This window comes from Pseudomonas koreensis (genome assembly GCF_025447595.1).
Lineage (GTDB): Bacteria > Pseudomonadota > Gammaproteobacteria > Pseudomonadales > Pseudomonadaceae > Aquipseudomonas > Aquipseudomonas koreensis_H.
Genome location: NZ_JAOEJU010000032.1, coordinates 1 through 57,671, shown reverse-complemented (window position 1 = coordinate 57,671; position 57,671 = coordinate 1). Strand labels below are relative to the sequence as shown.

The following is a 57,671-nucleotide window of genomic DNA, read 5'->3' as shown; positions in this document are numbered from 1 at the left end:
TTCGGGAGCAAGGGCGTGGTGGTGGCAGCGGTAGCCTGCGAAGAGGAACGAGCGATGGCGCTGCTCGCCGAACGCATGAAGCAACCGCTGCCGATGGAGGAAGCCTGGCGACTGATTCGCGCCCTCAGGTGATCCGGTTCAGCGGCTCGCGGTTGTCGTCGTCCTCGGCGTGCAGAAAAATCACCCGAGGATGTTCCAGTGGCGACAGCGGCGGCGGCAGTTCTTCGGGGTGGACCGGCCACAAATGCGGCACCACATGGCTGACGTCGCCGTCCTGATCATTGTGGATGGTCATCACGCCCGGCCCGCGCAGCTTCTGAAAGCGCTCGTCGCACAGTTTGAAGCTGCGGCTCAGCCCTTCATCGTCGACCACCGGGGATGGCAGGCGGCGCTGGGCGAAGCTTCGGCTCTTGCGTTGCTGATAGCGCGCCCAGCCGATCAGGATCACCGCGTTGACCAGCGCCACCCACAGATAAATCTGCAAGGTGCCGAGGGCTTCGAACGCCGAGTTGTCGATGCGCGGCCCGCCTTCGTGGGTCTCGATCAACGGCCACAGGCCGCGAACCAGCAGGTACAGCAGGCCGACCCAGGCCAGCACCGTGAAGAACGCATCGACCACCACCAGAAACGGCCGTTGGCGGGTCCGGATGATTTTCATTTGATAACCTCCTCTTCATCGTCCCCGATCGGTTTGATACCCCGGTCGGGACTGATCCAGCGCGCACGCTTCTGGTGTTGGCCGAACAATACTTTGGGGAAGCTGACCAGCGTGGTCAGCAGGCTGACGAACCAGAACGCGATCGGGTACCACACCACCCAGAACATGGTCTTGCCCAGGCCCGGCTCGTAACGCCGGTCAATGATGATGCTGACCGCGAACTGCACCAGGCAGACAAACGCCAGCAGCAACCCGGTGAACGCCGGCGGCATGAGGTGATCGACGGCAATGGCTTCAGGCATGACCACGAACTTGCCGACGGCCCAGAAGATCACCGACAACAGGAACGTGAACGCCCAACCGGTCGACAGGCAGTATTCGAACAGCAGCGGCCACAGGTAACGATGGCGGTACTGCCAGATCCCGCGAATGTTCTTGAACAACACTTCGGCGCCGCCCTGGGCCCAGCGCAGACGCTGCTTCCACAGACCGCGCAGGGTTTCCGGCATCAGGATCCAGCACAGGGCACGGGGCTCGTAAAAGATGCTCCAGTGGTCCAGTTGCAGTTTCCAGCTGATGTCGATGTCTTCGGTGATCATGTCCGGGCTCCAGTAGCCGACCCGGTTCAGCGCCGTGCGGCGGAACGCGACGATTACACCCGACACGGTGAAAATCCGCCCGAACACCCGCTGGGTGCGTTTGATCAGCCCGATGATCGACGAGAACTCACCGACCTGAACCCGCCCGACCAATGTCGAACGCGTGCGGATTCGTGGGTTGCCGGTCACCGCACCCAGTCGTGCGTTGTCGAGCATCGGCGCCACAAGGTAAGCGGCGGTGTTCGGCGCCAGCAGCGCGTCACCGTCGATGCACACCAGATATTCACTGCGCGCAGCGATGGCACCCATGCGCAAGGCCACAGCCTTGCCCTGGTTTTCCGCCAGGTGCAGGACGCGCAGCCGTGGATCTTCCTTGGCCAGCGCATCCAGCACTTGTGCGGTGTTGTCCTTGGAACCGTCGTTGATCGCGATGACTTCGATGTTCGGGTAATGCTGCGCCAGCGCCGCGTGGATGGTGTCGGCGGCGTTGTCGCCCTCGTTGTAGCAAGGGATCAGGATCGAAATCAGCGGTTCGCCTTCCAGCGGTGGCGGAAGGGTGTCGTCCTTCCACGGCCAGTGCCGCTCCCAGTGCAGCCAGAAATACAGGCCACCGGAAATCCACAATCCGGACATGAACAGCGGGTAGAAGAACACGAAGTCCATCAGGAATTGCCCGGTGACCAGGAAGATCAGCCCCAGCGGGACGCCGAGGACGATCGCCAGAACAAGCAGGGCCAGCAGTCTATCCAGCATGTCATGGGTTCCATTTGTTGGAGAGCGCAGGCCGCACGGTTTTCAGGTCCGGCAGGTTCTCGAGGAAGTTGTCCGGGTAGTAACCGAAACTGGTGGCGCCCTGGCGCTTGAGGCGGCTCATCCAGTCGGCCAGTTGAGTACCGTCGATATCGGCCTGTTCCTTTTTCGTCCAGTCCCGGGCCTGCAGTTCGAACACCGTGCGATCCAGCGCACCGGGGCGCTGTTTGATCTTCGCCACCAGCGCTTCGAGCCACGGACCGGATTGCGCATGGGTCTGTTTTTCCATGAGCGGCATGGCCATCGGCGCCGTCCAGTCGTAGGTCACGAGGAAGTCGTCGAGGTTCTGCGCGAACCACGCTTCGCTGTGCGGATTGAGCACCGGCTCGGCGAAGATGTTGCGTGCGGTAAGCACTTGCGGGCCACGAATCGCGCGCACCTTGGCGGTCAGTTCGTTGGTGAAGTCGATCAGGTAACGGCTCTTGAAGCGCGTCCAGCGCTGCATCGCCGCCGGATCGTCACGCAGGGCGGCGATCGAGCCCGGCAGGCCGTTGGCGGCATAGGTCTTCAGTGCCTGAGGGCCGGCGTCTTCAAAGTCCGAAAGCACTGCGTCGTCGTGGTAGAGAATGCCATCGACCGAAGTCAGGCGTGCCACGTCTTCGTAGATCTCGCCGATGATCCGCCGCACCTCGGGATCGAACGGCGACAGGCGTTTGTATTGATCCGGGTCGACAGCGGTCGTGCCGGTCTTCGGATCCCAGCGCGTCACCCGTGGCAGCTTCGAATCCAGTTCGAAACTCAGCACCGGCATCCACGCAAAGACCTTCACATGAGCCCGGGTGCGCAATTGCCAGGCGACGCGGTCGAAGAGGTCGGCGCGCATCGGCAGATGACGGTTGGGGAAGTACAGCGAATGCACCAGACCATCACCCTTCGGATCGGCGAAGGCTTGCAGGAACACCGTGTTGGCGCCCATGTCGGCCATGCGCTGGATCAGTTTGCCGAGGTTGATTTCCTGCTGCGCCGGGTCCGGGTCGTAGACGTTGTCCAGATCCACGTGCACGACGCGCATGGTGAAATCCGATTGCACGCCGACCACGCTGTTGGCGAAGTGCTCGCCGTCAGGGTCGGAGGCGACCAGGAAGCGTGGGCCACTCATCAGGTTGTCTAGAGCATCGAGACCGTCATCGAGGGTCAGGGCCATTTCATAGCCTTCCTCGCTGACCACGGTCAGCGACGTGCCGTCCGCCGTCCCGTAAGGCCAGACCCAGATGCGCGGTTTTTTACCGGTGTTCTTGCGGATTTTTTCCGAAATGGCCTGCACGTCAGTGCGGATCCGCGCCTGGAAATCAGCTTCGGATTCGTAGCGTTTGCTCACCGGATCGTAGCGTCGGGTCGCCGCCGCCGGCTGCATGTTGCCTTGCGGGTTGGCGAGGATGCCCTTGTGGCTGGCGTCGGTGTGGGCGGCGATTTCCACCAGGCCCGATTGCGAGATTTCCCGCACCTGAGCCCAGGTCAGGAAGTCCGAGCGCGGACGCGGCGTGCCGGCGAAGTCCACCGGTTGGTTCAGCGGCGTATCGATCCAGGTGCCGACCGGCGCCAACAGCGCATGCCAGTTATAGGCGCGCAACACCGGCAACACGCGGGTGTAGAAGCTTGCGTAACCGTCGTCGAAGCTGAGCAGGATCGCCTTGGGCGGCAGTTCCGGCCCGCCCTTGCGCGCGGCCATGATCTGATCGACCGTCACCGGTTTGTAGTTGTTCTCCCGCAGCCAGGCGAGCTGTTCGAGCAGGCGCTCGGTGCGCACCGCCACCACCGCCTGATCGGGGTCACGGTCTTCGACGTCGTGGTAGGCAATGCCCAGCACGTGGTTTTTCGGCCAGGGCTTTTCATTGGCTGCCACCGGTCGCTCGGACGGCGGCACGAAGGCCGGGGCTTGCTGGGCGCAGGCGCTGACCAGCAGCACTCCCAGCAGAAGGATGAAACGCGAAATCAAAGGCATCTTCAAACTCTTCTAGAAGCGGAAAGTGAGGTCGACGAGCAGACGCAGATCGGTTTCCCGGTCACCGTCATAGGGCCGGTTGATCACGCTGAACAAACCGCCCACCTCGAACACGTCGTTCCAGGCGTAGCGCTGGCCGTAACCGAGCAATGCCATGCCGCCGGTGCCGTGATCACGCTGGCTGTAAGTACCCGCACCGGCCTGGAACTGCTGGCTCCAGACCGTTTCGTAGCGGTGGTACAGGACGTGATTGACGTTCAGCAGCGGCATGACACTGAAGTCCGACTTCGGGTTGAAGTACGGCACGTCATCGGACTTGGAGTTGTGGCTGGTGCCCACTTCCAGGCCCGCATCGACTTGCAGGTTCGGCGCGCTGTAGACGCCCTCTTTTCCGGTCAGCAAGGCTTCGACGCGGTTGTTGCCGTCGCTGAAGTGCGACGGGCTGACCGACAGCCGCCACTCGCGGCTCTCGTTGGCGCGCCAGCGGATGAAACCGCTGCCGCCGTTGGCCTTGATGTCGCTGTTGAGTGCCCGCAACGGGGTCTCGGCCGACAGGTATTCGAGGCTGCCGCCGTATTGCCAGTGATCGTCGATGTCGCGGGCAATCGCCAGGCGCGCACCCTGCTTGTCGCCGAAACCATAGGAATGATTCGACACCTCGGCTTCGAGGGTCACGTCGCGGGTGCGACGCTCCAGACCGACACGCTGGAAGCGATGGTGGCCGGTGCCTTCGGCGAAATCGCCAGTGGCGTATCCGGCCCCGGCGAACACTCGCCAGTCTTCATCGATCGGCGGGCTGTAAAGGGTGGTCTGGATGCCAAAATCCCGGCTGCCGGTGACCGCGCCGGCATCGCCACCGTTGCCGCCGTTGGCCTTGCCGCCGTAGGCTTCGACGCGCAGCTCGGACATGTCGTGCACTTCGCGCTCACGGGCCAGACGCTGGACCTGACGGTTGTCCGGGAAACGCGCTACCACGTCATCGGTCAGCGCATCCATCTGCCGCCATTCCTGCAGGTCCATGGCGGTGCGGGCCTGCGCGATTTCCAGGCCCATGTCGCGCGGCACCATACTCTCGGTTTCCTTGAGCTGGTTTTCCGCGCGGCGCGGCCAGTTGCGGGCCAGGTACAGATCGGCCTGGGCCAGGCGCAGACCGATGTTGCCCGGTGCCTGATCCACCAGAGTCTGCAAGCGCTCTTCGCCGTGAGGCAGGTCGGAACCGTAGGTGCCGGCCTGCGCCGCCAGTTGCTGGGCGTCCATCCATTCGTCGTTGGGGTTGCCGATCGGCAGACCCTTGAGTTCGATGCGCGGTTTCTGTGTCTTCGCCTGATCTTCGGCGACCTTGCGCGCCTCTTCGGCGCGGTCGCTTTCCAGCAGCGAGTAATACAGTGCCGTGGTGTCTTCGAGTCGGTCGCCGACATCGGCGTCCGGCGCCGCCAGCACCTGACGGTAAATATCGGTGGCGATTTCCGGCTGCCGCTGATCCAGATAGGACGCCGCTACCCAGCGCAGGGCGTAAGTCGGGATCTTCACGCCTTCGGCTTGCAGCTTCTGGTATTCGCTGATGACCTCGGCAGTACGCGCCCGGGCCTTGAGCGCGCCCATGCGGTCGATGCGCCAGCGGGTCACGTCGTCGTGGGCGCTGGCGTCCGGGGTCCAGGTGGCGAGCAATTGGTCGTAGTCGGCCAAAGCACGGTCGGCGATCACGTAGCGTTCTTTCTCGCTGCGGGTGGCCAGTTCGGCGAGGCGCACGCGTTCGGCGGCCAGATCGCCTTCCAGACGACGCAAGGTGACGGGATCGATCAGCCCCGGACGCTGCCTGGCCAGGCGCAGCGCCGGTTCCGGCAGACGCGCCTTTTGCAGGGCGACCACGTATTCGCGGGCGACCTCCGGTTTGTTGCCGGCGCGAACGAAAGCCTGGTCGTATTCGAACAACGCGTCGTACGGCTTGCCGGCGCGATTCAGGGCGTAGCCCAGCGCCAGTCGACGGGAAGGGTCATCGGGTTTGGCGGCGACCAGCGAACGGGCACGGATCACCCCTTCATCAGGCTTGCTGGAGTCGGCTTGAGTCAACGCCAGACCCAGTTGCAGGTCGGCGTTGTCCGGCTCCAGCGTCAGGGCCTTGTTGTAGACCTGGATCGCCTGATCCCAACGCTTGAGGTTGCGATAGGCCCTGGCGGTGGCGGTCAGCGCCTGAACCGGCAATGCCCGGCCACGACCCTGGGTCTCGTAGACCTGCACCACTTCGGCGTCGAGCCCGGCCCAGCCGGCGATTTGCAGGTGATCGCTGACCTGGCCGGTAGTGGCCTGGGCCGGCGGCACCTGACGCAGCGCGGTCAACGCAGGCGTGTAATGCCCTGCCCGGGCGTCGAGCACCATTTGATCGTAGGCCGTATCGGCGAACGCGAGCGCCGGCCAGAGCAACTGGCTGCACAGCGCGACTCGAAACAAAGGGCGTAAACCACGATGTAATACGGGAACATCAATACGCGGCATTCGTCAGCATCCTTACATGGCCAGCCGGGTAGCAACGCCCCCCCTTGCCCATTTCGTAACGGAGGCCGAGCAAAAAAACGCTCAGCCAAGCTTATCCAAGCAGTCTTGCACGCAAGCGTAGACCAATATTCAGAACACAATAATTGTTCAGATTCGTGACGATGGATTTCCCGACCGGCCGCAAATCCGGACGCCAGACAGCAAAACGCCCGGCGTCTGGGGGTGCAGAGGCCGGGCGTTTCGTTGTCGCGCGAGGCGTTTACTGAGGCTGTTCGATACTGCCGAATTTGCTCATCAGGAAGCCGACGAACTGCTCGACGGTCATCTTCTGGCCGTTGAATTCCACCTGATTGGCGGCGTAATGCAGTTTGGTGACAACGTTGGTGCCGTCCAGCGTCGCCAACTGCGAACCGACGGCCATGCCGGCGAACATGTCTGCGCCAGCGCTGGCCTGGTCAACGATGGCCTTGGCATCGGTCTGACCGTCGATTTGCGCCTGCACGCTGAGCAGATCGACCAGCATCGGTTTGGACACCAGCACATTCACGTCAAGCAGCGCGATCAGCTGTTTGCCCAGTTGATCCGGCGGCAAATCCATCGACTGTGGCTTGGCCAGGTCGAGCACCAGACTCGCGCGGCTCTCGCCGTTGGCGGTTTTCAGCGACAGGTCTTCCAGCGCCAGTTGCGGCCCGGCTGCCAGCAGTTTCTGCAGGTCGGCTTTGACCTGGGTGGACTCGGCCTCGGTGAGGTTCAGCTCCGGAGCCGGCAGGCCGGCGGCGGTGGCTTCGGCAGCGGCCTTCTCGTACGGCTGCAGCTTGGTCTGGTAGATTTGCATCAGCGACATGGCCGACGGAATGTCGAGGTTTTTCAGGCTCATGGCCAGGTTGGCCGAACCGATCTTCTTGTCGTTGAGGGTCACTTCGCCGACCTTGTAGTCGGCACGGCCGGAGGCGTTGCTGCCGTTCTCTTCGGTGCGGTTCTTCATTTCGAAGTTCTTCACGCCCAGCACCGACTGTTTGGCGCCGAAAGTGGTTTTGCTGCTGGTCAGTTCCAGGGTGTTCTCGCCGGTGTAGTAGCCGTAAGTGCTCTTGGCGAGATTGCTGGCCAGGGTCAGGCCATTGAGTTCGATCTGCACCGGCGCCTGCTCTTCATCGACCGTGGTCAGGTGCAGGCTGTCCATGTAGCCGTTGGCCTTGACCTTCTGCGCTTGGGCACTGGCGGAAATGTCCATGTTCAGGCCGGAAAATTTCAGGCTCGACTTGTCGTCCAGCGCGGCTTCCAGCGGCAGCAACTCGAGGTTGCCGGTGGTGGACTGGTCGTAACCGATGTTGACCACGCCTTTGAGCGGCGCGGCACCTTTTGTGGCGGCAAACCATTTTTCGGTGATCGGGGTCTTTTCCAGTTCGTAGTGACTGGTGGCCATCACCGGCAGCCACTTCAGCGACACCAGACGCGAGAACGGCAGCGGGCCATGTTCGATGTGATCGACGAACAATAGCTCGACCGGCGCCTCGCCAAACATTTCACCCTCGCCCTTGAGACGATAGTGCGCGGTGCTGCTGAAGGTGTTGCGCTCGAGCGACACCAGTTCCAGCGACGCGCTGCCGTTGGAGCCGGCCATGGCGGTCTGCAACTCGCTGTTGGCGTTGGCGACGGCATTGTTCAGTACGCCTTCGATTTTGGTGCCGGTGTACCAGGCCCCGCCTACGCTGATGGCGCCGATGGCCACAACAATTCCGAGAAGCACGCCTGCTGATTTATTCATGAATGACCTGATCGATTTCCGTGGCTGAAAGTGTGGTCGTCTTCCCTGAACCCGTGACCGGGCCGTGGCGCGACTCCGCTGAATTTAGCGGTGGAGATTAGCACTGGCAGTGCGACGCGGCCCAACGTTTAAAGGTTAAAGAGTGTCGACAAGTCATGGACAAACAAAAAGATCGCCGGGTTCGGCGATCTTTTCGGGATCAGGAATATTGCACCTCGATCTCATCGAGCTGATGGTCGAAGCTTTTCAGTCGCGCGGTCCAGGTGTACACCAGCACTTCGAAATCCCGGTCGATCACCGCCCCGCCCGGCCCGTCGCTGCGCGGGTCGCAGAAGTCCAGTTGATAACGCTCGCGGGCCATGGCCGTGGCGACGTCCGACAGTTCGCGGGCGTTATTGAGCCAGTGCCAGCCGTCGTCGGCGACTTGGCGGTCGAGGGCCAGGCATTGTTTTTTCAGGGCTTCGAGGCTTTTTTCCAGCGGCGTGCCGGTGAGTTCGCCCATGACTTCAGCGAAGGTCCGCCCCGGTTGCCAGTAGCTGCCCCAGAAGTAACGGTCGAAAACGGTTTCGACTTTGCGCAGCGCGACTTTGGTGTCCCAGATCAGCAGCAGCGTCTTGCTCTGCTCAAGCTGGCGTTTCTTGAGTCGCTGGCTTTGCACCAGGGCCGACGCCACGACCACGATCGCCATGACCGCGATCAGCGCCACGGTGCTGTCGAGGAAGACCATTGCCTTGTCGATCTGGTGGGCCAGCATGATGCCGTAGAAATAGGTGGCCGACAGCAGCACCAGGGCTACCAGGGCGCACCAGAAGCCGAGAGCGTAAGGGTTTTTCATTATTGGTTTCCCCTAGACCTGCGCTAGCGATGTGCACTGAAAAGGCGCCTGGTTCGGGGCGCCCTTTCAATACTTCAAAGCATAGCAACGGCCTCAGGGTTTGCTGGCGCTCGAGGCTTGCGTTCGTCCGCTTTCCCAACCGCCGCCCAGGGCGAGGAACAAATCGATCTGGCTCATGGCAACCTGGGTGTTGGCGGCGGCCAGTTGCGCGGTGACGTCGGTGTAGGTGCGGGTGGCCTGCAGGTCGGCGAGGAACGACTCGCGACCGGCCTGGAAGAAGCGGTGCGTCTGGTCCGCCGCCAGTTTCGCCGACTGCTCGGCATCGGCCAGCGCGTCGCGGCGTTGCAGCAGCGCGGAGTACTGGGACAGGCCGGTCTGGGTTTCACGGATGGCGTTAAGCACCACGCCGTCGAAATGCGCCAGCGCGCCCTGGGTCGTGGCTTCGGCTTCGCGGATGCGGGCCCGGGCGCCGTTGGTCGGCACACTCCAGCTCAGCGACGGACCGAAGCCCCAGCGATTGGTGGACGGTTTGCCAAGGTTATCCAGAATGCCGACGGTGCCGATCGTCGCGCCGAAACTGATGTCCGGGTACAACTCGCCGGTGGCGATACCGATTCCGGCGGTCGCGGCCGCCAGACGCCGCTCGGCCTGGCGGATGTCCGGCCGACGCTTGAGCAGCGCAGCGCCATCGCCGACCGGCACCAGTTGAGCGATTTTCGGCAGTTCGGCGCAGGTCGCGGTGCCGGCCGGCAATTGATCGACCGGCTTGGCCAGCAGCATCGACAGACGGAACAAACCGGCCTGGCGCGCCGCTTCATAGCGCGGCATGTCAGCACGCAGGGATTTGAATTGGGTCTGCGAACGGGTGACCTGGGTTTCGTCGCCGCGCCCGGCATCGCGCAGACGCTGAATCAGGGTGGTGCTCTGGGATTGCAGGTCGAGGGAATGCTGGGCGATTTCCCGTTCTTCGTTCGCCGCGCAGACCTGGGTGTAGGCCCGCACCACGTCGGCGACCAGAGTGATGCGCGCGGTGTCGGCAGCGGCCTGGGTCGCGTCAGCGTTGGCCTTCGCCGCTTCGATCCCGCGTTGCAACGTGCCCCACAGATCGAACTGGTAGGACGCGCTGATGCCGATATCGCCGATGTTGGCCACCGGCACTTTCTCCGGCAGCAGGAATGCCTCGCCGGATTCCTGCAAGCGTTGCGCGCCCATCTTCACGCCGCCGCTCCAGCCACCGGCCGCCTCGGCTTCATCGACCTGCGCACGGGCCCGCGACAGGTTCGCCGCCGCCACCCGCAGATCGGTGTTGGACGCCATGGCCTGCTGCACCAGTTGATCCAGACGCGGATCCTGATACAGCCGCCACCAGTCCGCCGGCACCGGGGCCGACACCACCGGTTTGCCGGCCACCGCCAGGTCGCCCTGGAAATCCTTGCGCTGGATCGCCGCGTCTTCGGGCACGTGATAGTCCGGCCCGACCATCGAGCAGGCCGACAGCATCACGCCCAGCCCGGCGACCATCAGGGCCCTGTTCATTGCGCGGGCTCCTGCGGTTGATCGTCGATGATCGACACGGTGGCGGTACGCCCGGCGATCATGCGGAAGTCATCCGGCACGTCGTCGAAGGCAATGCGCACCGGAATCCGTTGCGCCAGACGCACCCAGCTGAACGCCGGGTTGACGTTGGGCAGCAGGTTGCTGCCGCTCGAACGGTCACGGTCTTCGATCCCGGCGACGATGCTTTCGACATGCCCGCGCAGGCGAGCGCGGTCGCCGATCACGCGGATATCCACCGTCTGCCCGATGTGGATGCCGTCGAGTTTGGTCTCTTCGAAATAACCGTCGATGTGGAACGAATTGCTGTCGACCACCGACAACACCGGACGCCCGGCGGTGACGAACTCCTGCGAGCGCGGCGCACGGTCGTTGACGTAACCGTCCACCGGGCTGCGGATCACCGAGCGATCAAGGTTGAGCTGAGCGCTGTCCACCGCTACCAGCGCTTCGGCCAGGGCCGATTGCGCGCGGGCCACTTTCGACTGGCTTTCTTCCAGCTGTTCGGCCGGCACCAGATTGCCCAGACCGCGATTACGTTTGGCTTCACGCTGTGCCTGGGCGAGGGTTTCTTCGCGATCAGCGACCGCTGCCTTAGCCTGGCGCAACGCCAGTTTGAAACGGTCCTGGTCGATGCTGAACAGCACCTGGCCGCGTTTCACCAACTGGTTGTCCTTCACTTCAACCTGCTGGATCAGCCCGGACACGTCCGGGGCGATCTGCACGATGTCGGCACGAATGTGGCCGTCGCGGGTCCAGGGCGCGAACATGTAATACATCACCATGCGCCAGACCACGACGACGGCGAAAGTCACGATCAGCAGCGTCAGGACGACGCGACCGAGGGTCAGAAACGGTTTTTTCATGTCATCAGGTATCGACTGAGTGAATCCACGCCGTACAGCATCACGGCGTAGAGAGCCACGTTGAACAATGCCCGGTGCCAGACCAGACGGTAGAAATGCAGGCGTGTGAGCACGCCGTGTACCAAAACAAACAGCACATAAGTGATGCCCATCAACACCAGCAGGGTCGGCAGGAAAATGCCGCTGATGTCCAGATCACCGATCATAGGGGCGCTCCTTCGGGCAGCGGTTCTTCGGGCTCTGCGTTTGAAACGAACTCCACGCCGGGCAACAGCGCCAGGCGCAATCCGCTCAAGGCGTGCAACAGGTTTAGTCGGGTTTCTTCATCGCCGTGGCCATTGAGCGCACGGCGGGTGCGATCCATGGTCATCAGCAAGGCACTCGGCGCCGGCAGGCGTTCACCGGCCTTGAGGCAGGCCCGGAAATATTCGCCGACCTCTGCCACCACCTGCTTGAGCAACGCGTTCGGCGCGCCGGTCACTCGCGGCGTGTAGGCGAGCAAGTCGAGCAAATTCAGCCCCACGCGCACTTCGCGCATGGCGATGCCGGTGTCCTGGCCGGTCAGCGCCAGACGCGGCAGGTGCTGCATCAAGCGGTCGAGCAGTTGGACGCCAAGTTGCCGGTGTTCGGCGAGATTGGCCGGCTCGGTCATGCTGACGATGTCTTTCCAGCTGAAACGAGTCAGGCGCTTGGCCGCCAGTTCGGCGCCGAACGGCCGGGCGATCAGCGTCCAGATGAACGCGAACAGCAGCCCCATCGGTCCCGCGAGGTTGGAATTGACGAAGGCAAAGAAGTCCGCGTCGTAAGCACCGGAAATGCTGATGAACGACGAGGTGTTGACCAGCGTCAGCAGCATGCCGAGGTAGAAACGTGGCTGCACCGTCAGGGTGCCGACACAGATGAATGGCACCGCGAACGCCAGCACCAGCATCGGAAAGTCATGCAGGTTCGGCAGCACCAGAAACAGGTACAGGCTGGCAAACAGCACCGACATCCCGGTCCAGAAAAAGAACCGGTAGATCTGCGGCGCCGGATCGTCCATCGAGGCGAAGAAGCTGCACGACACCGCCGCCAGAATCACCGCACTGCCGCCGTCGGTCCAGCCCAGCAGGATCCAAAGTACCGAGGCGACGATGATCGCCAGAATGGTCGAGGCCACCGAATACAGCATCAGCCCACGGTCGAGAAACGGCGTCAGGCGACCAAGGCGCCAGTGGCGATAAACCGCGCGCCAGCTGTCCTGGCGCTCGCACAGGATCGCGTCCTGCAGACTGCGGCAGTCCTGCCACAGATCGATGAATTCGCCGAGGCGATACAGCGCATTGGAAAACAGCAACTGTTTGCGATCTTCGAGGGCTTCGGCGCTCGGTTGCAGCGCTTCGAGCTGATCCCGCAGGGCTTGCCAGCGCTCGAGATCGGCGTCTTTGTGGCCGAGCCATTCGCGGGTCGCGGTGAGCAGCGGCGCGAACTTTTCCACCAGTTCCGGCGTGCGCCGCTCGAGGGCGTAAAGCGAGTCTTCGAGGGCGTCGATCACCGGCAGCAGATGGATCATCCGCCCGCGCAGTTCCTTGGTGTTGCGCACCGTCTGCGGCCGCGCACCTTCGTGCGGCAACTGGCCGATCATCAATTCCAGGCTGTTGAAACTGCCGACCATGGCCATGCGCAGGGCGGTGACTTCTTCGGGCTGTACGTCGCGGCTGAGGAATTTAAGGCTGTAGGTCGTGGCGTCGGCGAACCATTTGCCCACGGCATCGTTGAACACCGGAGCCAGGCGCCGTGGCCAGAACATCGCGCCGACCACCGCCGCCACCGCGATGCCGAGAAAGATCTCTTCGGTCCGCGATTCGGCCACGTCCCACACCGCCAGCGGGTTATCCACCACCGGCAGGGCGATCAACGGCAAGGTGTAGCCGGCCAGCATCAGCGCGTAGTTGTTGGCGGTGCGCAAATGCAGAGACAGGAACAGCAAAATCCCCGTCCACAAGGCGATGACCACCACCAGCACATACGGGCTCTGGACGAACATCGGCACGAACAGCACGGCCGCCGCCGCACCGAGAAACGTACCGATCGCGCGATACAGCGCCTTGGAACTGGTCGGGCCGAGGAACGGGCTGGAAACGATGTACACCGTGGCCATCGCCCAATAAGGACGCGGCATCTGCATGAGCAAGGCGATGTACAGCGCGATCATCGAGGCCGCGAACGTGCGGATCCCGTAGAACCAGTCCCGCGCCGGGGGCATGCCGGAAAAGAACCCGTTCACGGATTGATCACCGTTGGCGGAGTGGCCGCCTCAAAAGCTCTCAGTACCCGAAGCGTAGCCTCCAGATCGCGCTGGTCGATGCCTTCGAGCACTTCATGACGCAGACGCACCAGTTGCGCCTCCACCGCTTGCACCAGCTCACGGCCGGTGTCGGTCAGGCTCAGGCATTTGGCGCGACGGTCCTGGGCATCTTCGGTGCGGCAGACAAAACCGGCGTGACACAACTGATCGAGCAGACGCACCAGCGACGGCGACTCCATCCCCGCCGCCTGCGCCACCTGCACCTGGCGCACACCCTCGCCCAGCCGCCCGATCATCAACAACGGGACGGCGCAGGCTTCGGAAATTCCATAGTTGACCAGCGTGGTCTGGCAGATCTTCCGCCAATGCCTGGCGGCCACCACCATGGCACTGCTGATGTTCATCTGGAGAGCGTCGAGGTTATTCGGCACGAGGGAATGCACACACTGTTAGTTTGCTAACTATCAATATCGCATTGGTGGGGAAATTCAGTCAAGTTTTGAAACAAATTCATGTCCGAAGGTGAACTCAGAAAATTTTTCTCACCCTGACTTTTGCGCTGTTTTTTTTACAACCCACAAGTTTTTTTTACATTTCGGTCTTTTCGATCATTTTTTTTACATTCCCCGCCCCTTCCTCAACATCACATCCAGCTGATCCACCACCTCCGCCCAATCCGCATCATCGAGAATCTCGTCCCGCAGGAAATCCGCCTGGCTCTTGGTCCAGAAAAACGCGTCGCACAGGTGCAGTTCGGGTTTGAGCGGGGAATGGGTGGCGATGAACTGGTCGATGCTGATCGGGTCGTTGGGCAGGCCGAGTTGTTTGAACAGGGATGGCAGGCTGTGCATCGGGTTTTCCATGTCGAAACTCCTGCGAGATTTATAGGGTGTGAAAGATTTTTCGCGAGCAAGCTCGCTCCCACAGGTTTAGCGCAGAACCTGTGGGAGCGAGCTTGCTCGCGATTGGCGCCGGGGCAGACGCTAAAAAAGCTACTGACTCAACTCCCGCACCTGCGCATGCGGCACCATTTTCAGGAATTCGGGCATGCTCATGTGCAGCAGGTTGTTGTGGTTGCCGGCTTCTAGGTAGATGTCTTTTTGTCGGGTCAGCAGCGGGTCGATGACCATGTCCAGCCCGTAGGAATCGCCCAGTGGCGGTACGGCACCGCGCTCACAGTCGTCGAAGATGTGCGCCAGATTGCTTTCGCGGGTGATTTGCCATTCGCCGCTGCTGCGCACCTTGCTCAAGTCCAGATGACGGCTGGCGGGCAGCACCGCCATCAGGTAGTGCCCGTGACGGTCGTCCAGGATCACCGATTTGGCCACCCGTTCTGCGGCAATGCCGGAGACCCGCGCCGTTTCCAGGCTGCTGGACGAGTGCGGGTGGGTGACGATGTCATATTCGCATTGCGCCCGGTTGAGGCTGCTCTGCACTTTCTTGGCCATACGCATGATGCACCTCGGTGCCCGCCGACGCTGCGCGGCGGACGGTAATGAAACGCTGTGGCTGTCCTTGAAAGTCTAGTCCGGCGGGCCGCGAACACCGGGAAATCCGCCCACTGGCGAGCCAGGCGAATTGATCAAAAATCATCCAGTCGCAGCCTCAACTAGACTGTAAGTACAACCCCTGACTCTCGCGGAGGGTCACGTGAACATCCGTTGCTGTGCGCTTGCCCTGTTGCTGCTGAGTGGATCGGTGGTTGCGGCGGACGGTCCGTTTACCGCCGTCAGTCCGGTCGGCCTGTGGCTGATCACCCTGGGCATCACCTTCCTGATCGCCGAAGCCGCGCTGCCCAACTATGGGGTGATCGGCCTCGGTGGCATCGTCATGTTCGTGATCGGCGCGCTGATCCTGAGCAACGCCGAACTGCCGGTGCCGATGATGATCGGCCTCGGGCTGGTCAGCGCCCTGTTACTGATCGCGCTACTGATCCGCGCCCTGAAAACCCGACCGCGCCAACCGGTCAGCGGCGATGCCGGCCTGCTCGGCAGTGTCACGGCGGTGACGGTGGTGCAACCGGAAGACAGCCGCAACGGCTGGGTGCAATTACAAGGAGAACGCTGGCAGGTGCTGAGCGCCACGCCGCTGCACACCGGGCAACCGGTGCGGGTGGTCGGACGCAAGGGCCTGTTGCTGCAAGTGGCCGCGACTGACGCGGCACCGCTCGGAGAGTGATCATGGGTCTGCAAATCGGTTTTGTCGCGCTGCTGCTGTTGCTGATCGCCCTGGCCGGCTCGACGTTCCGCATCCTGCGCGAATACGAACGCGGCGTGGTGTTCCAGCTCGGACGCTTCTGGCAGGTCAAGGGGCCGGGGCTGATCCTGCTGATCCCGGTGGTGCAGCAAATGGTCCGGGTCGACCTGCGCACCATCGTCCTCGACGTGCCGCCACAAGACGTGATCACCCGCGACAACGTGTCGGTGAAGGTCAACGCGGTGCTGTACTTCCGCGTGCTCGACCCGCAAAAAGCGATCATCCAGGTCGAAGATTTCCTCATGGCCACCAGCCAACTGGCCCAGACCACCCTGCGCGCGGTGCTGGGCAAACATGAGCTGGACGAACTGCTGGCCGAGCGCGAACGTCTGAACATCGACATCCAGCAAGTGCTCGACGCCCAGACCGACGCCTGGGGGATCAAGGTCGCCAACGTCGAAATCAAGCACGTCGACCTCAACGAGTCGATGGTGCGCGCCATCGCCAAGCAGGCCGAAGCCGAGCGGGAGCGGCGAGCCAAGGTGATCCACGCCGAAGGCGAATTGCAGGCCTCGGAAAAACTCATGCAGGCCGCCGAAATGCTCGGCCGCCAGCCCGGCGCCATGCAGCTGCGCTACATGCAGACCTTGAGTTCGATTGCCGGCGACAAGAGCTCGACCATCGTGTTTCCGTTGCCGATCGAGTTGCTCAAGGGGATGGCGGATCTGTCGGCGAAATCGTGAGCGCGCGCAAGCGTTCCAGCGCGGCATAGGGCGCACGGGCGCAATGTTCGACCCGTGCCTGCAACAGCGTCGATGCTTCGCGGCGCTTGTGTTCGCCATCGACGACAAAGGGTTGTGACGGTTGCTTCGCGTGCTGCGCCGTCGCCGCCAACGCCTGTTCACATTGCGCGGCACTCAGCTTGAAAAACCGCGCCAGCCGCCCGCTCATCGCGTCGGGCAACTCGCTGTAATTGAGCGCCAGCCCGGCACAATCACGGCAATGCACCCACCCGGCTTCCAGCAGGCGCCCCAGCCGCCGGGCGATGAAATCTTCGCGACCTTCGAATGGCAAATCATCATCCAGCACACAATCGCCGAGCGCACCCGGCACCATGTGCAGGCCGGGGCGGCGCAGGTGCGAGACGGCAATTTCCAGCGGATCGCGGTAGACAAACAGCCACGGCGTAGCGGGAAAACACTCATGCAGCAGCGGCCACTCGCCGATGTTCCAGGCGTCGAGTTTGATCACCAGCCGCTGCTCCGTGCCGCGCCGGCGCTGACCGTACGCCGAGAGCAATCCGGCGATGGCCGCACGGCGCTCCTCGTCCGGCAGATCGCTGCGCAGCAAGGCATCAAGGGGCGGCGGTTCCGAGACCACGATGTGATCATCAAGCCGGGCGAGCATCTGACTGATCAGCGTCGAGCCACACCGCGAGGCGTGCAGGATGAAGGCGCTTGGCGGCAGACCCGGGCTGAGCGCTTGCCAATCCATGAGCGCCGCCAAGGGTGTTTGCCGGCGGAACGCCTGATTGAACGGCAGGCGCAACGCGTCTTCGACGGCTTCACGAAAGAACGGCTGATGCAGTGTCGTGTCGCCAAACCAGCACCAGTCGACCTGCCATTGCCCGGCGGTTTTCCAGAAGCGGATCGGCAACCAGCCGTCGAAATTCACAGGCGCCATTGTTCGTTCCATGACCGGCGACCGTTACGCATCGCGGCCAGTAGTTCTTCACGGGAAAAATGCAGACCGCGTTCGGCGGCCAATGCCAGCGTCTGGACAGTGAATACTTCGGGGTCGTGCAATGCCTGCAACGTTGCGGACAACATCGGATCCGTGACCAGCAACTGTTGAAAACGCTGCAGCGCCGTCTCCGTGCCATCAGGCAGCGGAGTGCTCGGCAAACCCTCAACAATCATCTGCTCCAGCCAGGGCGCGGGGCGGCAATCGAGCACCAGATGAACCCGTGCCGTGCGGTCGCGATTGTCGACCCGATGCGGTCGGGCGAGATCGAGAAACCAGCATTCTCCCGCCGCCATCGGCATCCGCTGGCCGTCGAGCCAGAAGTCCACGGCAGGAGGACTGAGCAGTGGAATGTGCAGGCGCAAATCGGCGTCCGCGCCCTCTAGATCGTAGTCGCGATGCTCATGAATCTGCCCGCCCGGGCTCAGTCGCAGCAACCGTGCACTGACGATTTCCAGCGGCAGATCCCGCAGGGCCTGCTGCCAGCGATGGTCATTCAGCCAAGGGGCGCGTTGAACGGGTTCTGCGCTGCCGGGGGACAGTTCGGTCAGCGCATCGGCGGCGGAAATCAGCGCCACGCCGCTCCAGTCGCCAGCGAAATAAGCGGTGTTGAAGTGACCGCGCCAGGCCTTGTCCTCAATCGTCGCCAAGGCCTGCAACAACAGCGGCAGATCCACAGTGACCGGCAGGCGTGAATACGCCGGCCGGCTCATCGTTCACTGCGCGGAGGCATGGGCCACCGGCACCGAAATATTCCCCGAGGCCCACGCCGCTTCGCGGTTGGCCAACGCGGTGGCGATCGACTGGACTTCGGTCGACTGCACCTGATCCGGCAACGGATCGAGGCCGGCGCTGGCGAAAATCTGGCCGTAAGCATTGCGCAGATCGGCGTAAGACAAGTCACGACGCAAGTCGGCCTGCAAGGTGTTGAGTTCGCCCTGAATCAGGTCCAGCTCACCAATGCCGTCGGCCTGACGGCGGTTACGCAACTGACCGACGATTTGCCCGTCAATGTCCGACAGTTGCTGGTTGGTCTTGAACTGGCGCAGCGCCTCCTGATAGTTGGCGTTGGCCACGTAGAGCTGCGCCAGCACCGCAATCGACATCGCCTGACGCCGTGCGGCGGCGACTTCTTCACCGGCCTTGGCCACGTCGATGGCCGCCGGGGCAGAGATCACGTTGAACAGGTTCCAGGTGACCTTCACGCCGTAGTCGGCCCAGCCCTGTTCCACCAGGAACGAGTTGCTGTCGTAATGCCCGCCGGCGGAGAACTCCAGGCCCGGCAGCAGACGCAGCATGGCCTTGCGGGTTTCGGCGGCGCTGATCCGGGTCTGGTAATCCTGCTCGCGCAGTTCCGGACGGCTGGTCAGGGCTTCCTGTTCGAGTTTGCTCAGATCGACCTTGAGTTCCGGGATCTGATAACCGTCATCGGTGGCCAACGTCAGGTTGGTGCCCAGCGGCAGGTTGATCAGGGTCGCCAGTTCGGTTTTTGCCAGCGACAACGCTCGGCGTTGTTCTTCCAGTTGCCGAGTGGCTTCGATCAGCGAACGCTGATAGCCGAGGGATTGCACCGGATCGCCAATGCGCTGTTCGCTCATGCTTTCGCTGTTGCGGCGGGCGGTGTCGACCCGCGCCATCAGGCTGTCGATCTGCTTGAGCAGGCGTTCGGCGGCCATCGCCCGCCAATAGGCCGAGCGCACGTCCTGAACGATGGTGTTGATCACTTTGCGCCGGCGCTCCTGCACGATCAGGCGCTGGTCGCCCTGCTGCTTGGCACTGATGTAGCTGACGCCGAAATCGAGGACGTTCCAGACCATGGTCAGGTCGGCGACGTCGCGGTCGCGGTCCTGGGAGGTCGACGGTTCCAGAGACTGGGTGCCGGTGCGCACGCTCTGGCTGCTGGAGGCGCTGACGTTGTTGCGTCCGACGTAGCCGGCGTCCAGCGCCATGCGCGGCAGCATGTCGAAACTGGCGAGGTCGAGCTGCCGCTTGGCCAGCGCTTCCTCCATGATTTTCAGGCGGCCTTCGAGGTTGTATTTCACCGCGCGGGCCATGGCCTGGTGCAGGGTCAGCGGACCGCTCAGCGGCTCCTGGCCCTTGTACATGCTTTGCAGGTCTGCCCGGGCCCGTTGCTCGCTGACACTGCGTTCGATCGGTTCACTGGTCACTGCACATCCGCTGATCGCCAGCGCCAGCAGGCTGGCGCCGAACAACTTCTGACTTTTCTTCATCCCTGGATCGCCCCTAGGTCCCGCACATATGTGAGTTGTTGTGTGTTGTCAGGCCCGCATTTCGCTGATGCCGACCTGTTGCAGTGCTGCCGCCAGGTTGTCGACCCGGTGCTGCTCGCTGTCCTTGATCTGTTGCAGTTGCTGGCCCAGGGTCGGCGCGCCGAACACACCGCGCAGGCCCTGGGAAATATCGCCGCCCTTGATCGAATGACGGTCGAAGGCGTTCAGCGAATCGCGCTCGGCGCTGCTGTCCTGATTGAACAGGCTCGACAGCGTGCTGCTGCCGAACACCCCGCCATCGCCGCCGCCGAAACCGAGGAAGCCATGACCCGAGCCGTCACCTGCGTTGTCGCTGCTGGTGAAGACCTGGGCAATGAAGCTCGGGCTCAAAGCACCGCGGTTGATGAAAATATCCCCCAGCGGACGGATGCCGTTGCCGATCACCCTCTGCTCGAATAACGGCGCGAAAGTCAGCGGCGAACCGAGGTCGCCGGTGGGCGCGGTGAAGACGATCGGTTGCAGCGGAACATTCGGCGGTGGTAGCGGTGCGACCGGATCGCTGCTGCGGAATTCCGGATCCGGCGTCACTACGATCAGCGGAGAAGTCGGTGTCACCGGAGGTGTAGGAGGCGTCGGAGGCACAGGCACCACCACCGGCACCGTGTTGATCACGTAATTGCCGGAACTGCTGACGCCGCTGCCACTGTTGCCCGACAGGTCGCTCACCCCGGCCGTGTTGATGCTGATCTCATTGCTGGCGCTGTTGACGTTGGCGTTCGGCGTCAGGGTCGCGGTCCAGGTCTTGCCGCCGTCGCTGCTGCTCAGGTTGGACAAGGTGCCGTTGGCCACGCTGAGGTCCGACAGGTCGAAACCGCTCACCGCTTCATTGAAGGTGATGATCACCTGCGAGGTCTGGCCGACGCCCAGGTTCGGATTGGCGATCACCACCGTGGCGGTCGGCCGTTCGCTGTCGAGGGCGTAGTTGTTCGACACCGCCACCGTGCTGCCGGCATTGCCCGCAAGGTCGGTGACGTTGCTGGTGTCCAGCGCGATGAAGTTGCTCGGGTCGGTGACATTCGCAGTCGGCGTGAAGGTCGCGGTCCAGGTCTTGCCGCCGTCACTGCTGGTCAGATTGCTCAGGTCGCCGTTGGTCACGCTCAGGTCGGACAGGTCGAAATTGCTCACCGCCTCGCTGAACGTGAAGGTCACCGTAGTGCTCTGGCCGATGCCCAGGTGCGGGTTGGCAACCACGATGTTCACCGTCGGCCGGGTCGCATCGAGGGTGTAATTGTTGGAAATCGCGATGCTCGCGCCGAGGTTGCCGGCCAGATCCTGGACACCGGCGGTGTCGATCAGGATCAGGTTGGTCGGGTCGTTGACGTTGGCTGTCGGCGTGAAGGTCGCCGTCCAGGTCACGCCGCCGTCGCTGCTGGTCAGGTTCGACAGCGAACCGTTGGCGACGCTGATGTCCGACAGGTCGAACCCGCTCACCGCTTCGCTGAAAGTAATGGTCACGGTGGTGGTTTCACCGATGCCCAGGCGGTTGTCGGCGACCACGATGGTGGCGGTCGGCAGCGCGGTGTCGATGGCGAAGTTATTCGAATCGGTGGTGCCGACGCCACTGTTGCCCGACAGGTTGGCCACCCCGGCGTTGTTCAGGGTGATCAGGTTGCTGCTGTCGGTGATGTTGTTGGTCGGCGTGAAGGTCGCGGTCCAGGTGATGCCGCCGTCGCTGCTGCTGACGTTGCTCAACGTGCCGTTGGCGATGGTCAGGTCGCTGTTGTCGAAACCGCTCACCGCCTCGTTGAAGGTGATGGTCACCAGCGAAGTTTCCCCGGCCTTCAGCGAAGTGTCGGCCACCACGATGGTGGCGGTCGGCACCTGGGTCTGCACCTGGTAGTTAGCCGAGCTGGTGATGCCGGTGCCGGTGTTGCCCGCCAGGTCGGTGATGCCGGTGTTGTTCAGGACGATCAGGTTGGTGAGGTCGGTGACGCCGATGTTCGGCGTGAAGGTGGCCGTCCAGGTAATGCCACCGTCGCTCGACGAAACGTTGCTCAGGGTGCCGTTGGCGACACTCAGGTCGGAATTGTCGAAACCGGTGACCGCCTCGCTGAAGGTAATGGTCACCAGCGCCGTTTCGCCGGGCCGCAGGTCGCTGTCGGTCATGACAATAGTCGCCGTCGGACGCTGACTGTCGACCGCGTAATTGTTGGAATCGGTGGTGCCGGTGCCGGCGTTGCCCGCCAGATCGGAGATGCCGGTGTTGTCCAGGGTGATGACGTTGGTGGTGTCTGTGATCCCTGCCGCCGGGGTGAAGGTGGCTGTCCAGGTAATTCCGCCATCGCTGCTGCTCACTGCGCTCAGCGTACCGTTGGCGATGGTCAAGTCGGCGTTGGTGAAACCGGTTACCGCTTCGCTAAAGGTGATGGTCACCAGACTGGTCTGGCCGACGCCGAGTGCAGTGTCGGCGACCACGATGGTGGCGGTCGGACGCACCGTGTCGATTGAATAATTGTTCGAATCGGTGGTGCCGCTACCGGCATTGCCCGACAGGTTCTGGATGCCGGAGTTGTCCAGCGTGATCAGGTTGGTGGCGTCGGTGATGTTGGTGGTCGGCGTGAAGGTCGCCGTCCAGGTAATGCCGCCGTCGCTGCTGCTGACCGCGCTGAGCGTGCCGTTGGCGATGGTCAGGTCGGCGTTGGTGAAACCAGTGACCGCTTCGCTGAAGGTGATGGTCACCAGCGAGGTTTCGCCGATCTTCAGACTGGGGTCGGACACGATGATGGTCGCGGTCGGCACCACGGTGTCGATGGTGTAGTTGTTGGAGTTGGTCGTGCCGCTGCCGGCGTTGCCCGAAAGGTCGGCGATGCCGGTGTTGGCCAGCACGATCAGGTTGGTCGCGTCGTTGACGCCCACGTTCGGCGTGAACGTTGCCGTCCAGGTAATGCCGCCGTCGCTGCTGCTGACCGCCGTCAGCGTGCCGTTGGCGATGATCAGGTCGGCGTTGGTGAAACCGCTCACTGCTTCGCTGAAGGTGATGGTCACCAGCGAGGTTTCGCCGGCCGTGAGGTTGCTGTCGGCGACCACGATGGTCGCGGTTGGCCGCACCGTATCGATCGCATAGTTGTTGGAATCGGTGGTGCCGCTGCCGGCGTTACCCGACAGGTCGACGATGCCGGTGTTGTCCAGGGTAATCAGGTTGGTGGTATCGGTGACGCTGGCGCTCGGGGTGAACGTCGCGGTCCAGGTGATACCGCCGTCGCTGCTGCTGACTGCGCTCAACGTGCCGCTGGCAATGGTCAGGTCGGCGTTGGTGAAACCGCTCACCGCTTCGCTGAAGGTGATGGTCACCAGCGAGGTTTCACCGATCCGCAGGTTGTTGTCGGCCACCACGATGGTTGCGGTCGGGCGCACGGTATCGATGGCGTAGTTGTTGGAGTCGGTGGTGCCGCTGCCGGCGTTGCCGTTCAGATCAGCGATGCTGGTATTGTTCAGCGTGATCAGGTTGGTCGCGTCGGTGATGCTGGCGGTCGGCGTGAACGTCGCGGTCCAGGTAATGCCGCCGTCGCTGCTGCTGACCGCCGTCAAGGTGCCGTTGGCAATGGTCAGGTCGGCGTTGGTGAAACCGGTGATCGCTTCGCTGAAGGTGATGGTCACCAGCGAGGTTTCGCCAACTTTCAGGGCGTTGTCGGCCACCACGATGGTCGCGGTTGGGCGTACGGTATCGATGGCGTAATTGTTGGAGTTGGTGGTGCCGCTGCCGGCGTTGCCAGCCAGATCGACGACTCCGGTGTTGTCCAGGGTGACCAGGTTGGTGGTGTCAGTGATGCTGCTGGTCGGCGTGAGCGTGGCGGTCCAGGTAATGCCGCCGTCGCTGCTGCTCAGGCCGGTCAGGGTGCCGTTGGCCACTGTCATGTCGGCGGTGGTGAAGCCGCTGACCGCTTCGCTGAAGGTGATGGTCACCAACGACGTTTCACCCACTGCCAGATTGGCGTCGGCCACCACAATGGTCGCCGTCGGCCGCACGGTATCGATGACGTAATTGGCCGAATCAGTCGTGCCGCTGCCGGCGTTGCCGGCCAGGTCAGCGATACCGGTCTTGTCCAGGGAGATCAGGTTGGTGGTGTCAGTGATGCTGGCCGTCGGGGTGAACGTTCCGGTCCAGGTGATGCCGCCGTCGCTGCTGCTCACTGCGCTCAGCGTGCCGTTGGCGATGGTCAGGTCGGCGTTGGTGAAGCCGGTCACCGCCTCGCTGAAGGTAAAGGTCACCAGCGAGGTATCACCGATCTTCAACGCCGTGTCGGACATCACGATAGTCACGGTCGGCCGTGCAGTGTCGATCGCGTAATTGACCGAGCTGGTCGTGCCGACACCCGCCACGCCGTCGCTGATTGCGGTCACCCCGGTGTTGTCGAGGGTGATCAGGTTGGTGCTGTCGGTAATGTTGTTGGTCGGCGTGAAAGTCGCGGTCCAGGTCAGGCCGCCGTCGCTGCTGCTGACCGATGTCAGCGTGCCGTTGGCGATGGTCAGGTCGGCGTTGGTAAACCCGGTGACTGCCCGGCTGAAGGTGATGGTCACCAGCGAGGTTTCGCCGATTTTCAGGGCCGTGTCCGACATCACGATGGTCGCGGTCGGCGGTTCCACGTAGGCAGTGTTGAGCGTGCCGCCATTGTTGAAAATCGCCGCGACGGCGGTCGGTGACGTACCGTTCGTGCCGCCGCCCAATGCCACACCACCGGCACCGCTGCCGGCGGCGTTGCCGCTGATGGTGGCGAAGTTGGCGGCGGTGATCAGCACCGTGCCGCCCTGGTTCCAGATGGCGCCGACGCCGCGCCCGGCGATGCCACCGTTGGAAGCGTTGCTGCCAAAACCGCCACCACCACCGCCGCCGCCACCGGCGCCGAGGTTGTTGCTGATCACCGAAGTGCCGACGATTTTCAGGGTGCCGGTCGAGGCATTGTAAATGCCGCCAGCGGCATTACCGCCCGCGCCGCCGACCTTGTCCCAGCCCGCCCCGCCGCCGCCGCCGCCGATGGAAATCGTGCCATTGCTGGCCGTGCCGCCATTGCCGCCGTTGCTGTAGTTGGAAGTACCCAGCCCACCAGCACCGCCAGTGCTGGCGCCACCACGCCCGCCCATGTTCGTTGCGTCAAAGCCGCCGCCATAACCGCCGACCCCGCCACTGCCGGCCTGACCACCATAAGTACCAATCCCCGATCCGGTAGAACCGCCGTGACCGCCGCCCTGGCCACCGAGACCACCACCCCCACCACCAGCACCGCCGGAGTAGGTACTGGTAACACCGCCACCGCCACCGCCACCGGCCGCCGCGTTGCTGGTAACCGAGACGTTGTTCAGCGTGAGGATACCGGCGTTGAAAATCCCCCCGCCCATGGCGCCGGTTGCGCCGTAGCCGCCATTACCGCCGTTGCCCGAAACCAGGCCCCGGGTGATGACCAGACCATCCAGGGTCACCGTACTGCCGGAGGTGATTTCCACCACTCGGGTCCGGTATTGGCCATCGAGCGTAACGTCGGCGACACCGTCGTTGTTCAGGTCACCATCGACCGTGATGTTCTTGTTGATCAGCAATTCCGAGGTGAGCTGCACCGTCATGCCGCTGCTGAAGGTTACGATGTCGCCGTTCTGCGCCGACGCCAGCGCTGCGCGCAGCGAGCCGACCCCGGTGTTGGCGTTGTTGGTGGCGGTCCAGGTGGCCAGGCCCCACTGGTATTCGCTCATCGCCTGGGTCGACAGTACGTTGGCGCTCTCGATGTTGCCGGTGGCGATCTCCAGATCCCAGTCGCCGCCTACCCCGGTGCGGTTGTTCGAGGCGGCCACGTCGCGGCCGGTCAATTGCGCCAGCGAGTCGACGAAGCTCAGGCCACGATCGCCCTCGGCGGTGTAGCAGCCGTAGATCAGGATGTCGCCGCCGACGTTCATGTCCTTGCCGATTTCCGCCAGGATCGCGCTGCGCTGGGCAACGTTGTCGGCCGACAGGTAACTGTTGCCCAACCACAGGTCACCGGCGTTGCCGTGGGCGATGATCTGCACCGAACTCACACCCTGATGCTGGTCGAGGTAATCGGCGATCTGCTGCAAACCGTCCTTGCCGGCATCGAGCTTGACCACTTGTGTGCCGGGGGCCACGCCCTTGAGCAGGCTGTCGGCATCCTTGACCCGGGCATCGACGAACACCACGCTCTGCCCCGGCACCGCGACCGGGCTGGCGGCGGGCGTGGCATCGGCCTGGCCGTGGGTGTCTTTGCTCGCCACCGGATGATCGGCGGTCGGCGCCTTGGCCGCATCGGCAGTGGGGTGGCTGTCGGGCTGGGCCGCGGCGGTGTCGGCCACGGTGGCCGCGACGGCGCCGTCGAACAGCATGCGCGGTTCCAGCGACATGATCATGGGCGCCGCCAGCGTCCGTTGGCCTTCGGTAACCCGCGACTTCTGCTTGCTCCACCACATGTTGCTCACCCGGACTCGAACACAGTTGTTGACGCATCAATGAAAAACGCCGCGATCAGCTGATCGCGGCGTCGGACTTCATACGAATGACATTGGCAGCGCTGGCTGAGCCATCGAGCCAGAAGGACAAATCGGCGTATTGCTTGAACAGGTCCGGCGGCAGGATCGTGCGCCGGGACTCCAGGGCGACCTTGGGTTTGACCTTGTGCAGACCGGCAACGCCCAGGGCCTGGTCGAACTCCGGCGCGTCATAGGCCAGGTGCTCGAAATCGTGCTCGAACCAGGGTTCGCCGATGAAGTCGTAGACCAGCCGCAGCACCCGCTCCGGGGCCTGGGTCAGCAGGTCGTAATCGACGATCAGAAGCGACTCGGCGTGCTCGCCGTAATAAGCTTCCTTGAGCGCTGCCCAGGCAAAACCCACCAGACGGTTGCGTTGGGCCAGGGTTTCGCAGCGGCTGTAAACGGTGTTGCGCTCGACCGCATCGCCGAACAGCTTGGTGTTTTCGAAAGGATTGGCGCGGTACAGCCGCTCGAGACTGTCCATCACCCAGGCGACGTTGCGCACACAGGCGATGACCTTGGCTTTGGGAAACAGATCATTGATCGCCGGCAGGCGCGAGCTCCACTGGCGGTTGGTGTCGAACACCACCGGTTTGTCGGCCTTGTCGGCGTAGTAGGAATCGAACAGGCCGCGCAGCAGGCGACGGCGCATGTCGGTGTCGATCACCGCGCCGAATTCGCTGCCGGCGCTGCATTGTTCAAGGACACCGGAGAACAGCGCGCCGACCGGACTGGTCATGCCGGCATGAAAGCGCGGGTTCTGCAAAAGGATCGCAGAAAGGAGGGTCGAACCTGAGCGCGGCAAGCCGGAGATAAAGTGGAACTGCTGCAATCCCTTCACCGTATTTGTAAGTCCTTTTGTCTGTCGAGCGTAATCCAACAATACCCTTTCGACTAGTAGTGTTTTGATATCAATAAAGAGCAAAACAGACTTAAAAAACCCACCGTTATCGCGAATAAAGTGGTGAACCGTTTAAGTCACTTTCGCCCTGATCCTTCGGTCGTCTGCAACGAAAAAAGTCGCGCTTTCGCCCCGCCTGCCTGCACCTGATCCTGCAACTGCCAAGTCGCAGGCAAGGGCAGGAATGGGTCCGGCACCTCCGCGTCCAGATCACCAATCAACCAGACCCTGGCACTGCCTGGCGGCAGTTCGCTCAGCCGATCCAGATAAATCTCGTCGGATACCAGCGTGCCGAAGCCGTAGTGGTTCGGCCGAGTCGAACGACCTCCGGTGGTGGGCGGCGTAAACAGCCGGACTTGAGCGTCAGTGCGGTTGTAATAGACGTAACTGAGGTACCAGAGCATGTCGCTGGTGACGATCCGGTCGCCGCTGGCGAAGTGTCGGTTGACGTAATCGACCATAATGTTGAACTGGTCGTTGCGGTCGACCGTGGTGTTAGTGTTTAACCCGACCATCTCGACTCCGACCAGCGCCAGCAGCACCGCCACCGCCAGCACGCGCACTCGGGTGTAGAGGCGGTCGATGCCCAGCGCCGCCAGCATCGGCAGCCCCAGCGCGTAGGCGGTCAGGTAACGCTCGATGAACACCGGCGTGATAAAGGACACGGCGAACACCAGCAACAACGGCACGCCGGTGTAGAGCGCCAGCAGGACGCTGCCATGGTTCACGCTGCGATCCCGGGCGACGGCGACAGCCGCCAGCACCAGCAAGGCCAACGGCACACCCCCGAACAGCAGCAACGGCAACTGCTCGCCCTCATCCTGGATCAGCCACAGCCAGATCATCGACGGCAGCGAAGACAGGGTCACCGGATCTTCCCAGCCCACATCGCCGCCGGCCTTGAGCGCGTCCATGTGTTGCAGCAGGTCAATCAGGTTCGGCAACCACGGCAGGTAGAGCACGACGATGGCCAGATTGGCCAGCCACCAGTCCTTGCGCTGGAGATGCCGCAGGCGATAACCCGGCAACAGCCGGATCAGCCCCAGATACAGCCAGTGGCTCAACGCCGCCAGCACGGCAAAATAGTGGGTGTACAACGCAGCGGTCATCAGCAGCGCGTAGATCAGCAGATAGCGATGACGCTGCGGGCGCCTGATCCACTTGACCAGCACCAGCGTCGCGCCGATCAGCAGCAAACCAAGCAACGCGTACATGCGCACTTCCTGGCTGTAGCGCACCGCCGTCGGCAGCAGCGCCAGCAACACCCCGGCGATGATTGCGGCGCGGCGGGTGGCCAGCCGGTCGACCAGGCTCACGCCCAGCCCGACCGTGGCGATGCCGGCCAGCGCACTGAAACTGCGAACGGCCAGAATGCCGTCGCCGAACACGCCGATCCAGCCGTGCAGCAGCATGAAGTACAGCGGCGGATGCACATCGAACGCGGCGTGCGTCCAGATCCCGTCCAGCGGATAGCGCGCCAGCAGCAGGCTCGAACCTTCATCACCCCAGATCGCGGCGGCCGTCAGGTCATAAAAACGTACCACGGTAGCCAGCAGCAGGATCGGTATCAACCAGTGTTCGCGCGCCCAGCGCAACAGGCGCCGGACACCGGCATTCGGTGCGGCGAACGGGTCCTGGGTATCCCCCAGCGGCGTTTCGCGAAGGAACTCCATCAACCTCCCCTCAGCATTTTCGGGCAAAAAACTGCGTCCTTTACTGCGAACACTGTAGGCCAGCGCCGAAGTCGACGCGCGGCCACGACGACGTCCGGCAAGTCCGTCGATCCGGGTCTACGCTACGGCTTGGCGAGACCTGCCCGCGCAAAAGGAAGGAGTCAGCACAACGTTTCGACCGGCCCGACAACCAGGGCGACCGCGCGGCGCGCCGACCACATAACAGAAGGATGAGGAACCATGGAAGTCTTTATGGGTACGATTCAACCGTTCGCCTTCAACTTCGCCCCGAGTGGCTGGGCCTTGTGCAACGGGCAAACTCTGGGCATCTCACAATACCAGGCGTTGTTCGCTTTGCTGGGCACTTACTACGGCGGCAATGGCACGACCAACTTTCAACTGCCCAACCTGCAAGGTCGCGTGCCCGTCGCACAAGGCAACGGGCTGGGCCTGACGCCACGCGTCATTGGTCAGGTGTACGGCACCGAAAACGTCACCGCCACCATCGCCAACATGCCCAACCACACCCACGCAATGACCGGTCTCACCGCCAATACGGCCTTGTCGCTGGCAGTACCCGCCAGCAATCCGGCAACCGTGCCCACCGCCACCAATTCGTACATCGGCGCGTCCGGCGGCGGCCCTGGTTCCGCGAACATTTACTCCGACGCCCAGGGCGCCACACCGGTGCCGCTCAAAGGCGTGACCACCACCGTCACCGGTGACATTTCCTCCACCGGCGGCAGCCAGCCACTGCCGATCCTGAACCCGGCCCTGGTTCTCAACTTCAGCGTTGCCCTGAACGGCCTGTTCCCGTCGCGCAACTGAGCCAACGCCGGGGGCTTCACGGCCCCCGGCCGTTCTTTTTTCACTGGAGTCAGACCATGCTGCAAGCGGTTCAGATTCAACACGTCCAGCCGTTGCTCGGACAACAACGCACGCTGTACCTGCCCGATGGCACGGCATTGCCGATTCGGATCGAGCACCTTGATGAGGTCCCCGCGGCAAAAACCCGCTACAGCGAGCGCATGCCCTTCTGCCTCGAATTCAACAGCCTGGTGCCGACCGGGTTCGTCGACGGTTTATGCGCGCTGGAGCTGCCGGAACTCGGCCGGGTCGAGGACATTTTCGTGTCACGGGTGCCGGCGATGGGGCGGGATCCGCAATTGGGTTATTTCTGCATTTCCTTCAACTGATTCGCCACCCTGCAAAACCTTGTAGGGCGATTCTGTAGGCCACGGCTACAGCCTTTGTAATCCGGGCCTTTAAACCGAATTTATTGGGAAACGTCCGACATAAATTCGTGGGTCATCTTGTTAGCGTTGTTCCGAATCTGTCACAGGACAAGGAACAACGGATGTTCAATGCCAATGCTCGTTTGCGCCTCATCACCGACGCCTTTAAACACGATCTGCAGGTGCTGTCCTTCACCGGCACCGAATCCATCAGCCAGCCTTACTCTTTCGACGTCAAACTGGTCAGCCCGAGACCGGACATCGAACTGCCCGGCCTCATGCACCGGCAGGCCTTTCTGGCCTTCGATGACCACGGCCATGGCGTTCATGGACAGATTCGGCACATCGGAAGGGACGATATCGGGCACCGGCTGACGCAATACCACCTGACCCTCGCGCCATGGCTGGCGAATCTGGGTCATCGCTTTAATCAGCGGATTTTTCAGCACCGCAGCGTTGCGCAAATCATCGGGCAGATCCTTCAGGAACATGGCATACACGCGGATGGCTACCGGTTCCAGATCGGCCAGGCCCTGCCGGATCGTGAATATTGCGTGCAGTACAACGAGTCCGACCTGCACTTCATCCAGCGTCTGTGCCAGGAAGACGGTCTGCATTACCACTTCCGCCACAGCCTCGACAGGCACCTGCTGGTGTTTGGCGACGACCAGACCGTCTTCCCCAGACTGGCCCGGCCGACCCTGTTCAAACTGCGCAACGCGATGGTGGCCGACAGGCCGGTGATCCACCGTTTCGATTGCGGGCTCAATACCCGTACTAGTCGCGCCAGTCGGCGCGCCTACGATTTCGAGAGGGCGCGCATCGCGCTGGAATCAGACGCACGAATACCGAACGAAAACCGCCAACCTGATCTGGAGGACTACGCCCATCCGGGACGAATCCTCGAGCGAGAGCACGGCAAACTGCTCGCTCGACGGATCCTGGAACGCCATCGCAGCGATGAACGCGTGGGCTCGGGCGACAGTAACGAACCGGCGCTGGTGTCGGGGCATTTTCTGTCGTTGTCCGGGCACCCCGATCCGGCCTTGAACGACCTCTGGCTGCTGACCGAAATCAAACACGAGGGCAAACAGCCTCAAGTGCTCGAAGAAAGCGGCAGCGATATCGTCCTGAAGGATGAAAGCGACTTCGTCCAGGGCTACCGCAACCATTTCGAAGCCACAACGTGGGATGCGATCTATCGCCCGCCGTTGCACTACGGCAAACCCTCCATCGGCTGTACCCAGACCGCCGTGGTCACCGGCCCGGAAGGCGAAGAAATCCATTGCGACGCCTATGGCCGAGTCAAGGTGCAGTTTTTCTGGGACCGCGAAGGCCAACACAACGACAAGAGCAGTTGCTGGTTGCGGACCACCACGAACTGGGCCGGAAATGCCCATGGCAGCGTGATCATTCCGCGGGTGGGCATGGAAGTGCTGGTGACGTTTCTCGACGGTGATCCCGACAAACCGGTGATCAGTGGTTGCCTGGCCAACAGCGCCAACCCGGTGCCCTATGAGCTGCCGGTGCACAAGACCCGCAGTGTGTTTCGCTCCCGCAGCTCACCAGACAGCAGCGGTTTCAATGAGCTGATGATCGAGGATCGCGCCGGTCAGGAGTTGATCTATCTGCGCGCCCAGCGCGATCTGCAGCAGAAGATCGAGCACGACAGTCACCTGGACATCGGCAACCAGCGCCGGGAAACCATCAAGGGCAACAGCGTCAGCGTGCTCCACGCAGAAGAGCAGCGCGCCATTACCGGTGATCGCAAGACCCATCTCAAGGCCAGCGACTACCTGCATGTCAGCCAGAACAGCCACACACGGATCGGTCAGTCACTGACGGTCGAAGCGGCCGGGCCGGTGTGTTTGAGCGCTGGCGAGCATCTGGTACTGGAGGCCGGAAAAAGCATCAGTCTAAAAGTCGGTGGCGAGCATTTTGTGCTTGATCACGGTGGTCTCTTTGGTAGCAGCGACCTGCTGATCGGCGGTACTCCGACGGCCTTTTTACGCGCGCCGATTCTGCTGCCCGACAGCGTTGAAGACCTGGCGCCACCGACGCCTCTGCCGCCACTGGTAGCGCCCTCGCAAATCGCCTTGATGGTCGACAGCAAAACGCTGGGTGCAGATTTCTGCCCTATCTGCGAAGCCTGTCGAGAAGGATCGTGCATGATCGATGGAGCCGCCGCATGAGCCAATCCTTTGTGCTGCACTGGCTGATCGAGCAACACCGGGCGGATCGCCTCCTGTGCCTGGTACTCGACTCGCAGAACGAACGCGACATGCGCCAGCGCTGGCTGAAAAGCAGCCGTTACGAGCAGTACGCCAGCGTCTACGGTGAAACCGTGGTCGCCGAACTGGCGGACACCGGCCCGTTCCTGTTCACTTTCGACCAGCCCGACGACCGTCGCCTCGATGCCCTGTTCGACAGACCCGACAGTCATTGGGGCTGGCTCGCCAGCCTAGGCAAAGGCGAGTTGAAGACTTGGGTCAGGCACTGGCAGGAACGACTGCTCGCCGGCACCCGCCCGCATCAGGCGCTGTACCGCTTCCACGACAACCGGGTGCTGGGCCGGGCGCTGGAGCATATGCCGATCGAGGCGCTACCGGCGTATCTCGGGCCGGCGATCAGCGTGTGTTACTGGCAGGGCTCCCATTGGCAAAGCACCGACAACCCAGCACCCGGCACCTATTCGCTGCCGGACTCACCGCCATGGCTGCACCTGCCGATGCCCGAACAGCCCGCCATGGAGATCCGGCTGGCCAACGCTCACCGCTTTCTGCTGGCCGAGCATGTGCAGGCCTACGCCGGACTGGCGTGTGCGCAGGATCCGCACATCTGGCTACGCGAGCGACTGGCACAGGCCGAAGCCTGGGGCTGGCTGGCGCCGGAGCGGCTGGAGTTTCTGCTGATTCAGAGCCTGCACACCCCGGCCCTCGCGCCTCACTGGCAACCCCGACCGGACGAAACACCGGACGAACACTTCGATCGGGTTTACCTGCTTTCGAAGAGCTGGAGCGGGGAGATGCCTTCATGAAGATTCAGCTCAAGAGCATCGTCCTGATCGGCGCTTTCGCGGCACTAGGGGGCTGCCAAGGCAAACAGCCGAATACCTTCAAATTCACAGCCGATCTACCACCAGGATTTGCCTACGTCGCAGTGGTTCATTACGTACCCGAAAAAGGCCAGACCTGCACCCTCGACAGACGCGACAACCTTGCCCCGGTGTTCAACAGCAAGTGGCGCACGGACTACAAACCGGATGCCGAGATCACGATTCGCAAGATTGTTAAGGGGTGTCCGTTGGTAATCAGAAAAATCTCCCTGGAAATCAACTCTGCGTATGGCAAGGACTGGGGAGACATCAGCGGTGATCAAGGCATGGTGATCATTCGTGATGTGCTGGAAGAACAGTACAAAAACACCTTCAACGAAGCCGGTGAAAGCTTCATTTACAGCCAGTGCGAATGGTGGTTCCGCACAGTGGGGACCAACCGCCGTATCGTCAAGATTCTTGATTGCTCCTCATCCAGTGCCCAAGGAACCCGAGAGCAGGGCAAAACATTTTCTGCCTTCACCATTGAACAACTACCGGGCAAGACCATGGAATTGAAAGTCAGGTTGGCCAAGGAAGAAAGGCCTGCCATCGGCGACACATGGGTCAAAGTACCAAATGGATGGAAACGCTGTATGGGCGACAACGCTGAGGATCAGTACGCCTTTTGTTACGGCAACTACAAAGACTTCAGCAGCTTTCAAATGCCAGATGGGAAGCAATGCACTGTATATCCCGGATGCACGGAATAAGGAGGTTTCGCCATGACATCACTGGAAAAGGATCTGCAATCGCCATTGAGCAGCCGTCTGTTGAATTGTCCTGTCGGTGGAAACTGGACCAGTTTCCAGCTCATCGATGAGTTCTGCTCGGGTAAACCCTATGCGGGACTAGCCTATGTCGCCACCGACTCTGAAGGCTACAAATACACAGGCCGCCTAGACGCGGAGGGCAGAGGCAGGGTGGATAATCACTTTGCGGGGCCTGTATCGCTGCTGTTTGATCAAGCGTATGAAGGTAATGAAAAGTTCTATTCATATCTGCAAGTCAGACCACATTACCCACTGAAAATAACCGAGATTCAGGTTCGTGCAGAAGCAACCCGCTACCTGAACCCGAATACCACTCGCACGCGTGAACGACCCGAAGTTGCTAACGGAGGGGACTACTTTCAAGTTGAGGTCCGTCATCTGGTCAGACACGTTTCACACCTGCCACCGGAGGTATATCGCGACTACCCCATGGATTCCGGATGCGCAGCCATCATGCGTGAACACGGCAAGCTCGGCGCCGCTCTGATGCCGCAGCGTCACACCGTTCTGGAAGTGCGCCCGCTCCGATCGTTGCGTCCAATGTTGTCCACAGCCCCGGAGTTCTGCGCACTCAATCTGTACCAGCTCGCACTAATGGCGACCTTGAGTTACAGCCCTTTCGGCCAGAAACCCAAAATCCCCTCCGCAGAAACAAAAACAGTAGGGTTTCCTCTGCAACCAAGCATAGGCAATTGGTTTGGTGATTCCTTGGCAAAATGTGAAGAACTGTGGAAAGTCGACAGCGCTCAAACCAAAGCTTACTACCCGCTTTACGAGGATATTCCCTACTCCAGACGACTCGAAATCATACCGTTCGATCCCAACCTGTATCCCATGAACAGACCGACGCCTACAGGCGATCTGGAACACCCGGCCAGCGTTCATTTCCTTGACGATATCGGTAATAAAAACAGCACCGATACCCAAGCATTCATTACCCACAACGACGAACTCATTCTGATTGCGGTGCGCGGCACCGCCGAGATCGTCGCCGACGGATTACGCGATGCTGATGCTCTGCAGGTGCCATTCTCTGAAGGTGAGGGTCAAGTGCATCGTGGCTTCTATGAGGCGGCTAAAAAAGCTGCTGCCTTCGCGGTCAGTTACCTCGATCGCTTTTACACCGGCCAAACACTCCTGATCTGCGGCCACAGCCTCGGAGGTGCGATCACATTACTGCTCTCGGAAATGCTGCGCCGAAGAGCCGGGTTCAACTACAACATCCAGCTCTACACCTACGGCGCCCCCCGCGCCGGCGACGCGGATTTCGTCAGGGGCGCAGCCGATCTCGTGCATCACCGCATGGTTAACCACAACGACCCGGTGCCCAGCGTGCCCGGCAGCTGGATGAACACCAAGGCCGACCTATACGGCGCCGGGGCGGCGCTGACATTCGTGATTGTGCCGCTCGGCCTGTCGGTGTTCGTCGCGGGCATCACCAACTGGACGGGTGAAGCCTACGACCATCATGGCAGCCTGCGACACGCCATGCCGGTGGAGTTCGGCCGTCAGCAGGTGTCGTCGATTCTGTGGGAGCCAGGTTGCGACACCATCAATCAACACGCAGCCTGTGACGTGGCGATCCGGCAGCGGCACGGGTTGCCGGATCGGCCAACGTTGCTCAAGCAGATTTTCGACGCCGGGCATCATTCGATGACCGGCGCGTACATCCCGGCGTGCTGGGCGGTGTTGCGGCGTTGGCAGGAGGCACAGGAATCCAGTCGTTCACTGGTCACCGAGCGGGAGTTCGCGCTGGTTGAATCCGCCCTGCAACGCATCACCGATCAGTTGCGCAGCCAGCGCAACAACCTGCCGGGACGGCCGGACAGCTATGTCCGCACCCGGAAAAACGTCGTCGAAGCGCTCAATCGTGAAATCGAGAAAATCCGCACGACCCGTGAACGGCTGGCCCTTCTCCGGCACCGGCGCATGACCGCCACGGATGTCTATGGATCGCTGGCCGAACAACCGGAACGCCTGGCCGAGAGCCTGCCGCGCTGGCAGCTACATCCGGAAAACCTCGCAGCGGAACAACTGGCCATGGCACCGGACGCCGCCGAGGATGACCCGCTGCTGGCAACGCTTTACGGCCACAGGATCGGCGCGCCGCACACCTTCGATATCGACTCGGTCATCTGACTCAACCCTGCGGATACCACACCAGCCGCTCCGCTGCCGGATTGCGCTCTTCCACCGCGAATCCCAGCGCCAGGTAATGCTGGCGCGCATGGGGGTTGTTGGCCCAGACCACCGTCGCCACCGGGCAACGCACTTGCTGCGCGGCTTTTTGCACACCTTGCAGCACGGTTCGCCCGTAACCTTTGCCCCGGGCCTGGGGAATGAAGGCGAGGTACAACACGCGGATTTCGTTGACGCCGAAATCGGTGCTGAGGGCGCCGATGGCCGTGCCGAGTTTTTCCACGATGTAGTGCATGGCATTCGGATGGTTTTCCCCCATGCCCTGCTCCTGCACCTGAAACTGCTGGGCAACGATTTGCTGCACCTGCTCCTGTTCGCCGTCGATCCATTGCAGATCCGGCCGCGCCGATTGATACAGGCTTTGCAGAAACGGCCCGTCAGTCGTCCGCGAAGGCCGTACCACCAATCCGTCCGCCGCCAGGTTTTCCGTCATCTTCATGCTCCCTAGAAACCGCTTTCCCTGACCCCCAGCGCCGCCATCCGGCGCCAGGCCACACCGAGCACCGATTCGCCGCTGCCCTGCAACACCACCACGCCGCGCAGCGGCTGCACCGGGGTCGGTGCCTGATCCAGCGTAGCCAAACGCACGCCATATTGCGCCTGCACCGGCTCCGCCCGTTGCTGCTGATCGCGGCGCACGGCAATCGGCCCGTGGTGATCGGAAGTCAGCGCCTCCTGATCGACATAGGCCACACCGTTGGTGTCGATTTCATTGAGTTGCACCGCGATAGCGGCATGCATAGGGTCGTCGGCGATAAATCGTCCGGTGGCGCCGGGCCTGACTCGCCACAGCTCGGCTTCGGCCAGGTAACCGCGCAGTCGCGTGCCGTCCTCCACCACCCGCGCCAGCGCATCCTTGCTCGACAGCCAGCGGCCCGGCGTCAGGTTCGGCAGCAGGTCACGCACGGTGCCGGCGTGAGGTGCGCGTAACAGCAGGCGTTCACGTTGGGCGGTCAGGCCGCGATATTCCGCCACCGCTTCGGCGAGACGCTGCTCGACGATGCCGGCGTCGGCGGCGGTTTCACTGCGACCGGCCTGCCGACGCATCAGCAATTGCTGGATGCGGATTTCCCGGCGGACGATGGCCTGCCGCGAATCGAGGTCCGGCGATTCCAGTTCGATCAGCACGTCGCCCTGAGCCACGGTCTGACCATCCTCGACCTTCACGGCTTTGACCCGCGCCGCCGTCGGTGCGTGCAAGGCACTGGCGCGACCGCCCTCGAGCATCGTCGGCAATTCGACCGAACTGCGCCACGGCACGATCAGCACCAGCAACAGGCCGAGTACCGCCAGGCTGCTGAGCAACACCCGAGGGCCGTGAGCCTGTTCGCGGCGGCTCCACCACTGGCGCCACTCACTCATGATCGGAAGAAAGATGAACCACACCAGCTCCACCAGCATCAGGAAGATCCCCAACACCTTGAAGAACAGGTGATAGACCGCCAGCGCGATCCCGAAAAACAACGCCGCACGCCATAACCACGAGCCATACCCCCAGATCAGCAAACGCCGCTGCATCGTCGGCGACCAAGGCTCCGGCGCGGGCGCGCCATAGCCGAACAGAAATTCCCGCAACCGCCAGCGACACAGGGCAAAAGCCCGGCCCTGCAAATTGTCGACTTCCCATAAGTCGCTGAGCAGAAAGTAGCCATCGAAGCGCATGAAGGGGTTGAGATTGACCACCAGCGTGGTGATCCACGTCGCGCTGGCGAGCATGAACGCCGCTGTGCGACCGGGCCCGTCCGGCAGGAACGACCAGACCAGCAGCGCGATGCTCGCCAGCAGCAATTCCGCCAGCACCCCACCGGCACCGATCAGCAATCGCGCGCGTCGATCATTGACCCGCCAGGCATCGCTGACATCGGTGTAGAACATCGGCAGCAAGACCATGAACGCCACGCCCATGCTTTGCACCCGACACCCGGCGCGCTTGGCCATGAACGCATGACCGAACTCGTGACAGAGCTTGGCGAAGAACAGCGAGATGCCAAACGCGATCGCGCCGCCGAGGCTGAACAGGTGCGGAAAGGTGCCGACAAACCGCTGCCAGTCCCGCGACACCAGAAACACCCCGAGCGCCAGCGTCGCGGGAAGACCGTAGCGCAGGACCCTCGGACCGAAGCGCTCCAGCCACGGCCAGGCACGGTTGAGAAAAGCGTCCGGGCGCCACAATGGAATGCGAAAGAACAGGTATTGATGCAGCAGGATTGTCCACAGGCTCTGGCGCTGCGCGAGGGCCTTGAGCTGATAACTGGCGCGTTGTTGCTCGTCGAGTGCGCTGATCAGGTCATGTCCGCGCAGGAACTCCAGCAGTTGCGCCAGCTCGCTGCCGTCCAGCGGCAAACCAGGTTCACGGTTGGCGGCGCGCAGCACTTGTTCGGGATCGCCCAGCGACCAGTGGCGCAACAGGCGCATGGCTGCCGCACCGAGTTTGAAGTAGCGCCCACGCACCGGGTCGGCCAACGTCCAGCGCGGCGAACCGTCCAATGCCGGCGCCGCGGGCGACAATTGCAGGTCGGCACGCAGGCTCGGTAGGGTCATTTACAGGCCTACGCTCTGGCGCAGCCCGGCGAGCGGACGCCGCAGCAGGTACAAGGCCAACGGCGCACGGTCGCCGAAAATTTTTGCGGTGCCGCGCAGGCCGATACGCGGCGGGGCGTCGGCGAAATTGGCGTCCAGCCGATAGGCCAATTGGCCGCCGGCGGTGGGCTGCGCCTCGTAGGCCGAACGTTCGAGGGTGGCGAGATGGCGTTGCAACGGGTCGCTGTCGAGAAACAGCGCGACTTCGGCGCCCGGCTCCAGCGAGATCGCGTCGCCCACCGCCAGCTCGATACGCAGCTCGGCCTGGCTCGGGTCGGCGATTTCCATCAGCCGCTCGCCGGTCTGCACCGGTTTGCCGGTCCAGCGCTCGGCATCGGCGAACACCGCAATACCGTCACGCTCGGCGCGCACTTCGCTGCGGTTGAGCAGTTCGCGGGCGTAGTCGCGTTCGGCGCGCTTCTGTTCGGCGCGGGCGGCCAGCAGGTCGACCCGAGAGCTGGATTCGGCATCGACGAACGAGCGCTGGGAATTGGCTTTGAGTTCCGCTTCGGCGACCCCGAGCGCACGCTCGGCGACATCGGCCTGAGCCTTCAGCGTCGTGCTTTCAAAACGCAGCAACAGGTCACCGGTTTTCACGCTCTGGTTGGGTTTGACCAGAAACTCGGCGATCACACCGTCCAGCGGAGCGGCGACAACGCGCCCGCCCTGAGGCACCACTTCGGCCGGCGCCAGCACCGACTGGCGCACCGGGATCAACAGCCCGAGCAACAACACGGCGACCAGCGCCACCTGGCGTTTGCGGGTCCAGCGCAGCCGCCATGGCTTGCGCGGTTGCAACGCCAGCCAGGCATGGCTGTAGGTGTCACCCAATTGCGACAGCAGCACTTGTTCGGAAGGGTTCCACGGCAGATCACGGGCCAGCCACAAACCGCCGAACACCTGACCCTGACGGTCGATCAACGGCAGCCAGAACACTTGCATGGCCGACAGACTGCACCAGTCGGCCTGAATCGATTCGCCGACCATTTCCGGCGTGATCACCCGCGCCTGTTTCAGCACATCCTGCTTGAACAACTGCGCCACGGCCTGCTCGACGAACGCCACGAACGGCGCATTCGGCTCCACTGCGCTGACGCCGGTCACCGCCTGCACCTTGCCGGCGATCAACAGTGCCGCATGGCGGAAACCGAACAGCGACTGGCCGTCATTGACCAGGCTGTAGGCCAGTTGCGAAATGTCATGAGCGGCGCGGGTCTGCCGTTCGAGATCGAGAAACCGCGCGAACACCTGCTCGGCGGCGCCGCTCACCGGGGCGTTCACTTAAGCTCCGGAAAACGCGCGGTGCCGCTCATGCCAGCGAGCAAGCCTTTGGCTTCGGGGAGTGTGGCGACCAGCAACAGGGTCTGACTGCCTTCATCGATCCGCGCACCGAGGCGTTTGACCGTGGCGTCGATGGCCTGACCGGTTTCATCGGGCACGAAGCTGAACGACTGACCGGGCTTGAGCCTGGCCATCCAGCGCGACGGCACCAGCAGATGGATTTCCAGGGTGCGGTTGTCAACCACATCGAGCAGCGGCGCACCGGCCGGCACGCTCTCATAACGCTGCACCTTGCGCTCGACCACTTGCCCGTCGAACGGCGCGACCACGCTGCAGCGTTTGACCTGGACTTGATAAACCTGGGATTGCGCCTGGGTTTCGCTGACCTTGGCCTCGGCCCGGGCCACTTCAAAACGCCCGACGGAGTTGAGCGCCGCCAGTTGCCGGTTGTGCGCCAGCTCTTCACCGGCGCCACGGCTGGCGGCTTGCGCGGCATTCAACTGGGCCTGATAGGCCGAACAGTCGAAACGCGCCAGGGTATCGCCCTTCTTGAACGACTCGCCCTCGCTGAACGGCAACTCGACGATTCGCCCCGACAACTCACTGGCCAGCGTCGCCTGATCCCGCGCCCGCAACACCCCGCGCGCTTCACTGCTGGCCGACGCATTCGCCGCCCCGCCGTTATCCAGCAGCGGATCGTCTGGCGCGGGCGTTTGAGCCTGAACTGCACACGTTACAAAGGTCAATCCGACAACCCAACCACGAAAACGCCGCATAACCGTTACTCCCTGACGGATGCTCGGAGTCTACGACAGCGGGGATTAGCGTCAAGCGAAAGGCCATCACTCATCCGAAGGGCTGGCGAAATTTTGTGAAATGACTAAGATCAACTCATCGAAAATATAACCTTGAAGGAATATTCCATAACACTCATATTCGCCCCCCATGAATTGGGATATCGAATACACCGACGAGTTCGGCAACTGGTGGGAAGATCTGACTGAAAACGAGCAGAGCTCGGTGGCTGCGAGCGTCAAATTGCTAGGGCAATTCGGACCTGGCCTGCGCTTTCCACACAGCAGCGCGATCAATGGTGCGCGACATGGCCATCTGCGAGAACTGAGGGTTCAACATGCCGGACGACCGTACCGCATACTTTATGCATTTGATCCGAGACGATGTGCGCTGCTATTGATCGGTGGAGACAAAACCGGTCAGGATCGCTGGTATGAAGTCAATGTCCCACTCGCCGATCAACTGTACGATGAGCACCTCGATACATTGCGCAAAGAGGGTTACAAAGATGGCTAAGAAATTTGCCGAATTCGAAGCGCGTATGACACCCGAAGCCCGGGCACATGCCGATTCGATCTACGAACAACACATCAAGGAAATGCCGCTAAACGAACTGCGACAGGCCAAGGCTTTGAGTCAGGCGACACTTGCCGAGACCCTGCACATCAATCAGGCGGCGATCTCGAAGATGGAGCGACGCACCGATATGTATATCAGCACGCTGCGCAATTACATCCGCGCGATGGGTGGCGAGCTTGAAATCATCGCTACCTTTCCTGACGGGCAAATCAAAATCGAAAACTTTGCAGGTTGAGCAGCCAAAACGCTGCACAACCTGCTTTTTTTTTTTCCGCGCGAGCGTCAGCGCTGCGCCATCTCCTCCACCGGATACACCGACTCCCATCCCCCGCCCAACGCCCGGTACAACCCGACCATCGCCAGTGAAACGCCGGTGGAGCTTTCCACCCATTGTTCCTGGGTGGCGAGCAGTGCGCCTTGTACGGTGAGGACGTTGACGAAGTCGACCACGCCTTCGACGTATTGCTGTTGCGCGGTGCGCAGGGCGATCTGGTTCTGGCGCACGGCTTCGGCGAGGCTGTCGCGGCGGCGCTGGCTGGCGTTGTAGGCGGTCAACTGGTCGTCGATTTCGTGCCAGGCGCGCAGGACGGTCTGTTGATAGCCGATCGCCGCTTCCTGCTGTTGGGCTTCGCGCAGTTGCAGCACGCCGCGCAAGCGGCCGCCGTCGAACAGCGGCAGGCTGAATTGCGGGCCGATGCCGAAAGCGCGTGAGCCCCAGGAGCCGAAATCACTGAGCTGCATGGCTTGCGAGCCGAGATTGCCGGACAGGGTAATGCGCGGATAGAAATCGCCCTTGGCAACGCCGATGTTGGCGGTGGCGGCATGCAACCTGGCCTCAGCTTGGCGGATGTCCGGGCGACGCTCGGCCAGTTGCGACGGCAGGCCGATGGCGACGGTCAGCGGCGACTGTGGCACCGGCGCATCTGTGGATAACTCTTTCGCCAGCGCCTGCGGCGGTTCGCCCATCAACAGGCTGATGGCGTTGATCAGTTGCGCCTGACGTTGCTCCAATGCCGGCAACCGCGATTCGATGGCCGCCACTTGCGCGGCCGCTTCGGCGACGTCGAGATCGGTGGCCACACCATCGTTGAGGCGCAGTTGCGAAAGCTTCAGGCTGTGCCGCGCCACATCGAGGTTCTGCTCGGTGACCGCGCGGGTGTTCTGCACACCGCGCAGCTGGATGTAGTTCTGCGCGGTATCCGCGAGTACCGCCAACAGCACACCGCGCCGGTCGTTTTCCGCGACTTCGAGATTGGCATCGGCCGCTTCGGTTTCCCGGCGCACGCGGCCCCAGAAGTCCAGTTCCCAAGAGGCGGAGAAACCGGCATCCCACAGGTTGAAGGCAGAATCGCCATTGTGCCCGGACGGGTCGTTCAGGCCTTCACCGCTGTTGCGTTTGCGGGCGTAGCTACCGGTGGCGGCGGTCACTGGATAACGGTCGGCGGTGATCACCTGACGGGCGGCGCGGCTTTGTTGCAGGCGGCTGCTGGCCAGTTGCAGGTCGAGGTTGCTGCGCAGCGCGCGCTGGGTCAGGGCCGAGAGTTGCGCGTCGTGAAAGACTTCCCACCAGCGCTCGTTCAAGGGTTCGCTGACAGCCTGGCTGGGGGCGCTTTTTGACGGTTTGGCCCACTCGGCGATCTGGGTGGCTTCGGGTTTCTGGAAGTCCGGGCCGACGGTACAGGCCGCCAACGCCGACAGACTCAGGACCACTGTCATGGACTGAAGGTGCTTCATCGCTGTGTCACCTCACGCACCGACGTCACCGAGCTTTTGGTATCAATGCTCGCCTCCACCGACATCCCGACCCGCAAGCGTTCGGCCAGTGGCTGGCCCGGATCCAGCAGGACCTTCACCGGAATCCGCTGCACGACTTTGGTGAAGTTGCCGGTAGCGTTGTCCGGTTTGACCGCCGCGAAGGTCACGCCGGTAGCCGGGGCGATGCTTTCGACGCGGCCGGTGAGGGCCTCGCCGCCGAGACTGTCGACCCGCACGACAACATCCTGCCCCGGCTGCACGTCGGTGAGCTGGGTTTCCTGAAAGTTGGCGACCACATAGGCCTGCTTCAGCGGCACCACCGCCAGCAGTTTGCTGCCCGGCGTCACATAGGCGCCGACTCGCACGGCGCGCTCGCCAATCATGCCGTCCTGAGGCGCGGTGATACGTGTGTAGGACAGCTCGAAACTGGCGATTTCCAGCGCAGCCTGAGCGTGTTTCAAACTGCCCTCGGCGGCATCGCGTTGCGCCGTCAGAATCTCGACCTGCTTACGTTCCGCTGCCAGTTTTGCCGTGGCCGTGTCCAGCCGCGCAGAGGCCTGATCGATCCGGGTGCGCGCCTGTTGCGCGTTCTGCACGGTGCCGGCACCGACGCCGGCGAGGTGGTTATAGCGGTTCAATTCCTGCTGGGCGAAGGCCATCTCAGCCTTGGCCGACACCACCGACGCCTGCGCCTGAGCGATCACCGAAGTCTGGCGCTCCAGCGTGGCCTTGGCGTTCTGCAATTGAGCGCGGGCGACAAGGGTTTGCGCATCGGCGGCCTCGGCAGCGGCACGCAGGTCGCGGTCATCGATCAGCGCCAGCAACTGCCCGGCCTTGACCTGCTGGTTGTCTTCCACCAGCACCTCTTTGATAAACCCTGCCACCCGCGGCACCACCAGGGTGAAGTCAGCAGAAACGAATGCATCGTTGGTGTTCTGCTGGGTGCGCTTGCCGAACAGGCCCGGCATCGCCAGATACACCAGCACACCGACCGCCAGCGCAGCAGCCACAGCCACCGCGAGTTTTTGCTTTGCTTGAGTCGTCATAAGAACCTTCTATTTCAGTCAGGTCGGCGCGCGCGGCGGAAAGATCCGCGTCGGCAGCCAGAAAATCAGCAGGATCAGCGCCACCGCGACGCCAGCCATGCACAGATAAAGATCCGAAGAAGTCAGCACCACCGCCTGTTCGTGCAGGCGATGGGCGAGGCCGGGGTCGTTGCTCGCGGCCAGCGGCGAGTTGCCGAGGCGATCGACCAGCATCGTGGAGTGAAAATGCAGGCGCGAAGTGGTCAGCGCTTCGATCACGCCAGTGGCGACCACCGCCGCCAGGCCTTTCACGGTGTTGAACCACGCCGAGGCGAACGGCCCGTCCTGTGGCTGGATACTGCCGGTCGACAGCATCAGCAGCGGCAGCACCGCCATCGGCTGGCCGAAAATCTGCAGCCATTGCAGCACGTAGAAATCGTCTCGAATCCATTCCGAGGTCAGCTGCGAGCCGCCGAGGCACGACAGCGTCAACATGCTCAAACCGATCCCGAGCACCCAGCGGCAATCGACCCAACGCAGGTTGCACAGCGCCGCCACCAGCGGCAGCGCGAGCAGTTGCGGCAATGCCGCGAGCAGCATGATCGGTGCGGTCTGCACCGGCCGGTAACCCTGCACCTGAGCCAGATAACTCGACGGGATCAGCACCACCGCCAACAGCACCACCAGCACCCCGGCCAACGTCATCAACGCGAACGACAGGTTGCGAATGCCGAGCATCTGCAACTTGAAGAATGGAATCGGCTGCGACCATTCATTGATCAGAAACGCCACCAGCAACAGCGAACCGGCACCGAGCAAAGCGCAGATCAGGTTCGACTCGAACCAGTCCAGCCGATTGCCCTGCAGCAGGCCGATCACCAGCATGCAGATCGCCGGAAAGCCCAGCAGCAGGCCTTTCCAGTTGAACGACTTGAGGCGCTCCAGACGCAGCGGATCCTGCGGCAAACCGTATGCAACAGCAGCCATGGCGATCAGGCAGGGCACGATGATTTGCCAGAAGGTCCACTGCCAGCCGACGTATTCGGTCCACAGCCCGGCCAGCGGCGTGCCGAGACCAGGGCCGAAGGTGGCGGTCAGGGCGTAACCGGCCAGACCGTAAAGCTTGATATTGGCCGGCAGGAAACGCAGGGCAACGGTCATCAGCATCGGCGGCAACGCACCGCCGGCCAGGCCTTGCAGGATGCGCATCAGCAGCAGGCTTTCGTAGTTCGGGGCGAACGGGCAGAGCACTCCGAGCAGGGTGAACACGCCGATGGCGCACAGGGTGAAGCGACGCAGGGAAAAGGTCACCGAGCACCAAGGCGCGAATGCCATGGCCGCCACCGAGGTCGCGGTGTAGCTGGCGACCAGCCAGGTGCCTTCGTCGTAGCCGATGCTCAGGGCGCCGCGAATGTCGGCCAGGGCGACCTTGGTCACCATCTCGTTGAGACCCGACACCAGCACCGCCAGCAGCACGCCGACCAGACCGATGATGATTCGCGCCCCGAACACCGGTGGCGCGGCTGCCATCGGAGCGGCAGCGGCAATCGGCGCCGTGACCGTCAGGGATGTCATGCAAGCAAACTCCGGAGGGAAAAATACCGGAGCATATTAGTCAGGCTTACGACTGACGAAAATTGACTTGTCGGCAGCTTATAGTTGTGCCAGACGCAATCGTCAGGGTTGGGCCGCCAGCCAGGTTTCGTCGCAGCAGGTCTTGAGGGTTTCGCGCAGCCAGCGGTGGGCCGGATCCTTGTCGAAACGCGGGTGCCAGGCCTGGGTCAGCATCAACGTCGGAAGCGGAATCGGCAGGTCGAACGAGCGCAGTTTCAAGCCCAGCCGTCGCACACTGAGCAGCGCTTCCTTGGGCACCGGCAGGATCAGATCGGAATCCGGCAGGGCGAACATCGCCGCATGAAAACTCGGCGCGATCACCGCCACTCGCCGCTCCAGCCCCAAGGCATTCAAAGCGGTGTCGATAGGCCCACGGGCGATGCCCCGGCGGGACATGCTGATGTGGGAAAACCCGGCGTAGCGTTCGGCGGTGATCTCGCCATCCAGCAGTGGATGATCCTCGCGCACCAGGCCGACGAAGTGGGTGGAAAACAGGTTCTGTATTTTGACTTCCGGCATCACCGGGCGGGTGTTGCTGACACTCAGGTCAATACGCCCTTCGCGCAAGGCTTCATCGTCGCCGTCACCCTCGGGGACGAAACGCAACTCACAGTGCGGCGCCAGTTGATCGAGGGTATCGAACAGCTTGCCGCCGTATACTCCGACGAAAAAATCGTTGGCGCGAATGCTGAAGCGCCGGCGCAACGTCCCCAGTTCCACCGCATCGGCTGAGCGAAACAGCAGCGCCGCCTGCTCGACCACATCGCGCACCTGCTCGCGCAACTCCAGCGCCTTGGGCGTCGGCACCAGACCGCGACCGGCACGCACCAGAATCGGATCGCCAATGGCTTCGCGGATCCGCGTCAGGGTACGGCTCATGGCCGCCGAACTGAGGTTCATCCGCCGCGCGGCGCCGACCACGCTGCCCTCGTCGAGCAAGGCGTCGAGGGCGACCAACAGGTTCATGTCCGGGAGTTGCATGCTGAGCACTCGTGACCGATCAGGATTGATTCGCACGCAATGCTAGCAAACATCCCGGAAGTAAGGCGGCGACTGGGTGAACGCTTTCGCGAGCCTGCTCGCGAGAGGGCCGGTAGAAGCGCAACAAATCAGCGCTGCATCCCCCAGCGTTTCACCGTCACCCGCTCCAGCGTGTCGAACACCAGGTTTTCCACCAGCAAGCCGATGAGGATAACCACCGCAAGACCGGCAAACACCTTGTCGGTGTACAGCTCGTTGCGGTTCTGGAAGATGTACCAGCCCAAACCACCCTTGCCGCTGGTGGCACCGAACACCAGTTCGGCGGCGATCAGGGTACGCCAGGCGAAGGCCCAACCGATTTTCAGCCCGGCGAGGATCGACGGCAGCGCCGCCGGAATCAGGATGAACAGCACGAAGCGCATGCCCTTCAAACCGTAGTTCCGGCCGGCCATGCGCAGGGTTTCCGAGACGCCGAGAAACCCGGCATACGTGTTCAGCGCCAGCGCCCACAGCACCGAATGCACCAGCACGAAAATCAGGCTGTTCTGCCCCAGGCCGAACCACAGCAATGCGAGCGGCAACAGCGCAATCGCCGGGAGCGGGTTGAACATCGAGGTCAGGGTACTCAGCAAATCCCGACCAAACTGGGTCGAGACCGCCAGCGTGGTCAGGGCGAAGGCCAGGACGATGCCGATCAGATAACCCTTGAGCAGCACCACCAGCGAGATCCACACCTTGCCCAGCAGTTCGCCGCTGAGCAGGCCGTCGTACAGCGCATGACTGGTCTGCAAAAAGCTCGGCAGCAACAGGTCGTTGTTTTGCACCCGGGCGACCACCTCCCAGAGCACGGCGAGCAAAATCAGAATTACGCTTTTGCGCAGCCAGCCCTGTTGCCACAGGCGCTGGCCCAGCGGCAGCTCGCGCTCCACCGGCACGCTGGTCAGCGGTTGCAGATCGTTTTCGAATTCTTGACGTACGGATGATGAATGGCTCATCGGGCAATCCTCCAGGCGGCTCAATAAGCGATGCGGATATCGGTGAAATCCAGTTCGCGCTCGGTTTCCGGCGACTGCCCTTCATCGAACAACAACCGGTGAATGCGCCGCGCCGACTCCTGAAACGCCACGCCACCGAGGCTGTGCAGATCGTATTGATGGCTGTGCACTTCCGCCCGCACCCGGCCCGGGTGCGGCGACAACAGCAGGATCCGATTGCCCACCACCAGCGCTTCTTCAATCGAGTGAGTGACGAACAGCAAGGTGAAGCGCACCTCCTCCCAGAGCAGCAGCAATTCCTCCTGCATCTTGCGCCGGGTCAGGGCATCCAGCGCGGCGAACGGCTCGTCCATCAGCAGGATTTTCGGCTGCATCGCCAGCGCCCGGGCAATCGCCACCCGCGCTTTCATGCCGCCGGACAAGGTGTGCGGGTAGGCATCGGTGAACGCTGCCAGACCGACCTTCTCCAGATAGTGCAGCGCACGCTCTTCGGCTTCCTTTTTCTTCAACGTGCGCGAAGCCAGCAGCGGAAACATCACGTTCTGTTTTACGGTTTTCCACGGTGGCAGTTGATCGAACTCCTGAAACACCACGATCCGGTCCGGCCCCGGCGCGTCGACGCGCTGACCCTGCAGGCGGATCTCGCCCTCGCACGGCGCAATGAACCCGGCGACGGCTTTGAGCAACGTGGATTTACCGCAACCGGACGGGCCGAGCAGCACGAAACGATCCTGTTGATCGACTTCGAAACTGACCTGGTGGGTGGCCCGCACCACACGTTGCGGCGTGCGGTATTCGAGGCTGACCTGGTCGACCGCCAGCAGCGCCTGCGCCGTGGCGATCGGGTTGCTGGCCGCGTGGCCTTGCAATGGGGCGTTCATGTCGATCAGCTCCCTTGCAGCGGTTTGGCGTCCTGGAAGAAGTAGTCCTTCCACGATTCGGGTTTATTTTTGATGGCGCCGACGCGGTAGAGGAATTCGGCGAGCGGGTAGGTGTTTTTCGGCGTGACGCTGAATTCGAACTGCGGGTTGTCGATGATTTTCAGCAACGCGGCGCGGTCGATCTTGGCCTTGGTCACGCGGATGTAAGTGTCCGCCGCCGCACCTTTATCGTTCTGCGCAAATTGCGCGGCTTCGGTCAGGGCTTCGACGAACGCCTTGTAGGTTTTCGGGTTCTCGTTGCGGAATTTCTCGGTGGCGAACAGCACGGTCGGCGAGTTCGGGCCGAGCACGTCATAGGAGTTGAGCACCACGTGCACGTTCGGATTTTCCAGTGCCTGATCCTGGAACGGCGGGTTGGAGAAGTGCCCGGTCAGCTCGGTGCCGCCGGCAATCAGCGCAGCTGTGGCGTCCGGGTGCGGAACGGCGATGGTGTACTTGTCGAGGCGATTGAATTCCTTGTCACCCCACTGTTTAGCCGCCGCGTACTGCAGGAAGCGCGACTGCACCGAAACGCCAACCGCCGGCACCGCAATGCGGTCCTTCTCGGTGAAGTCGGCGATGGTTTTGACCTTGGGATTGTTGCTGACGAGGTAGTACGGGAAGTTGCCGAGAGAGGCCACGGCTTTGACGTTCTGCTTGCCGTGGGTGCGATCCCAGATCGTCAGCAACGGCCCGACGCCGGCGCCGGCAATGTCGATGGAACCGGAAAGCAGCGCATCGTTGACCGCCGCGCCGCCGGACAGCTGGGTCCAGTCGACCTTGATGTCGAGCCTTTCCTGCTTGCCGTACTTCTCGATCAGCCCCTGATCGCGCACAACATTGAGCAATAAATAGACAATGCCGAACTGTTCGGCGATGCGGATTTCACCTTCGGCGTGGGCCACGGTCGGCGCCACCAGGCTGCCGGCGATCAGGCTGAAACCGAGGCCGATGGCCGCCGCCAGCGGCGCGAATGGAAGACGTTTGGACATGATCGGATCTCCGGCAAATCAGAAAGGCGCGTCGCCCTGGATGGTCGTGCGATACAGCTTGCGGCGCAGGTGCGCAGGGCAACCGGCGGCAAGGTGGATCAGCGAGCGGTTGTCCCAGAACACCAGGTCGTGGGGCTGCCATTGATGGCGATAGATGTTCTGCGGCAGCACGCTGTGGGCGTAGAGCTCGTCGAGCAGTTGTTTGCTCTCGTCTTCCGGCAGGCCGACGATGCGGGTGGTGAAGCCTTCGCTGACGAACAACGCCTTGCGGCCGTTTTCCGGGTGGGTGCGGACCACCGGGTGCACGACTTCGGCGACCTGAGCCAATTGCTCCGGGGTCAGGGTCGGGCGCCAGTTGCCTTCGAATTTGGTTTCGCTGTAACGCGCGGTGTAGGAATGCGCGGCCGAGCGGCCTTCGACAGCTTTGCGCAGCGCGTCGGGCAGGCTGTCCCAGGCTTTGTGCATGTCGGCAAACAGTGTGTCGCCGCCTTCGGACGGCAACTCCTGGGCGTGCAGCATCGAGCCGAGGCTCGGCAGCTCTTTATAGGAAAGGTCCGAGTGCCAGAATTTGCCGGCGTCACCGAGGCCGATGTTCTGACCGTTCTCGACGATGTTGGAAACGATGAGGATTTCCGGGTGATTGGCCAGCAGGAACTGCTTGAGCACGTGGATCTGCAACACGCCGAAGCGGCGACTGAAATCGATCTGCTGTTGCGGGGTGATGCGCTGGTCGCGGAACACCACGACGTGGTGATCGAGGTGCGCGCGGTGAATGCGGGCGAAGTCTTCATCGTTGACCGGACGGGTCAGGTCGAGGCCGATGATTTCGGCACCGACGGCACCGCTGAACGGGCGGATCTCGAAGGTTTGCGGCGCGGCAGTCGCGGCGCTTGGGGTAGCAGTAGCTGCGGACATCAATCAATCTCCCACGCACGGCGCGCTCAAGGGCGCGCGCGTCGATCAGAAACTCACGCTGGATTGCGTGTTGGTTTGTGTCGTGCGGCGCGCCGATTGGTCGGCAGGTACGCAGGAGGCTGACTTTATAGCTATAAGAAGCGGAATTTAAATACTGTTAACGAATAACGATATGGCGATTGCTTAGGAATGGACTGGACGGTGAGTGACCATTTGTGTCACTTCCGGACGGAATATGTTGTTCCGACAGACCCCTTCGCGAGCAAGCTCGCTCCCACAAGGGACTTCGGTAAACACATATCCATGTGCCAACAAAGTTCTGTGGGAGCGAGCTTGCTCGCGAAAGGGGCCAATCAACGTTCGTGCAACGCCTCGGCCCGGGCCCGGATGATCGGCTTGAGCAGATAGCTCAGCACGGTCTTCTTGCCGGTGATGATGTCCACCGACGCCACCATCCCCGGGATGATCAGCAACGGCTTCTCGTCAGTGCCGAGATGGCTGCGCTCGGTGCGCAGCTTGATAACGTAGTAAGTGGTTTTCTTGTCTTCGTCGGTGATGGTATCGGCGCCGATCTGCTCCAGCTTGGCCTTCAAACCGCCGTAGATGGTGTAGTCATACGCGGTGAACTTCACCGTGGCTTCCTGACCCGGATGCAGGAACGCGATGTCCTGCGGACGGATCTTCGCTTCGACCAGCAGGGTGTCATCCAGCGGCACGATTTCCAGCAGGTCGCTACCGGGCTGGATCACGCCGCCGATGGTGTTGACCAGCATCTTGTTGACGATGCCCCGCACCGGCGAGGTGACGAGCGTACGGCTGACCCGATCTTCCAGTGCCTTGCCGGTGGCCTGGGCCTTGTTCAGGTCGGTGCGCGCCTCGTTGAGCTGAGTCAGAGCTTCGCTGCGGAACTTGCCGCGAGTCTCGTCAATCTTGCGCTGCACTTCCTTGATCGCCGATTCGGCGCGCGGGATCGCCAGCGTGGTGGCGTCGAGCTGACCACGGGTTTCCACTTCGGCACGCTTGAGTCGCAGCACTTCCACCGGCGACACCGCGCCCTGGGCCACCAGCGGCTCGGACATGTTGATTTCCTGGCGTTGCAGGCCGAGTTGCTGGCGGTACTGCGCTTGCTTCGAGGTGAACTCGCGCAGCTCTTGCTGGCGCTGGATCAACTGTTCCTGCAAACCACCGACTTCGTCGTGCAGTTGCTGACGACGGCTGATGTACAACGACTCTTCGCTTTTTGCCTGACCCGGCACGGCTTTGAGCACGTCCTCGGGGAAATTCAGCGGACGGTCATCGACCTCGGCACTCAGACGCTCGACCCGCAGCAGCATCGACAAGCGATCCGCTTCAGTTTCACCGACGTTGGACGCAAAACGTGTGTCATCCAGACGCACCAGCGGCGCGCCGGCCTCGACGATCTGGCCTTCCTTGACGAACAACTCAGAGACGATCCCGCCCTCGAGGTTCTGGATTTTCTGGATCTTCGACGAAGGAATCGCCTTGCCATCGCCCTTGGTCACTTCGTCGATGACGGCGAAGTTGGCCCACAGCATCAGGAACACGAAGAAACCGATGATCGCCCAGATCGTCAGGCGCACCACACGTGGCGCATCCTCGATCAAGGCCTTGTTGACCTCTGGCAGCGGCTGGCCCTGCAGCGATGCCGAGCCCTTGAAGTAGCGGCGGATCGAATCCTTGAAACCCGACTTAAGCAACACTGATCTGCCCCTTCTTCAACGCTTCCATGACGGCCACTTTCGGGCCGTCGGCGAGGATCTGTCCACGGTCGACCACCAGCAGGCGATCGACCAGCGACAGCAGCGATGCCCGGTGTGTCACCAGCACCACGGTCTTGTTTTCCACCACCGCCGCGAGGCGTTGCTTGAGACGTTCTTCGCCGGTGTTGTCCATGGCGCTGGTCGGTTCGTCGAGCAACAGGATCGGCGGATTGAGCAACAGCGCCCGGGCCAGGGCGACGTTCTGGCGCTGACCGCCGGACAGGTTCTGCCCACGCTCGCCGACTTGCAGCTCATAACCCTGCGGGTGCAGACGGGCGAATTCGTGGACGCCGGCCAATTCGGCGGCCTGCAGGACAAGCTCGTCCTCGACGTAGCGGGCGCCGGAAACCAGGTTGTCGCGCAGGGTGCCGGCCAGCAGCTGGATGTCCTGCGGCACGTAGCCGATGTTGTAGCGCAGCTCGCTGACGTCGATCTGGCGGATGTCGACGCCGTCCACCAGCAACGCACCGTCGTCCGGCTGATAGAGGCCGACCAGCAGTTTTGCCAGTGAGCTTTTGCCGGAACCGCTGCGGCCGATGATGCCGATCTTCTCGCCGGGACGGATCACCAGGTTGATGTTTTTCAGCGCCGGGTTCTGTTGTTCCGGGTAGGTGAAGTTGAGCTGGCGGCATTCGATCGCACCTTGCAGAACCTTGCGGCTCAGCGGGCGCTCTTCGAAATTGCGCTCTTGCGGCAGCTCCATCATCTGGTCGACCGAGGTCATGGTCACCCGCGCCTGCTGGTAACGGGTCAGCAGACCGGACAGCGACGCCAGCGGGCTGAGGGCGCGACCACTGAGCATGTAGCAGGCGATCAGGCCGCCCATGCTCAGGTTGCCGGCGATGATCTGGTACACGCCGAAGACGATCATGATCACCCCGGCCAGTTGCTGGATCAGCAGGGTGATGTTCATCGCCAGACCGGAGAGCATTTTCACCCGCAGCTCGAGGCGGCTGAGGGTGCCGATGGTCTGTTCCCACTGATACTGGCGTTCGCTTTCGGCGTTGTTGACCTTCACCGCGTCGAGGCCGGCGAGGGTTTCGATCAGGCTGGACTGACGCTCGGCGCCGAGGGCCATGGTGCGTTCCATGGTTGCCACCAGCGGCTTCTGCAACGCGTAGCCGATCAGCAGCGCAATCGGGAAGGCCAGCACCGGAATCCACACCAGATGCCCGCCGAGAATCGCGATGACGATGAAGATCAGGATGGTGAACGGCAGGTCGATCAGGCTGGTCAGGGTCAGCGAGGCGAGGAAGTCGCGCAGGCTCTGGAACTCGTGGATGTTCTGGGCAAAACTGCCGACCCGCGCCGGGCGGTATTTCATGGCCATGCCGACGATGCGTTCGAACAGCGTGGCAGAGATGATCAGGTCGGTTTTCTTGCCGGCCAGATCCAGGCACAGGCTGCGCAGGCTTTTGAGGATCAGATCGAACATATAGGCGCCGGTGATGCCCAGCGCGAGGACCCACAGGGTCGCTTCGGCCTGGTTCGGCACCACGCGGTCGTAGACGTTCATCACGAACAGCGGCGCGGCCATGGCGATGATGTTGATCAGGAAACTGGCGGCGATGGCGTCGGCGTACAGCCAGCGCGAACGCTTGAGGGTGTCACGAAACCACGAGCGCGCGCGCGGGATCAGCGTGCCGTGGTTGACGTCGAATTTGTGCTGGGGCTGGGCGAAGAACACTTTGCCGGTGTAGTCGTCGGCCAGCAGCTCGCGGCTGACCAGGGACTCGCCGCCGTCGCTTTCGCTGAGCAACACCCGCGCTTCGTTCTCACCCTGCCAGCCGAGCAGGACGGCACTGCGGCCATCCTTGAGCAGCAACAGCGCCGGCATGGCAATCGCCGGAATTTCTTCCAGCTTGCGTTGCAGCACCCGCCCTTGCAGCCCGGCGCGCGCCGCTGCACGGGGCAGCAACTCGACACTCAGGCGTTGTTTGGGTAGCGGCAGGCCGGTGGTCAGCATCGCCGCACTGGCGGGTTTCTGGTGGAGCATGCAAAGAGCGAGCAGACCATCCAGTAACGGATCGTCGTGCAACGCGCGTGGATCATGACTGAGATGAACTCGACTGACTTCTGATTCCACGCTCGGCACTCTTTAACTGTTTAAAAGGGACAACTCAATTCATCCCAGGCAGCTGGACCTTGGGCTTCACGTCGTTCTGCACAACAGATGCCAATGGTGCGACCACTCCCTGGCTCTTGAGCAATTCGCCCATGGTCGCCTTGATTCGATACTGAGTAAATAACTGAATGTTTTTGATTTCAGCCAGACGCCGCGAAGCGGTGAACAACTCGTTTTCGCTGTCGAGCAAATCCAGCAGGGTACGTTCGCCGAGGCTGAACTGACGCTGGTAAGCGGTGCGCACCGAGGTGCTGTGATCAACGTACTGCTGAGCGATCGGCACCTGGGCGTTGGCGTTGTTCAGGGCGTTCCAGGCCAGGCCCAATTCTTCATTCAGTTGGCGCAAGGCGTTGTTGCGGATGTCCAGCGCCTGGTTCGACAGGTAGGACTTGGATTCCAGGTCCGCCTTGTTGCTGCCGCCCGAATACAGGTTGAAGCGCATGCGCAGCATCGCCTGCCATTCGTTGTTGTGACCGTTCTGGCCATCGAGGTCGTTGTCGGCAGTACGGCCCAGCTCGGCGTCGAAGCGCGGGTAGAAGGTCGACTTGGCGGTCTCGTACTGTTTTTCGGCAGCGGCGATGTCGGACTCGGCCGAGCGCAGGATCGGGCTGTTTTCCAGCATCTGCGCGCGGGCTTCATTCAGGTTGGCCGGCATCATCGCCATGAACGGCGCCGGACGCTCCAGTTGATCGGGCATCTGGCCGACGGCGCTGAGGAAATTGGTTTCCGAGTCGGCGAGGTTGGTCTGCTCGGTGATCAGGTTGTTGCGGGCCTGGGCCATCCGCGCTTCGGCTTGATCGAGGTCGGCACCGCTGCCGACGCCGCGCTGGGTGCGCAGCTGGATCTGGTCGTAGATACGCTGGTGGCTCTTCAGGTTTTCCTCGGCCAGACGCACGAACTCACGACGGGTCAGCACATCCAGATAAACCTGGGCCACGGTCAGCGCGGTGCGCTCGGAGGTGCCGAGCAAGGAATAGGCGCGGGAGTTGACGGTGGCTTGTTGACGCCCGACTTCGCTGGACGTCGCAAAACCGTCAAAAACCATCTGCGACAGACGCAAACTCGACTCGCTGCGGTTCAGGGTTTCCCAGTGATTGCCACCACCGGCGGCGCGGGTGGTGACGCTGTCGGTGCCTTCACGGCCATAACCGCCCAGCAGATCGACCTTGGGCAGGTATCCACCTTTTGCAGCCTTTAACTGATAATCCGCGGCCAAACGACTGTTCACGCCTGCCTGGATTTCCGGATGGACATCCAGTGCCTGCTGCATGGCTTCTGGTAAGGATTGTGCTTGTACGAAAGACGCGGCGAGAGCGAAGGGTAGAGCCTTGAACAGGTGCGAACGCATGGTAAAGATTTCCCAGAACTTCTTGTCTTGAATCACAGCAAAATGGCGAGCTGCGTCGGAAGATGGCAACCGGAATGACCGTATGTCGGAAAGTTTAAAACCGGAACTGGATCACACGCTGAAGGGCAGGTCGCCGCATAAATATCAATGTGACATTACCGGGGCGATTGTTTAGGATGGCTCCCAGAAGGTCAATAGTTTGGCATAAAGTTAATAGCGAAAGAATCTAGCCAAAATATTGACGAAAAGCAGCGTCAACTTTGTTTCATCTTTTTTTAAAGTACGTCCAGACTGAATCGGCGCAGATCGCCATCAGATCTATGGAAGTCAACTGAACGTGACACCCCGGAGAGTCTTCAATGAGCAGTGTTGTTGCCATCGTCAAAAGCATTGTCGGTCAGGTTTTCGTGGTGTCCCCAGAGGGCGTCCGTCGCGTACTCGTTGAAGGCGACCGGCTGTTTGCCGGCGATCAGGTCGACACCGGCGTTTCCGGCGCCGTGTCCCTGGAACTGGCCGATGGCCGCACGATCGATCTGGGCCGCGACACTCAGTGGAGCGCCGACACCCCGGATTCCAGCACTGACCTGGCCGAAGCCACCGCGCAAGCCGCGCCGTCGGTAGAAGAGCTGCAACAAGCCATCGCCGCGGGTGTCGACCCGACTACCGCCCTTGAATCCACCGCAGCCGGCCCGAGCGCCGCAGGGATTGGCGGCGCCGCCGGTGGTGGCCACAGCTTCGTGATGCTCGATGCGACCGCCGGCCGTGTCGACCCGACCATTGGCTTCCCGACCGCAGGCATCAACTCCGCCGGCCAGGTTGCCCAGGACACCACCGGTGGCCAGACCACCGACACCACCGCCAACGCCCTGCGCGAGTCGACCCTGAGCCTCAGCGCCACGCCAAGTATCACCGAAGCCGGCGGCGTGCTGGTATACACCGCGACCCTGACCCAGGCGCCGCTGACCGACCTGACCATCACCCTGTCCAACGGCGCGGTGATCGTGATTCCGGCCGGTTCCACCACCGGCACCGTCAATGTGCCACTGGCACCGAACGACACTGTTTATAACGACCCGACCCAGATCGACGTGACGGTCACCGGCACCACCGGCGGCAGCGGCATCACCGTGACCCCGCCGACCACTCCCGCCACGACCCAGGTCACCGACACTATCGACACCACCACCGTCACCCTGACGGCGGGTCCAAGCGTGACCGAAGGCGGTCAGATCACCTACACCGCCACGCTGACCAACCCGGCGCAGACGCCGGTGACCGTCACCCTGTCGAACGGTTCGACCATCACCATCGGCGCCGGCCAGACTACCGGCACCGTCAACGTGCCGACCGCGCCGAATGACGTCTATAACAACGGCAGCACCGTCACCACCACCATCACCGGTGCCACCGGCGGCAACTTCGAAAACCTGGTGCCGAACCCGACACCGGCCGTTACCACAATCGTCGATTCGCGAGACACCACCGGCCTGACCCTGACCGCCACCGGTACCGTGGTCGAAGGTGGCCAGATCACCTACACCGCCACGCTGACCAACCCGGCGCAGACGCCGGTGACCGTCACCCTGTCGAACGGTTCGACCAT

46 protein-coding genes (1 of these 46 running past the window's edge) are annotated in these 57,671 nt (G+C 62.4%); 12 read left to right on the top strand and 34 right to left on the bottom strand.

Features of this window, described 5'->3' with window-relative positions:
* A protein-coding gene (locus N8H71_RS26720) for an apoptosis inducing factor family protein (protein WP_262196292.1) crosses the window boundary here: on the top strand, positions 1-132 show its end. It extends 1,404 nt beyond the left edge of the window; 132 of the gene's 1,536 nt are visible here — the last part of the coding sequence; its start codon lies off the left edge, out of view; the stop codon is at positions 130-132.
* Here N8H71_RS26720 and pgaD read toward each other — a convergent pair.
* From pgaD to N8H71_RS26655, 13 genes are all read right to left on the bottom strand, one after another.
* Positions 125-658: a poly-beta-1,6-N-acetyl-D-glucosamine biosynthesis protein PgaD gene (gene pgaD, locus N8H71_RS26715; RefSeq protein WP_262196291.1), complete on the bottom strand. Its 534-nt coding sequence runs from the start codon at positions 656-658 to the stop codon at positions 125-127. The genes N8H71_RS26720 and pgaD overlap by 8 nt on opposite strands.
* Positions 655-2,010 (bottom strand): poly-beta-1,6-N-acetyl-D-glucosamine synthase, encoded by a 1,356-nt coding sequence (pgaC, locus tag N8H71_RS26710; protein ID WP_262196290.1) that lies wholly within the window; start codon positions 2,008-2,010, stop codon positions 655-657. The genes pgaD and pgaC overlap by 4 nt, the downstream gene beginning before the upstream one ends.
* A gap of 1 nt (position 2,011) precedes the next feature.
* Positions 2,012-4,009, bottom strand: a complete 1,998-nt coding sequence (pgaB, locus tag N8H71_RS26705) for a poly-beta-1,6-N-acetyl-D-glucosamine N-deacetylase PgaB (protein ID WP_262196289.1) — start codon at positions 4,007-4,009, stop codon at positions 2,012-2,014.
* Between the two features lie 12 nt (positions 4,010-4,021).
* A complete protein-coding gene (pgaA, locus tag N8H71_RS26700; RefSeq protein WP_262196288.1) occupies positions 4,022-6,502 on the bottom strand; it encodes a poly-beta-1,6 N-acetyl-D-glucosamine export porin PgaA in 2,481 nt (826 codons plus the stop codon).
* A 259-nt stretch (positions 6,503-6,761) separates the two neighbouring features.
* Positions 6,762-8,267 (bottom strand): YdgA family protein, encoded by a 1,506-nt coding sequence (locus tag N8H71_RS26695; RefSeq protein ID WP_262196287.1) that lies wholly within the window; start codon positions 8,265-8,267, stop codon positions 6,762-6,764.
* Positions 8,268-8,466: 199 nt separating this feature from the next.
* Complete coding sequence (locus N8H71_RS26690; protein ID WP_007957651.1) at positions 8,467-9,102, bottom strand: hypothetical protein; 636 nt, start codon at positions 9,100-9,102, stop codon at positions 8,467-8,469.
* A 93-nt stretch (positions 9,103-9,195) separates the two neighbouring features.
* Entirely contained in the window at positions 9,196-10,638 is a 1,443-nt protein-coding gene (locus N8H71_RS26685; protein ID WP_074689355.1) for an efflux transporter outer membrane subunit, read from the bottom strand.
* The gene (locus N8H71_RS26680) at positions 10,635-11,522 is read right to left on the bottom strand and encodes an efflux RND transporter periplasmic adaptor subunit (RefSeq protein ID WP_262196285.1); all 888 of its coding nucleotides are present in this window, start codon (positions 11,520-11,522) and stop codon (positions 10,635-10,637) included. The genes N8H71_RS26685 and N8H71_RS26680 overlap by 4 nt, the downstream gene beginning before the upstream one ends.
* Entirely contained in the window at positions 11,519-11,728 is a 210-nt protein-coding gene (locus N8H71_RS26675) for a DUF1656 domain-containing protein (protein WP_007957657.1), read from the bottom strand. Before N8H71_RS26675 ends, N8H71_RS26680 begins: the two co-directional genes overlap by 4 nt.
* Positions 11,725-13,788 (bottom strand): FUSC family protein, encoded by a 2,064-nt coding sequence (locus tag N8H71_RS26670; protein ID WP_262196284.1) that lies wholly within the window; start codon positions 13,786-13,788, stop codon positions 11,725-11,727. The genes N8H71_RS26675 and N8H71_RS26670 overlap by 4 nt, the downstream gene beginning before the upstream one ends.
* Positions 13,785-14,213: a MarR family winged helix-turn-helix transcriptional regulator gene (locus tag N8H71_RS26665; protein ID WP_011331882.1), complete on the bottom strand. Its 429-nt coding sequence runs from the start codon at positions 14,211-14,213 to the stop codon at positions 13,785-13,787. The genes N8H71_RS26670 and N8H71_RS26665 overlap by 4 nt, the downstream gene beginning before the upstream one ends.
* A 213-nt stretch (positions 14,214-14,426) precedes the next feature.
* Positions 14,427-14,672 (bottom strand): DUF2789 domain-containing protein, encoded by a 246-nt coding sequence (locus N8H71_RS26660; RefSeq protein ID WP_262196283.1) that lies wholly within the window; start codon positions 14,670-14,672, stop codon positions 14,427-14,429.
* Positions 14,673-14,801: 129 nt separating this feature from the next.
* A complete protein-coding gene (locus N8H71_RS26655) occupies positions 14,802-15,263 on the bottom strand; it encodes an aminoacyl-tRNA deacylase (RefSeq protein ID WP_007957669.1) in 462 nt (153 codons plus the stop codon).
* A 196-nt stretch (positions 15,264-15,459) separates the two neighbouring features.
* Between N8H71_RS26655 and N8H71_RS26650 the strand changes: the two genes are divergently transcribed.
* Together N8H71_RS26650 and N8H71_RS26645 are read left to right on the top strand one after the other, a co-directional pair.
* A complete protein-coding gene (locus tag N8H71_RS26650) occupies positions 15,460-15,987 on the top strand; it encodes an NfeD family protein (protein WP_179693074.1) in 528 nt (175 codons plus the stop codon).
* Between the two features lie 2 nt (positions 15,988-15,989).
* Entirely contained in the window at positions 15,990-16,748 is a 759-nt protein-coding gene (locus N8H71_RS26645; RefSeq protein WP_007957673.1) for a slipin family protein, read from the top strand.
* Here the strand turns inward: N8H71_RS26645 and N8H71_RS26640 are convergent.
* The 6 genes from N8H71_RS26640 to N8H71_RS26615 form a co-directional block, all read right to left on the bottom strand.
* Positions 16,714-17,688 (bottom strand): sulfotransferase family protein, encoded by a 975-nt coding sequence (locus tag N8H71_RS26640; RefSeq protein ID WP_262196281.1) that lies wholly within the window; start codon positions 17,686-17,688, stop codon positions 16,714-16,716. The two genes, N8H71_RS26645 and N8H71_RS26640, sit on opposite strands and share 35 nt — an antisense overlap.
* Positions 17,676-18,461 (bottom strand): aspartyl/asparaginyl beta-hydroxylase domain-containing protein, encoded by a 786-nt coding sequence (locus N8H71_RS26635; RefSeq protein WP_262196280.1) that lies wholly within the window; start codon positions 18,459-18,461, stop codon positions 17,676-17,678. The genes N8H71_RS26640 and N8H71_RS26635 overlap by 13 nt, the downstream gene beginning before the upstream one ends.
* A 3-nt stretch (positions 18,462-18,464) precedes the next feature.
* On the bottom strand, positions 18,465-19,979 hold the full coding sequence (locus tag N8H71_RS26630; protein ID WP_007957681.1) for a TolC family protein: 1,515 nt from the start codon (positions 19,977-19,979) through the stop codon (positions 18,465-18,467).
* Positions 19,980-20,027: 48 nt separating this feature from the next.
* A complete protein-coding gene (locus N8H71_RS26625; protein WP_262196279.1) occupies positions 20,028-26,447 on the bottom strand; it encodes an Ig-like domain-containing protein in 6,420 nt (2,139 codons plus the stop codon).
* Positions 26,448-26,502: 55 nt separating this feature from the next.
* Complete coding sequence (locus tag N8H71_RS26620) at positions 26,503-27,348, bottom strand: sulfotransferase family protein (protein ID WP_262196278.1); 846 nt, start codon at positions 27,346-27,348, stop codon at positions 26,503-26,505.
* 137 nt (positions 27,349-27,485) lie between these two features.
* Positions 27,486-29,081: a glycosyltransferase family 39 protein gene (locus N8H71_RS26615; RefSeq protein WP_262196277.1), complete on the bottom strand. Its 1,596-nt coding sequence runs from the start codon at positions 29,079-29,081 to the stop codon at positions 27,486-27,488.
* Positions 29,082-29,321: 240 nt separating this feature from the next.
* Here N8H71_RS26615 and N8H71_RS26610 point away from each other — a divergent pair, with 240 nt between their 5' ends.
* The 6 genes from N8H71_RS26610 (at position 29,322) to N8H71_RS26585 (ending at position 36,322) form a co-directional block, all read left to right on the top strand.
* On the top strand, positions 29,322-29,909 hold the full coding sequence (locus N8H71_RS26610) for a phage tail protein (RefSeq protein ID WP_262196275.1): 588 nt from the start codon (positions 29,322-29,324) through the stop codon (positions 29,907-29,909).
* A gap of 56 nt (positions 29,910-29,965) precedes the next feature.
* Positions 29,966-30,277, top strand: coding sequence for a DUF6916 family protein (locus N8H71_RS26605; protein WP_262196274.1), 312 nt, complete (start codon positions 29,966-29,968; stop codon positions 30,275-30,277).
* A 161-nt stretch (positions 30,278-30,438) separates the two neighbouring features.
* The gene (locus N8H71_RS26600) at positions 30,439-32,508 is read left to right on the top strand and encodes a type VI secretion system tip protein VgrG (RefSeq protein WP_262196272.1); all 2,070 of its coding nucleotides are present in this window, start codon (positions 30,439-30,441) and stop codon (positions 32,506-32,508) included.
* The gene (locus N8H71_RS26595; protein WP_262196271.1) at positions 32,505-33,353 is read left to right on the top strand and encodes a DUF4123 domain-containing protein; all 849 of its coding nucleotides are present in this window, start codon (positions 32,505-32,507) and stop codon (positions 33,351-33,353) included. The genes N8H71_RS26600 and N8H71_RS26595 overlap by 4 nt, the downstream gene beginning before the upstream one ends.
* Entirely contained in the window at positions 33,350-34,123 is a 774-nt protein-coding gene (locus N8H71_RS26590) for a hypothetical protein (protein WP_262196270.1), read from the top strand. Before N8H71_RS26595 ends, N8H71_RS26590 begins: the two co-directional genes overlap by 4 nt.
* A 12-nt stretch (positions 34,124-34,135) precedes the next feature.
* The gene (locus tag N8H71_RS26585; RefSeq protein ID WP_262196268.1) at positions 34,136-36,322 is read left to right on the top strand and encodes a lipase family protein; all 2,187 of its coding nucleotides are present in this window, start codon (positions 34,136-34,138) and stop codon (positions 36,320-36,322) included.
* A gap of 1 nt (position 36,323) precedes the next feature.
* Here N8H71_RS26585 and N8H71_RS26580 read toward each other — a convergent pair whose 3' ends face one another.
* Genes N8H71_RS26580 through N8H71_RS26565 form a run of 4 tightly spaced genes read right to left on the bottom strand, consistent with a single transcriptional unit; the run spans position 36,324 to position 41,019 of the window.
* Complete coding sequence (locus tag N8H71_RS26580) at positions 36,324-36,815, bottom strand: GNAT family N-acetyltransferase (RefSeq protein WP_431768324.1); 492 nt, start codon at positions 36,813-36,815, stop codon at positions 36,324-36,326.
* Positions 36,816-36,826: 11 nt separating this feature from the next.
* Positions 36,827-38,923, bottom strand: a complete 2,097-nt coding sequence (locus N8H71_RS26575; RefSeq protein WP_262196266.1) for a biotin/lipoyl-binding protein — start codon at positions 38,921-38,923, stop codon at positions 36,827-36,829.
* Positions 38,924-40,243 (bottom strand): efflux RND transporter periplasmic adaptor subunit, encoded by a 1,320-nt coding sequence (locus N8H71_RS26570; RefSeq protein WP_262196265.1) that lies wholly within the window; start codon positions 40,241-40,243, stop codon positions 38,924-38,926.
* The gene (locus tag N8H71_RS26565; RefSeq protein WP_085608539.1) at positions 40,240-41,019 is read right to left on the bottom strand and encodes an efflux RND transporter periplasmic adaptor subunit; all 780 of its coding nucleotides are present in this window, start codon (positions 41,017-41,019) and stop codon (positions 40,240-40,242) included. The genes N8H71_RS26570 and N8H71_RS26565 overlap by 4 nt, the downstream gene beginning before the upstream one ends.
* 169 nt (positions 41,020-41,188) lie before the next feature.
* On the opposite strand from N8H71_RS26565, the gene N8H71_RS26560 reads away from it, so the two are divergent.
* Together N8H71_RS26560 and N8H71_RS26555 are read left to right on the top strand one after the other, a co-directional pair.
* Positions 41,189-41,554: a type II toxin-antitoxin system RelE/ParE family toxin gene (locus N8H71_RS26560; protein WP_064382657.1), complete on the top strand. Its 366-nt coding sequence runs from the start codon at positions 41,189-41,191 to the stop codon at positions 41,552-41,554.
* The gene (locus N8H71_RS26555; protein ID WP_262196263.1) at positions 41,547-41,852 is read left to right on the top strand and encodes a helix-turn-helix domain-containing protein; all 306 of its coding nucleotides are present in this window, start codon (positions 41,547-41,549) and stop codon (positions 41,850-41,852) included. The genes N8H71_RS26560 and N8H71_RS26555 overlap by 8 nt, the downstream gene beginning before the upstream one ends.
* 47 nt (positions 41,853-41,899) lie before the next feature.
* Here N8H71_RS26555 and N8H71_RS26550 read toward each other — a convergent pair whose 3' ends face one another.
* The 11 genes from N8H71_RS26550 to N8H71_RS26500 form a co-directional block, all read right to left on the bottom strand.
* The gene (locus N8H71_RS26550; protein WP_262196261.1) at positions 41,900-43,351 is read right to left on the bottom strand and encodes an efflux transporter outer membrane subunit; all 1,452 of its coding nucleotides are present in this window, start codon (positions 43,349-43,351) and stop codon (positions 41,900-41,902) included.
* On the bottom strand, positions 43,348-44,418 hold the full coding sequence (locus N8H71_RS26545) for an HlyD family secretion protein (RefSeq protein ID WP_262196260.1): 1,071 nt from the start codon (positions 44,416-44,418) through the stop codon (positions 43,348-43,350). The genes N8H71_RS26550 and N8H71_RS26545 overlap by 4 nt, the downstream gene beginning before the upstream one ends.
* A gap of 18 nt (positions 44,419-44,436) precedes the next feature.
* Positions 44,437-45,972, bottom strand: a complete 1,536-nt coding sequence (locus tag N8H71_RS26540; protein WP_262196259.1) for an MFS transporter — start codon at positions 45,970-45,972, stop codon at positions 44,437-44,439.
* Positions 45,973-46,074: 102 nt separating this feature from the next.
* Positions 46,075-46,992, bottom strand: coding sequence for a LysR family transcriptional regulator (locus tag N8H71_RS26535; protein ID WP_262196258.1), 918 nt, complete (start codon positions 46,990-46,992; stop codon positions 46,075-46,077).
* 128 nt (positions 46,993-47,120) lie between these two features.
* Positions 47,121-47,987 (bottom strand): ABC transporter permease, encoded by an 867-nt coding sequence (locus N8H71_RS26530; RefSeq protein WP_085608535.1) that lies wholly within the window; start codon positions 47,985-47,987, stop codon positions 47,121-47,123.
* A 20-nt stretch (positions 47,988-48,007) separates the two neighbouring features.
* A complete protein-coding gene (locus N8H71_RS26525) occupies positions 48,008-48,868 on the bottom strand; it encodes an ABC transporter ATP-binding protein (protein ID WP_262196257.1) in 861 nt (286 codons plus the stop codon).
* Positions 48,869-48,873: 5 nt separating this feature from the next.
* A complete protein-coding gene (locus N8H71_RS26520) occupies positions 48,874-49,899 on the bottom strand; it encodes an ABC transporter substrate-binding protein (protein ID WP_262196256.1) in 1,026 nt (341 codons plus the stop codon).
* Between the two features lie 18 nt (positions 49,900-49,917).
* Positions 49,918-50,814: a TauD/TfdA dioxygenase family protein gene (locus tag N8H71_RS26515; protein ID WP_064382651.1), complete on the bottom strand. Its 897-nt coding sequence runs from the start codon at positions 50,812-50,814 to the stop codon at positions 49,918-49,920.
* A gap of 353 nt (positions 50,815-51,167) precedes the next feature.
* Positions 51,168-52,535 (bottom strand): HlyD family type I secretion periplasmic adaptor subunit, encoded by a 1,368-nt coding sequence (locus N8H71_RS26510; protein WP_011331851.1) that lies wholly within the window; start codon positions 52,533-52,535, stop codon positions 51,168-51,170.
* Positions 52,525-54,681 (bottom strand): type I secretion system permease/ATPase, encoded by a 2,157-nt coding sequence (locus tag N8H71_RS26505; protein ID WP_262196254.1) that lies wholly within the window; start codon positions 54,679-54,681, stop codon positions 52,525-52,527. Before N8H71_RS26505 ends, N8H71_RS26510 begins: the two co-directional genes overlap by 11 nt.
* 34 nt (positions 54,682-54,715) lie before the next feature.
* Positions 54,716-56,068: a TolC family outer membrane protein gene (locus tag N8H71_RS26500; RefSeq protein WP_007957732.1), complete on the bottom strand. Its 1,353-nt coding sequence runs from the start codon at positions 56,066-56,068 to the stop codon at positions 54,716-54,718.
* 359 nt (positions 56,069-56,427) lie between these two features.
* Between N8H71_RS26500 and N8H71_RS26495 the strand changes: the two genes are divergently transcribed.
* On the top strand, positions 56,428-57,671 hold a 1,244-nt coding region (locus tag N8H71_RS26495), incomplete at its 3' end, for a retention module-containing protein (RefSeq protein ID WP_262196253.1).

Coding starts and splice junctions, on each gene's coding strand:
- N8H71_RS26580 (WP_431768324.1), bottom strand. CDS start 36,815: ATGACGGAAAACCTGGCGGCGGACGGATTGGTGGTACGGCCTTCGCGG.
- N8H71_RS26575 (WP_262196266.1), bottom strand. CDS start 38,923: ATGACCCTACCGAGCCTGCGTGCCGACCTGCAATTGTCGCCCGCGGCG.
- N8H71_RS26525 (WP_262196257.1), bottom strand. CDS start 48,868: ATGAACGCCCCATTGCAAGGCCACGCGGCCAGCAACCCGATCGCCACG.
- pgaD (WP_262196291.1), bottom strand. CDS start 658: ATGAAAATCATCCGGACCCGCCAACGGCCGTTTCTGGTGGTGGTCGAT.
- N8H71_RS26585 (WP_262196268.1), top strand. CDS start 34,136: ATGACATCACTGGAAAAGGATCTGCAATCGCCATTGAGCAGCCGTCTG.
- N8H71_RS26605 (WP_262196274.1), top strand. CDS start 29,966: ATGCTGCAAGCGGTTCAGATTCAACACGTCCAGCCGTTGCTCGGACAA.
- N8H71_RS26645 (WP_007957673.1), top strand. CDS start 15,990: ATGGGTCTGCAAATCGGTTTTGTCGCGCTGCTGCTGTTGCTGATCGCC.
- N8H71_RS26655 (WP_007957669.1), bottom strand. CDS start 15,263: ATGCGTATGGCCAAGAAAGTGCAGAGCAGCCTCAACCGGGCGCAATGC.
- N8H71_RS26515 (WP_064382651.1), bottom strand. CDS start 50,814: ATGTCCGCAGCTACTGCTACCCCAAGCGCCGCGACTGCCGCGCCGCAA.
- N8H71_RS26635 (WP_262196280.1), bottom strand. CDS start 18,461: ATGAGCCGGCCGGCGTATTCACGCCTGCCGGTCACTGTGGATCTGCCG.
- N8H71_RS26640 (WP_262196281.1), bottom strand. CDS start 17,688: ATGGCGCCTGTGAATTTCGACGGCTGGTTGCCGATCCGCTTCTGGAAA.
- N8H71_RS26690 (WP_007957651.1), bottom strand. CDS start 9,102: ATGAAAAACCCTTACGCTCTCGGCTTCTGGTGCGCCCTGGTAGCCCTG.
- N8H71_RS26660 (WP_262196283.1), bottom strand. CDS start 14,672: ATGGAAAACCCGATGCACAGCCTGCCATCCCTGTTCAAACAACTCGGC.
- N8H71_RS26695 (WP_262196287.1), bottom strand. CDS start 8,267: ATGAATAAATCAGCAGGCGTGCTTCTCGGAATTGTTGTGGCCATCGGC.
- N8H71_RS26530 (WP_085608535.1), bottom strand. CDS start 47,987: ATGAGCCATTCATCATCCGTACGTCAAGAATTCGAAAACGATCTGCAA.
- N8H71_RS26560 (WP_064382657.1), top strand. CDS start 41,189: ATGAATTGGGATATCGAATACACCGACGAGTTCGGCAACTGGTGGGAA.
- N8H71_RS26600 (WP_262196272.1), top strand. CDS start 30,439: ATGTTCAATGCCAATGCTCGTTTGCGCCTCATCACCGACGCCTTTAAA.
- N8H71_RS26680 (WP_262196285.1), bottom strand. CDS start 11,522: ATGAAAAAACCGTTTCTGACCCTCGGTCGCGTCGTCCTGACGCTGCTG.
- N8H71_RS26595 (WP_262196271.1), top strand. CDS start 32,505: ATGAGCCAATCCTTTGTGCTGCACTGGCTGATCGAGCAACACCGGGCG.
- N8H71_RS26630 (WP_007957681.1), bottom strand. CDS start 19,979: ATGAAGAAAAGTCAGAAGTTGTTCGGCGCCAGCCTGCTGGCGCTGGCG.
- N8H71_RS26520 (WP_262196256.1), bottom strand. CDS start 49,899: ATGTCCAAACGTCTTCCATTCGCGCCGCTGGCGGCGGCCATCGGCCTC.
- N8H71_RS26565 (WP_085608539.1), bottom strand. CDS start 41,019: ATGCGGCGTTTTCGTGGTTGGGTTGTCGGATTGACCTTTGTAACGTGT.
- N8H71_RS26535 (WP_262196258.1), bottom strand. CDS start 46,992: ATGCAACTCCCGGACATGAACCTGTTGGTCGCCCTCGACGCCTTGCTC.
- N8H71_RS26545 (WP_262196260.1), bottom strand. CDS start 44,418: ATGACGACTCAAGCAAAGCAAAAACTCGCGGTGGCTGTGGCTGCTGCG.
- N8H71_RS26615 (WP_262196277.1), bottom strand. CDS start 29,081: ATGGAGTTCCTTCGCGAAACGCCGCTGGGGGATACCCAGGACCCGTTC.
- N8H71_RS26675 (WP_007957657.1), bottom strand. CDS start 11,728: ATGATCGGTGATCTGGACATCAGCGGCATTTTCCTGCCGACCCTGCTG.
- N8H71_RS26610 (WP_262196275.1), top strand. CDS start 29,322: ATGGAAGTCTTTATGGGTACGATTCAACCGTTCGCCTTCAACTTCGCC.
- pgaC (WP_262196290.1), bottom strand. CDS start 2,010: ATGCTGGATAGACTGCTGGCCCTGCTTGTTCTGGCGATCGTCCTCGGC.
- N8H71_RS26555 (WP_262196263.1), top strand. CDS start 41,547: ATGGCTAAGAAATTTGCCGAATTCGAAGCGCGTATGACACCCGAAGCC.
- N8H71_RS26685 (WP_074689355.1), bottom strand. CDS start 10,638: ATGAACAGGGCCCTGATGGTCGCCGGGCTGGGCGTGATGCTGTCGGCC.
- pgaB (WP_262196289.1), bottom strand. CDS start 4,009: ATGCCTTTGATTTCGCGTTTCATCCTTCTGCTGGGAGTGCTGCTGGTC.
- N8H71_RS26625 (WP_262196279.1), bottom strand. CDS start 26,447: ATGTGGTGGAGCAAGCAGAAGTCGCGGGTTACCGAAGGCCAACGGACG.
- N8H71_RS26590 (WP_262196270.1), top strand. CDS start 33,350: ATGAAGATTCAGCTCAAGAGCATCGTCCTGATCGGCGCTTTCGCGGCA.
- N8H71_RS26550 (WP_262196261.1), bottom strand. CDS start 43,351: ATGAAGCACCTTCAGTCCATGACAGTGGTCCTGAGTCTGTCGGCGTTG.
- N8H71_RS26500 (WP_007957732.1), bottom strand. CDS start 56,068: ATGCGTTCGCACCTGTTCAAGGCTCTACCCTTCGCTCTCGCCGCGTCT.
- pgaA (WP_262196288.1), bottom strand. CDS start 6,502: ATGCCGCGTATTGATGTTCCCGTATTACATCGTGGTTTACGCCCTTTG.
- N8H71_RS26540 (WP_262196259.1), bottom strand. CDS start 45,972: ATGACATCCCTGACGGTCACGGCGCCGATTGCCGCTGCCGCTCCGATG.
- N8H71_RS26665 (WP_011331882.1), bottom strand. CDS start 14,213: ATGAACATCAGCAGTGCCATGGTGGTGGCCGCCAGGCATTGGCGGAAG.